This window comes from Psychrobacter sp. CX97, from assembly GCF_057396285.1.
Window position 1 is genome coordinate 115,344 of record NZ_JBXYJE010000008.1, and the last position, 57,671, is coordinate 173,014.

A 57,671-nucleotide genomic window follows, 5' to 3' on the forward strand; every position below is an offset into this window, starting at 1 on the left:
TACGACACCAATTAATTCGTTAACAAGTATTATTCTAATCATTGGCGGTATTTACAGTGTCTTCCGCTTTAATGCGGACGTATTCGCCGGGAGCATCACCCAATACTTTCCATAAATTACCTTGATAATCTATGCCAGGTTTTCTACTCTCAACTTTATCTTTAGAATATTTGTTAATCCATTCTCCCCAATGTAACCACCAACTTCTATCTTGTTTGTCTGCATGGTCAAACCACTCATCTGGATCTTCGACATTATTATCATAAGTATAAAAGCCATATTTGCCAGTAGGAGGATTGATAATACCTGCAACATGACCTGACTCACCTAACACAAAGGTTACATCGCCACCAAATGCTTGAGTAGCTGCATAGCTCCCTTTCCATTTGACAATGTGGTCTTGTAAAGTAGCAACAATATAAATAGGCGTTTTTACTTTAGATAAATCTACTTTAATATTGTCAAATTCAAGTTCACTCTTTCGAATCATTTTATTACCAATGTATAGTTCTCGTAAAATAAAACTATGAAGGGCAGCGGTAACGTTAGTGGCGTCAGAATTCCAATATAAGAGGTCAAATGGAGTAGGGCGTTCTCCTTTTAAGTAGTTTTGTATGTAATAGTTCCAATACAGGCTGTTTTCACGTAACAAGCTAAAGGCGACACCCATTAATCTACCATCAAATACCCCTTTATCTTTACCTTCTTGTTCAATAGCTGCAACAATACGCTCATCTATAAACACCCCTAAATCGCCTGGGTCGCTATAGTCAAACAACGTTGTCCAAAAAGTCGCACTGGCAATACGATCTGATTGATTATTTTCACTTAACCAAGCTAAAGTCAATGAAAGTAAGATGCCACCAATACAATAACCAATAACATTTGCATCGGGCTCACCAGTAATTTCAGTTACTTTGTTTAATGCAGTCAGCAAGCCCTCATGCATGTAGGTCTCCATGCCGACATTTTTATATGATTTATTAGGGTTAACCCATGAAATAATAAAGACAGTATGACCCTCATTTAATGCCCATTTGATATAAGAATTCTTTTCTTTCAAATCCATAATATAAAATTTATTGATCCATGGTGGAACAATAACTAAAGGACGTTTTCTTACTTTATCGGTAGTTGGCGTGTATTGAATCAACTCAAACATACGATTACGAAAAACCACTTTGCCATCAGTAGTTGCGATATTTTCGCCAAGTGAAAAAGCGCTTTTATCTGTCATACGGATATTCAACATCTCCGCACTTTTTTCAAAGTCTTCTGCCAGTTGTTTTAATCCATTTATTAAATTTTTACCACCCGTTTCTTTAGTCAGGCGTAGAACTTCAGGGTTGCTCCATAAAAAGTTACTGGGTGCAATTGCATTGAGCCATTGACGGGTAAAAAATGACAAACGTTGACGGGTTTTATCATCGATACCATCTACTTTATCTATGGTATCAAGCATTGAATCAACGGTTAAAAGGTAGCTTTGTTTCAAGTAGTCAAAAACTGGAATGTTTGTCCAGTCTTCATCTTTAAACCGTTTATCCCCTTTTGCTGGTGTTATGACAGGCGGAGTTTGAGTGCCTAAAATCTTTTGAACCATATTCTGAGACAATTGCAGTTGTTTCTGCCAGAGTTCTGTTTGTTGCTCTAAAATGGATATAGGGCTATTTTCGAGTGCAACGGTTGTGAACTGATGCCATCCATCCATGATGTCAAATACTAATGACTGACTTGTGGTACTTCTTTGAGTCATACGTTTAATGGACTCATTTAAGAAGCGCTGTGCTAACTCGTTAATTTCATTTAGCGTGCTCTCTACAATATCACTTTCTGCACTATTTAAAGTTTGTTCTGACTTTTGATCTGAAGGTTCTTCTTGATTACCTGATGCTTCATTAGATTCAGACTTATTCGCTCTATTAGGCATCATGAAGTTGCTAAAGTAATCGATAGAATCCTGCCAAATTTTCATATTTGTTTCGATAGGGTCTATTTTTTTATTGGACTCGCTAAAAAATGACTGACTCAGTTCGCCAAGGTGATTTAATTGGTTGAGGTAGTATTGACTAAAGCCGTTGATATTAAACGGATCAGTAGTATTGGTATACGGTTTCTGTTTCTCTGAGTGGTTAAATGATTGGTTAGATTGATTTTGTTGGTCGTTCGATTGATTGCTAGATTGTTTATTGGTCATTTTCTCACCCATGAATTATACAGTTTACCTAACACTATAAATGTCATAAAAAAACGATGGGAAAACTTTCGCTAACCCACCGTTTTAGATAACTTAAACGCCTGCTATATATTTAAAGCTAAGTACGCTTACTCGCTTAAATTTAAGTTATGCTTTTTTTGCAGCAGTTCTAGCGGTTGTGCCAGTCGTTGTTGATTTATTGGCAGTACCACTTGTTGCTGTAGTCGTTGCTTTTTTTGCTGTATCTGATGCAGCTTTAGTGGCTGTTTTAACGGCACTTGTTGCTTGCTCAGTAACTTGTTCTGCCATTTTATTCATATTTTGAGCGAACTCTTGAGCTGTTTTAGTTGCTTGATCAGCAGTTTTTTGCATGTTCTGTTGCATTTGCTCATTGGTCTGACCATAAGCTTCACTCATTAGCTGCATAACTTCATCTTGCATGCTATTGCCAAGCTCTGTCAAACGTTGAGCATCAGATAAAATTTGCTGGCTAACTGAATTTAGCATTTCAGCTTGTTTGCTACCAAAGTCTTTAGCAGCTTCAGGAGAATCCATTTCTGCTAGCTTACGCATATTCTCTAAACCCATTTCCGAATAGGACTTAATGGTGTTTAATGAGAACTCAGTCATCATTTCAGCATTTTTCAAAAAAGTTTTATTTAACTTAGCCCAAGGTTCAAACATTTTTTGAGTATTTTCGTTTAATTGATTGATATAGTCTTGCTGATTAGAAAATGACATCTTATTTCTCCATTTGTTAATTTAAACGTACACTAGACGAACACAAGAATTGTTATAAGACCATTAAAATTTAAGACATATATTGACCACCATTGACTGATATGGTTTCTCCAGTGACAAATATGGCATCTTCACTGATTAAATACATACATGCGGCAGCAATTTCTTTAGCACTAGCCAGCCGATTCATTGGAATAGTTTCTTTAATTTTATCCATGATATGTTCAGGTACACTTTCTACCATGGGCGTCACTGTGTAGCCAGGAGCAACAACATTTGCAGTAATGGATGAGGTAGCCCCTTCATATGCAAGAGCTTTAGTGAATCCGATAATTCCTGCCTTGGCGGCTGAATAGTTTGTTTGACCATACTGACCTCTGAGGCCATTTATCGAACTGATATTAACGATCCGCCCTGTTTTTTGTTTTAACATTTTTAAGAAAACAGGATGTATAACCGTATATAAAGACGTCAAATTAGTATCAATGACTTGCTTCCACTGCTCAAAAGTCATCTTTTTGAAGCTACTATCACGGGTAATACCGGCTCCATTTATGAGAGCATATACACTCTCGTACTTATCAATCGTTTGTTGAATGGCTGAAATAGCCTTTTCGTGCTCACTTAAATCGACAGGCAAAAATTCGAAATTTTTTGGATCAAAACCATTGTCATCACACCATTTTTTTATACGCTCTGGATCATCCTTGCTTAAAGTAGCGATAATAAAATAATTTCTGGCGATTAGTTTTTCGCAAATAGCAGTGCCAATACCACCTAACGCACCTGTGACCATGGCAACCTTCTTATCTACAGCATTAGAGTTTATTTGTGACCCTGTATCTGACATAGAGACCTCTATTTAAGAACATACATATGAATAGAAGGGTAACTAAGTGTAAATGATTTATAGAAGGTGTATATTTGCCAATTATCATCAGTCAGTGACGTTGAAAATGTCAGGGTTAATTTAGGCAACGTTTAAACTTTAATGAACAATATGACTCTTTTTAAAATCACTTTCTTTAAATAAGTTAGCTATAGGCTATGGATTAAAACCTTACTTTAAACTTGATTACCCTATAAAATAAAAAATCGCTTTACACGTATATTATATCATTTGAATATGACAGTACGAACAAAAGTTTACAAACGCATAGCGACTTTTGTATAAATTTTGTTAACTAATGAGGTATGTCAAAAATTAAGGTTTTTAACAGGTCTAGTCTCTTTATCTAAAAAGAATTTAAAATTCAATAGTTTATCTCTAAGCCATTCGTTTTAAACAGACTAAGGTCAGATCTGATAATTAGTTCATGAACCAACCATGACTGGCGACAATAGATTGACCAGTAAAAACATTTGTCGGGAATGCCGCTAAAAATAGGGCAAGCTGAGCAATATCATCTACCGTAGTAAACTCTTTATCGACTGTGTTTTTTAGCATAATGTCATTTACCACTTGCTCCTCTGTAATATTCTTTTCAGCGGCTTGTTCTGGAATTTGCTTTTCTACTAAGGGTGTTTTTACAAATCCTGGACAGATCACATGTGATCGAACATTATGATCAGCCCCTTCTTTAGCGACGACACGGCATAGGCCAAGTAAACCGTGTTTGGCAGTTACATAGGGCGCTTTAAACAGAGAAGCTTCATGGGAATGAACTGATCCCATATAAATAACAGTACCTCCTTTATTATTCTTGTACATATGCTGTAGACAAGCTTTGGTCGTTAAGAAAGCACCATCTAAATGAATAGCCAGCATTTTTTTCCAGCTATCAAATGGCATTTCATCAATTCGGTTAATAATCTGAATACCAGCATTAGATACTAGGATATCTACACCGCCAAACTCATCAACTAATTTTTGAACGCCCTCATTTACTGCTTTTTCACTGGTTACATCCATTTCAATTGCCAGAGCCTTTCCGCCGAAACTCTCAATAGCGTCCACCGCTTTTTGTGCGGCATCTAAGTTTATATCTGCAATACCGACAGTGGCGCCCGCTTTAGCATAAGTCGTGGCAATGTTATTACCAATCCCGCTAGCTGCGCCTGTCACTAAAGCAACTTTACCCGTTAGGTCTTGTTTTATCGCTTCATTATTACTATGTTCAGTCATTGGTTGATCCTTGTAATTATTTATAAAAGGGGTTTATCACATCTATTAGGATAGAGTCAGGTATACCATGTATGAGTGGATAATTGGATTAATATATAAAGTGGCAAATAGGGTTTACTTTTTAAATAGTAGCACTACTAGATGACGGTTTTATGGTAGAAAAATGCTAATTAAAGATTATATAAGAGGTAGGATACTAAATGATGAGTGATAATGATAAGCATGAATGATAAGCAATAACTACCACTATATCTGACTAGGCTGGTTTGCAATAAAAACCGTACTATGGGAATAACCCTCATTCCTTAATCCATTAAAATAATCCATACGTTTAGCTAAATCTTTATTATATATACCGATGAATCTAAAGGTAATAATCCTTTAATATTAGCTTTAATATTAGAAGGTTAAGGGTTGATGTCAAGGTAATGTCGATATGGATCATATAAGACTTAATTTATGACAACCAAGTTTTACGGCATAAGTCTATCCCATAGCAACCATCTATCTAGTTGGGTATTATTTATCCAAACTACCCAAATGACTACCCGTTTTATTCGTCATTATTACCCTTGGGTGTAGTTCACTATCCCGTAAATCTTGTTATATTCGAATGGTCTTTAATTTATATATCAGTATTTATTGAGTTAAATATTGACAGCTTAGATATTTATATATCTTTGCTATTAAGGGATGCAACTGGTTGGGAATACGGATTTAATCAACCAAATATAACGACAATCATCAAGGGAATGAAACGATAATGCTCGTAAATATTGATAACGGGGGTACGCTCACAGATATCTGTGTAGTTGGCGAAGATAAGGTGTTTTATAGCAAAACACCAATTGCTGTACGCTGCAAAGTGAGCTCAAAATTATATTATTAGAATGACAAAGATAACAACCAGTCTTATATCTTAAAAATGGTATCTCATAATGGTGACTTAAACTTATTTTTATCACTGTGATTTAATAAAGAGCACTCTGAATTGATAGATACAGCTTGCTCGGAAGATTCACCACCTAAAATAATAGTAACGTTTCTTTTTATAGCATTATCGAAAGATTGATTAGTGGGTACTTGAGATTTCTTTTTAGACATTAGTGCGCATTATAAGCTTTAAAGTATAGAACTATACTACGTAAAGTATCTGGCCTATTCAAAACACTCTACTTTAAATTATTTTTCTCTAAATTGACTAAAAAATTAGCAAAGCCCTCTGTTGCTCGAGCTTGCAATCGACTGCTAGTAATAACGCGGACTTGATTGCTCCAAATAATATTATAGCCGTAAGCCTCAAACCTTTTAACCAAATCCACATCCTCATGACAAGGTAGGGGTGCAAAGCCGCCAACTGCCAGATAGGCCTCACTGCAGAAGCTCAGATTCGCCCCGTGGATATGGCGATGACCCATAGAGTCTTGGTAATGAGCAATGTAGTCTTTCTTCGTTTGAACAGATAAATGCGCCCAGTTATCTATACTGACTACGCCGCAAATCATATCAGCATTATGGCGAGTAATATGGTTAATTTGTTGCATTAACCAGTCTGAAAGCACTACGGAGTCGGCATCTGTGCAGGCCAGCCATGAGGCACCTTTTAAGATAGCATGGCGAATGCCTAAGTCTCGTACTTGCCCCAGATTGCGATATTCACAGCAGATATAATCAACACCGGCGCTCTTGACTAAGGCCATGGTGTCATCGGTACAGCTATCAAGTACTATAAGCGGGTAGGCCTCAATAGTCGTGGGTAATTGCTCAATGGCGGTCTGCACCGATGCTAAGCAATCGCTGATGGTCTGCTCCTCATTGTGCGCAGGGATGACAATACCAATTTTTATATTGGGTTTTATAGAGACTGGCTTAGCGCTTTCAAACTTATCCATAAGTGGCTCATAATTTAATAACAGTCATACTTTTCGTATAAGTCTAAATAGTTATAACAAGTCATACTAAGTTCTCTTGCATAGCAACTGAACGCTTAGTGTTGAGCCAAACGTCTAATAAAAAATCGCGTTCGATTATTTGAGTCTGATGGGTAAAATTCACGGGGTTGGTTTTAGTGCGGGGCTGGTCTAAAGAATGAGCCTCTGCTTCATTTTGCTTGACTTGCTTATCGACGTTCGACTTATCGTTATTCGAATTGAACGCCTGCTGTAAGCGTTTATGGACTGTGTTGCCATTCATCTCAAAACCCTTAATATTATATCGCCAATGACAACACAGCAAGGTGCCACCCTTGGCTAGATGTTGCTCGATCCAAGCGATAACCCTATCAATTTGTTTTGGCGGTAAATAGTATAAAATTTCACTAATCACAATTAAATTAAAGGGTGGGGTACTGGCGAGTGAAGAGTCTGAAATAGGCTTTAAAAGAAACGCTTCTAAGCTGAATAAAATGTTAGGAATAACCCCCTGTACTACCTTAACATGGGGCAACTTTGTTAAGCGTTGTTTGGCGAGTTGCACTGCATGTTTATTACCATCTAAACTTAACAAAGCCTGACAACGTTGGGCAAGTAATTCACTAAACACGCCATTACCACAACCTAACTCAATGGCATTGGCGTATTGAGTTTGAGGCAATACGGCTAAGCAAATATCACGTTTGCGTTTTTCATACCACCGTGTCTGATACTGCCAAGGGTCAGCATTGTCGTTATATAATGCATCAAAATACGTTTCTGAATAAGTCGTAGATTGCTGGTTAGTTTGACTAACAGATTGATTATCTGTTTGTTCGTAATCAGTACAGTCCTCCCAGTTACTTTTAGAACCCTCTGTATTATCGGTAATATTTAGTGTATGTGGAGAGGTAGGCGACTCAAGAGAATCATTAGACTTATTACACTTAGGTGTTTGATTCATATAAATAGACTTCCCAAGGCTGGCTAATTCTAGCGATAGTAGTTGCAGATAAGATAGGCGGATTACCCGTACTCTCATCAACGGTAATTTGGCTTTCAAAGCAATTAATTGCTTGGGTTTTACGTTGTAATTGTTCCGCAGTTAAATCAACTCTGACGGCATTGTGCCAAGGGATACGATTATCGTCAGGCTTTGCCCAATGCCACGCCCAAATCAAAACTTGATAGCAAGCTAAATGCTGCTGTTTAGCGTAGGCAGCGACTACCTGTCCTGTTGCCTCATGATCAGGATGACCGTCGTGAATAAAGGGGGTCACTAAAATATCATCAGGCTTAATAAATTCTGCTATTTTTTTATTAAACTCAGCTTGTTGTTCAAAGACCTTACCATCTGTTAAATTTAAGGCAACCGTTATCACTTGATGTTTCACACCTAATACTTCTAAAGCTTCAAGACTCTCTTGCGGGCGGATAATATCAAGTCTTTCTGGTGGATAAATTTTTGAATCAGGGTGACTTTGCGTACCATTGGTCACATGAATAAGTACAATAGGGTTGCCATTTTTCGCCAACTGTTGGAGTAACCCCCCACAGCCCAAGATCTCATCATCAGGATGGGGTGCAAACACGCAAACACGCTGCTGTTCTGGAAAGTTTATTGCACTATCTAATCGAGGTAAGTCATGCAATCCTTGCCAATGTTCCCAAGCGTCCTGACTGGTACCATCGCCTTCTATAATTCTATTGCCCACTATCGGATGGTTATGGTTTAGTTCAGGCGTTTGAACAGGATCAATAAGTGTTGAATCTTGGCCATTACTATTTGTACTCTCGTTTTCCACATCCACATCCACATCTGCGTTAGAGATTATAGTTGCCATATATTTTCCTGATTATCCTTTAATTGGCTGGCTAGATCACAAGAAAGTTCGCCAATTTTTTGTAAATCAAATGCTCCATGACTTTGACGAATAAACACGGGTAAATCTGCTGATAGTCTAGCGAAATGGGCATTGTGACAAAAGGGTGCTGCGCCTAATGCCTGCCCGACAGTGTCTAAAACTTGTCGAGCCAGTTGTTCAACGTTTGCCCTTAATTGGCGAATGGCAAGTTCATGGCTTAGATTGGGTTGGCTATCTATTAAGGTAGCAACATGATGAAAAAACGGTTGAGTCACTGCCAATGCCGTACTTATTTCGCCTAAATACATGGCTTTATAATCATTTGGTTTTTGCTCATAAGCTTTCATAAGATACTCTGCTAAGCGAGTAGTAGCACCGTACCAGCAAGCCGCCACTCCTGCGGCTCCATGCCAAAATCCCACACGGTCAAGATAAGCATTTGCCGCACCAACCTTAGTTGCTGTAACTTGAGTGAACTTTATAGTGGCAGTATAAGTGGCTTGCATACCTACCGCCTGCCATTTGGTATTGTCAATCTCAATACCATCTTGTTGCATATCCACGATAACCAGTTGTGAATGCCCTTGCTCATCACGATATGTCATTAGCCCATAATCAACAATATTTGCTCCCGAACACCACGCTTTTTTACCATTGACTATGCCCTGTTGATAGTCCAAAGGATAACCCTCCGCTGCCCAAACCGCCCATAGTCCTTGATCCGGTGTATCACAGCCAATTTCGTGCAAGATACTGAGGGCATCCAAGTGTGATTCAAACCACTTGGCGATGGTTAAATCGATGCCCGCAACGTAAGCCAGAATTTGCCAACGAATGAACGTTGCTAAATTTTTATTATTACCTGCGTTACCACTGGCAGGGTGAGGGATTTTATCGGCATAAGAAATTAGGGTGTCTAAAATATGATGACGCATCTTATCCGTCATTGGATAAGAGCCCAAGTCTTGCACATTCTCAGGTATCACATCTTTTAGTGAATCTTTGATATCTTGTAATAAAATTTGTTTACTATATAACGGCAACATACGGTTTCCTAATTATTCTTGTCCAACTGTTTCTGCCAGATTATTCTTGTCGTTGAGCCTTTATTATTCAGAAAATTAGACTTACACTTCTAGAGATTTGTTTGACACCTCTTCTGTCATATAAATTATCTGTCATACAAATTATCTAGCATATAAATCATCTAAAAAATCTTGATGCCAATGGTGTAAGTCATTCTGTTGTAACCCGTTCAATAAAGTATGATAGCGGCTTTTTCGCTCTGCTAATGGCATGTTTAATGCCGTATACAAACCCTCTATAATGCTTTTAGGTTGATAGGGATCTATAATGACAGCAGCTTGCATTTGTTCGCTTGCCCCTGCATAACGTGACAGTACCAACACCCCAGGATTATTAGGATTTTGTGCGGCAATATATTCTTTAGCGACTAAATTCATACCATCTTTAAGTGAATTTACCCAACCGATATCGCTATGCCAAAATGCTTTCATTAAAGTCTCATGATTTAACACACATTCGCTATACGTAATAGCCTGCCAATTATCAGTGTTAGCTTTAAAATCCTTAACCTTAGGATTTTCAATTTCTAAGATATCCGTTTCTAAGATATCCGTTTTAATATCACTAGGTAAAAAATGCTGATTTACGTCATTAACGGTAAGTCTGACACTCTCACGAAGACGTTGATAAACGGGCAGGTCTAAGCGACTAGGGCAAGCAATTTGTAGGAATTCTAGCTGATTTTGAAACATGGGATAGTGCTGTAAAAATTTGCGATACGCCGCAAATCTCTCTAGCAGTCCTTTTGAATAATCGATCCGGTCAACCGCAATTATTTGTTGTGTGACAGGATTTAAGGTTTTTTTACTCTGTTCACCTAGTGAAGGCTGCATGGACAAATTAGCAACTTGCTGCTGGATTTTTTCGACATTAACACCAATTGGATAGGCATCAACTGACAGGTAGTGTGGGGCACCTAGGTCTAGATTCAGCATTAATGTTACAGCGGTTGCCCCGTTAGAGTTAGCGAGTCTTTTTGTGTGTTTAGTATTTGGTAAGTCTTTTAATGTGTTATCTGCGATTAAGATATTATTTGCAAAGTTGTCCTTATGTAGACTGCTGTCTAATAAACAACTTTTGAGATAATGCTGGATAACAGTTAGACAGTTGGCCTTATCTTTCTGAGTTTGAGTACCAAGGATATCATAATGGGCAAGATGTCTTATCAATTCTGGGCTTTTATCAAGCAGATGCCAAAATGCAAGCGGGGCAAATGGAATGTGCAAAAAAAATCCGATACGATTGTTCATACCGAGTTGTCGACAGTAATAGGCCACACTTAAAAAGTGATAGTCATGTATCCATATCACATCATCAGGTCTGATAACTTTTTTAAGTTGTCTTGCAAAAAGACGATTAACCGTTTGATATCCCGTATAGTCCTCAGGCGCTTGGCTGATTAAATCAGTTTGCTCATGTAACATTGGCCACAGAACACTGTTGGCAAACCCGCAATAATATTGCTGATATTGACTGGAGGTTAAAGCAGTCGTCATATAATTGATTTTTGAACCAGACACTTTGAAGTCTACGTTTGCAAAAGAGGTGTCTTCACGACTGGTAAATTCATTAATATTTTCCCATGCATTGTTAGTAACACTGGCATTGAAATGACTACCATGGTCATTATTAGTGCAAGTTGGGATATTTATAAAGGTGTCTACAATATTATGATCTAAAATATTATGATCTAAAATATCGCCATTCCACCCCATCCAAATGCCGGAATTAGCGATTAATACATCCTGTAAAGCCACCGCAAGTCCCCCCGCCATCGGGTTATTATCGGGCATTTTTACGCGATTAGATAATACAATTAGTCGACTCATATAACCTTTTTCGCTGTTTTTTTGTCTAAGGCGGTAGGGGGTGTAGTGAGGGGTATTGTGTCCGTTAAATCGGACAATGGTGGGTAGTGCTCTTGGCAGAAAGATAAAAACGACTTAAGTAAGGCAACCACTTCATTAATGTCATGTACATAATAATCAGCATGTGTTGGCTCACTGCCTACTTTAATTCCCATTCCTTTTAATGGTTGAGGGTTTTTAAACGGGCTATTTTTATCCAAGCCCGCTTTATCATCCATGCAAGTTTTATCTAAAGCTTGTTCCTTATTTAAAGCTCGTTCGCCTTGAACGACAATGAATCCCGCTTCATCGGTAATATCGTCACCAATAAAGATTGGACAAAGCGTATCACTTTGACTCAATTCCTGTTGAATATAGTTAAGTAATGTCAAAATGGCAGTGCCTTTGTTGACGCCTTTAGGCACAACTTCCCAAACATATTTACCTTGTTTTAATGTCCAGTCTGCATAATTTTCAACCGTCTCAGACATTATGCTGTAAGCCATTTCGGCTAACGTAGGATTTTGACGGTAATGTAGGGCACAGGAGTATGGTTTGTTTTCAACAGTTAAGTCTGTGTAGGGTTGACTCAATTGGGTAATGGTTTGTTTAATGGTAGTTAGCTCTGAGGTATCTATTGAAATAGGGTTTGCATCGCCAGCACCAAATGATATTTCTAATCCATGAGTAGCAGCAATCGGTAACTCTAATGGAGAGACCATATGTTTTGCTTCAGCAAGACTGCGTCCAGTTACCATAGCGATTTGAACACCATAATCGTGTATGATTTGCAATAAGGCTAAAGTTGACGGTGGAATGACACTATCTTTTGGGTTAATCGTAAAATCGGCAAGTGTGCCGTCAATATCCAAAAACAAACAATACTTATGCTGATTGGATAAGTAATTGGCGAAACTCTGTGGTTGGATATACCTAGCAGCTATATTTAAGCTGGGCGTTGTCCTTGAGGTCACACTTTTTCCTTTTTTTCTAATTTCACGACACTTATAAATCAGCAGTCATCTATCTATATATGAATTAAGACAAAGGCCTAGTTCAAGTTTTGACCTCTTATAACAGCTGTCATATTTAGTCATTGTTTATACATAAAATATGAAAAAATAAGTGAATCAAATTATAATAATCATGTCATGGACTTTTGTTAATTGGGATAGCGTTAATGTTTACTTAGGTATAAATATGTTTTTGTAATAACTTTTATCCTACAATTCTTAGATAATAAATGTGTGGAATTTAAACCATTTTCCAATAAGTCTTAACTCCTTACTATAATCACACCTCAGCAACTAATACTAAATTCAAATCGAATAACCACAAAAAACCCCGATCAAGTTATGATCGGGGCTGGGTATTAATATTCATTAATAAATAAGGAGTTGCTATATGAACGTATTCAACGGATCGGTAACCATTTAAGAGCACCCTTCTACCAATGCTATAGCTTCCGGCATACCAATGTTAATAGAACCCACTTTACCCTTGAGCTTGGCTGTATTGTTCGTTCACCATTCATTAGCTTTAATGGAGTATTTGCCTATTTACTTTAATAGAATTACCAGTTCAGCATAACGGGCTGTTTGTCCGTAAGGTACCTTAAACAAAGACTCCCAAATCACAACCGAAAACGAGACAAGTAATTTTATGCCAGCATCTATATCCACAATTTCATCTCATCCGCCATATTCTCATTAATCTAATCTTGTCTATTAACGTTTAATGCTTAAAAACTCAATTATTTCAAATGGTTATAGATTATTATGATAGAAAGCTTTCTACTATTAAAACTATTTTCAACCTATAAATTACTTTACATGAATTAAATTCATCTCAAATTAAAGTTATATCATTTTATTCATGTTTGCGTTCATGGTTTAATAAGCACCTAAAATAAATTTGGTTTTAAATCATTTAATTAAGGGTGCAAATCACCATGAGTAACACGTTTAGCTATTCAATCAAGACCATTCACTTTGATGAGAATTATCAGCCTGCCACTAGCACGCGTCTGACCACCAACTTTGCCAATTTAGCGCGTGGCGAGCAGCGTCAAGACAACTTGCGTAAGACCCTGACGATGATAAACAACCGTTTTAACGCGCTGGCACATTGGGATAATCCCGCAGCAGACCGTTATACCGTTGAAGTCGATATCGTCTCAGTCGATATGGATGTCGAGGGTAATGGTATTAATTTTCCTATTATTGAAATGCTAAAAACAACTGTTATTGACCATAAATACAATACCCGTATTGACGGTATGATTGGCAATAGCTTCTCGTCCTATGTGCGCGATTATGACTTTAGTGTAGTACTACTTGATCATTTTGATAAAAATCCAAGCACACCGCCGCCACAAAGTTTTGGTGAGTTACATGGTAAGCTGTTTCAGGATTTAGTGAATTCAGAGACTTACAAAGCCCACTTTAATAAACAACCGGTGATATGTCTTAGCGTATCGACCAGCAAGACCTATCACCGGACGACAAACCAGCATCCAGTATTGGGCGTTGAGTACCGACAAGATGAATATTCATTAACGGATGACTACTTCCACAAAATGGGCCTAACGGTTCGCTACTTTATGCCTGAGGGTAGTGTGGCACCTTTGGCGTTTTACTTTGCCGGTGACTTACTTAGTGACTACACTGATATTGAGCTCATTAGTGCGATTGCGACGATGGAGACTTTCCAAAAGATCTATCGCCCAGAGATTTATAATGCCAACTCGAGTGCTGCTCAAGTGTTTCAACCCAGCTTGACCTATCAAGATTATTCTCACACTCAAATTGACTATGATCGTGAAGAGCGTAGCCAGCTTGCCGTGAAGCAGGGTAAGTTGACAGAGGAGACGTTTATTAAGCCTTATAAAGACATTCTTGATAAGTGGGCAACAAGCTTTGATATCCCTAAGCCATTTGATAAAGAGAATCAGGAAAAAACAGTTGCAGATCAATCTGTTGAACCACAAATTGCCTAGTTAGCTCATTCAATATTTACTAATTCAATTACATCATAGCTAATCCTGCTTTTTGTTCCTATCTTGACTGCGGACGGGAGCGAGCGCTAAGACTAGAGTGGTTCCAACATTCGAGCGACCCCCTCTAGTCGAGCGTTCGCAATCCCGTCCACTATCAAGGATATCCACGGCAATCAGGGCTAAACCGCTCTAACCTGCAACGTTAAGAAATAAATTGACAGTGACGCTATTTAAAAAGTAACGCTAAATAAAGAGAATAAACCAACATGACTAACCTATTATTACCTACCTCAACTGCAGGCAGTTTACCGAAGCCTTCATGGCTTGCAGAACCCGAAAAGCTTTGGTCACCTTGGAAGATAGAAGGTGATGAGCTGATTGAAGCCAAGCAAGATGCGCTCCGTATTTCACTTCAAGAACAAGTTAAAGCGGGCATTGATATTGTCAGCGATGGTGAGCAGACTCGTCAGCATTTTGTGACCACCTTTATTGAACATCTTGATGGTGTTGACTTTGAGAATCGTGAAACGGTCAAAATTCGTAACCGTTATGAGGCAAGTGTTCCGACTGTAGTTGGTGCGGTGAGTCGCACTAAACCTGTATTCGTTGAGGATGCCAAGTTTTTACGTCAGCAAACTGACCAGCCGATTAAATGGGCGCTTCCGGGTCCAATGACCATGATAGACACTTTATATGATGATCATTATAAAAGCCGTGAAAAACTGGCTTGGGAATTTGCCAAAATTCTTAATCAAGAAGCCAAAGACTTAGAGGCGGCTGGCGTTGATATTATCCAATTTGATGAGCCTGCCTTCAATGTATTCTTCGATGATGTCAACGAGTGGGGTATTGCTACTTTAGAGCGTGCGATTGAAGGGCTAAAGTGTGAGACAGCAGTGCATATTTGCTACGGTTATGGTATCAAGGCCAATAATGACTGGAAAAAAACACTAGGTTCAGAGTGGCGTCAATACGAGCAAGCGTTTCCTAAGCTGCAACAGTCGAGCATCGATATCGTGTCGCTTGAATGTCATAACTCAAAAGTGCCGATGGATTTGATCGAATTGATACGTGGTAAGAAGGTAATGGTCGGCGCTATCGATGTGTCAACCAATACTATCGAGACCCCTGAAGAGGTTGCGAGTACGCTACGTAAAGCTCTACAGTTTGTTGACGCCGATAAGTTATATCCGTCAACCAACTGTGGTATGACCCCTTTGTCACGCCAAGTGGCTCGTGGCAAGCTAGAAGCATTAAGTGTTGGTGCCAAAATCGTTCGTGATGAATTAACTGCCAAGTAGCTTTTAGACAAAAATTAGGATATATGCGATGATTGAAGCAACCCATTTTAGAGACGCCATGTCATTGTTACCGACTGCGGTCAATGTCGTCACCACAGCAGGGGCTTCAGGCGTGCATGGATTTACCGCCTCAGCCGTGTGTAGCGTTACAGACACGCCGCCAACCTTGTTGGTTTGCATGAATACCACGTCTCGATCGCATGCTCATTTTATTGATAATAAGGTTCTGAGCGTTAATGTGCTTAGCGCCCAGCATGAGCCTATATCCAATGTGTTTGCCTCTAAACTAGATTCAGATGAGCGCTTTAAGCAGGGTTCATGGACGACATTAGTGACGGGTGCGCCCATTTTAGAGGATGCATTGGTCAGTTTTGATTGTAAAATAGAGCAGGTTCAGGAAGTGGGCACCCACAGTGTGTTTATGTGTCGTGTTGTCGCCATCAATCAAAGCAATCAGGAAGAAAGCTTGGTTTATTTTGATCGTCGCTATCATACGGTTGGGCACAAAGACGGACACAATGTAGGCAATAAAGCCAGCAATAAAGTAGGGCAACAGACGGATCAAGAAGTAACGGCTTGAATCAGTGAGTAAATTAACACTCAGTCGATAGCCTAGAGTTTGTTTGAAAAATCAAACAGACTCTACTTAGTTAACCAATTATCTAACCCGACATTTAACTGAACTCTCAACTATCTTTTAACTCATTCAATTTAAGAAGACGATATCCTGTGGAAATACTCATTTTTTTACTAATCGGTGCGCTTGCAGGCTTTGCAGCAGGGCTATTTGGTGTAGGTGGTGGCACAATAATCGTACCTTTGCTATTTATCGTATTTACTCAAATGGGATTTAGTACTGATGCTATTATGCATCTGGCGTTAGGCACCTCACTGGCGACAATTATTGTTACCTCAATCAGCTCATTGATGGCGCACAATAAAAAAGGCGCTGTTATGTGGCCAGTCTTCAAAAACCTAGCACCGGGCCTTGCGATAGGCAGCTTTGCAGGAGCTGGGATTGCCGGTTTGCTATCTGGTATTCATCTGCAAGTCATCGTGGGGCTGTTTTTGTTATGGGTGGCTTATAGAATGTTTACCAGTGGTAAAAGGCAAGCGACCGCGAATGCTAAAGCCAAGATGAATAACACCAATATTGTACTGCCTTCAACCCCTATGCAAGTTGTCGCCGGGGCAGGTATCGGAATTGCTTCTGCTATTTTTGGTATTGGCGGTGGCAGCTTAACCGTGCCTTATTTGACGCGTTATAATGTGGTCATGCAAAAAGCCGTTGGCACATCCGCCGCTTGTGGTTTGCCAATTGCCATTGCTGGCGCATTAGGGTTTATGTTTTTTGGGATGCAGCATCATTTAGATGTGCCAAATGCGATTGGCTTTGTCCATATTTATGCGTTTTTAGGCATTGCCAGCATGAGTTTTTTTACTGCTAAGTTAGGCGCAAAAGTGGCACATGCCTTATCGCCACAATTGTTAAAGCAATGTTTTGCGGTGTTATTAACGGCAGTGGCACTTTTCTTTTTGTATAAAGGATTGGTTTGAGGGTTGGGCTTTGTTAAATGTCACAATGATGATATAGACTTTGCCATTCCGCTTTAAGATTCCAAACACAGCCGTCTTACCACCGGCACCTCGACCTCTTTTGCCTTTACGTACACCAGTAGAGTAGATTTCGTTTAATTTGACTTTACCTTCAAAGACGTCATTTGCTTCAAGTGCTAAGTTAATACTCGATAACGAGTCTTACTTTATGATAGAAAAGTGCGGCTGTATTTGGCTGCATCCCTAAAAGATCAACTGTGGTCTAGCATAGTGCTTATCTACTACAGCCTCAATAATTTGACAAGAATACGTAGTGAAATTTTTTGCAAATGCGGTTGTTACCGCCTTCAGTTTGACTCTGTGAAGTGCATGTGGTGGTGACTCCGATAGTAGTGGCAGACAACACATCTCACAGGAGCCTTTAGCTTTTAGATCATTAAAATCCTGTCCGATTATCAATAATACTATCTATATTGGCACACAACCTTTGGGGCCAAATATAGTCAAAGAAGTCTAAAATGGTTACAAGGCAACCGAGTGCAAGTACTACTGGAGTAGGCTTAACGAGGTTAACGCCGTAACCGTTTAGTAGTTCGCTGACTATAGTATTTCTATCAAAAAAAATGTAAAGTTAGTACGCCCAAGTTAATTGATAGTCGTGAATTCGCTTTAGAGTGTATTGGTGGAGGGCAAATTAAAATCGAAGCTGCAGAAGACGTTAATATAGATAGTATTAAGAAGGACATTGAAACCTTTGAAGTATTCAATTATGACTGTCTTTAATCTCTAATTCTTAATCATGAAGTCATTTTATTATAAGTAATAAAATGACTTTGTTGTTTTAAATAAATAACTAATCCACTTCCTGTTTAGCCTAATTAGTAAGTCTTAGTTAGTCAATCTTAAAACTTAAAAGCTAAATTAAATGGGCTGCATAGACTCAATAACACCGCCACCTAAGCAGATTTCATCACTATAAAATACAACAGATTGACCTGGGGTAACCGCACGTTGTGGCTCATCGAAAATAACATTTACCTTATGCTTATCATCAGTATCTACAACTACAGTACATCCTTGATCGGGCTGACGATATCGAGTTTTAGCCGTACACATAAGCCCATGTTGAGTAAAGATTTCTGCTGGAGCAACTCGTTCAACCCAGTCTAATTTATAGGCAGTTAAACGTTTACTCATCATCATAGGATGATTGTGGCCTTGACCAACGATAAGCTGGTTTTTATCTAAGTTTTTAGCCAATACGAACCAAGGTTCTTCTGGGCGATCCTTTACGCCGCCAATACCAATACCACCACGTTGACCTAAAGTATAATACATTAGCCCATCGTGTTTACCAATGACTATCCCATCATCAGTGACGATATCGCCGGGTTTGGCTGGCAGGTATTGTTGTAAAAAATCTTTAAAACGACGTTCGCCAATAAAGCAAATACCAGTCGAATCTTTTTTCTTAGCAGTAGCAAGGTCATGTGCTTCTGCAATCTTGCGAACTTTAGGTTTTTCTAACTCTCCGACAGGAAATAAAGTCTTAGCAATCTTATCGCCACCCACTGCATGTAAAAAGTAGCTTTGGTCTTTATTGTTGTCTAAACCTCGTAACAGCTGGGCTACCTCAGTGCCATCCTCACGGCAATAGTTAACGCTACGACGGGTATAATGCCCTGTCGCAATGTAATCTGCGCCAAGGCCAAATTTTGGGTCAGATGCATAATCTAAAAAGGCTTTAAATTTAATTTCTTTATTACAAAGAATGTCAGGATTTGGAGTACGTCCTGCTTGATATTCCGCTAAAAAGTGTTCAAAAACTCGATCCCAATATTCCATAGCAAAGTTTGCAGTGTGTAAAGGAATACCGATCTTGTCACATACTGCTTGGGCGTCGGCTAGATCTTCCATGGCGGTACAATATTCTGTACCGTCATCTTCTTCCCAATTTTTCATAAATAAGCCTTCAACAATAAATCCTGCTTGTTGAAGCAGTACAGCAGAGACTGAAGAGTCGACTCCACCAGACATACCGACAATAACTCGAGTCTTATTGGCATTGGCTATATCATGTAAGCTCAAAGCAGGGTAGTGTATTGGCGAAGACTTTGATGAGATGCTAGGTGCGGTCATAAAGGACTTAAACTGTGATAAAATTTGCAAGAATTATAACATTTATGAGTTGATAATGATAAGAATTGGACAGGGTATTGATGTTCACGCTTTTTATGATAATGGCGGCGCAGAACAGTTTGTTACTTTAGCCGGTGTCAAAATACCGCATACATTAAGCTTACTGGCTCATTCAGATGGTGATGTGGTACTCCATGCACTGGCAGACGCCTTGCTTGGTGCCCTAGCACTTGGCGATATTGGTCAACATTTTCCTGACACAGACGAGGCCAATTCAGGTTTGGATTCTCGTGTCTTATTGCGCCATGTTTATAATCTGGTAATTGAACATGATTATAGACTATTGAATGCTGATATAACGGTAATGTGCGAAAGACCAAAGCTTGCTAAGCATAATCTAGCAATGCGAACCAATATTGCTAATGATTTAAACACATCTGTAGAGGTTATCAGTGTGAAAGCAACCACTACTGAAAAACTTGGCTTTACTGGTCGTTCAGAAGGTATCATGGTAAGCTGTGTAGTTCTATTACAGAAAAATTAACTATTAATAATTTGCATACAGAAACGTTAAAGGTTTGAAATACACTTTTAATCGTGCTTTTTAGATAGAGGCTTACTTGTCTAAATTCATACGTTTGTAAATGGATACTTATTCATATTAAAACTTGATTATCAAAGGGTATTGAATTTTTAATGAGTATCCCCATAAATGATTCAAGCAGTTTTATAACAAAATTATTTGAATGAATTAATCGCCAATGCCTAAATAGCTATAACCTATTACACTCAACATTATTACACCAAAAAATAGAAACTAAGGGTTTATTATGACAGACCAAACCGCTCCAAATGATGCGACAGACAATATCGAAACGGTGATTCGTAACCAAATTAAAGAAAATCCTGTGATTCTGTATATGAAAGGATCACCTCAATTTCCACAGTGTGGCTTTTCTGCGAAAGCCATAGAAGTGTTGACTCAAATTGGTCGACCTTTTGCATTTGTTAATATTTTAGAAAATCCTGAGATTCGTGCGACGTTACCAAAAGTGGCTAACTGGCCAACCTTTCCCCAATTATGGATTAACGGCGAACTAATGGGTGGCTCTGATATTATTTTAGAAATGTACCAATCAGGCGAGCTGAAACCTTTGGTTGAAGAGCATAGTCCATCTGAGTAAATTAATTCATTATTTTGAATGAAAGGATTGTCAGTCAAGAGCCTCAGAATAGATTTCTGAGGCTCTTTATTATTTAATTATACTTTAGTTATTTACTTATTTACTTAAAACTTACACAGCCTCTTAAAAAAGGATAAAAACATGAATTTAGACAATGGAAAGCAATTAAAAAAAATGAAAGAGCAGTCTTCAAAAATTATTGCAATAGCAGATAAAGAATCGGACTCTGCTTTAAAGTGTATCCATTTGCTAAGTGTGGCAGGTGGGGCCACTGCCGAAACTTATGTGGCGATTGAGCAGCGTATTATGGATGATAAGGATGTGGCAGGTGCTTATCATTTGGCATTAATGGCTCAGTCGACAGCTGACTTACCTATAGATGCGCGTGCGCTCATTGAATTGGTAGTTTCGGAGGGCAATAATGCGCAGCTCCTTTCTCTATTAAAAAACTTACCTATACCACCTGTTGAGGCTATCAAGGAGCGTATATTAGCCACCAAGGATAGCGAAAGTATAGATAAGATGGAGGCGTATTTGCTTGACAATCCAGATGGCTATGGTAGCGATGTGGTACTTGGCAGCGGTCAAAAAGATCGTATTGTCCCGTTGAGCGAGCCGGAGTAAAGTTATATCAGCATTGTGCAAGTAGGAAAAAAAGACTATAGATTATGGTCGTCGAACTTATAAATCGCTACGGTGTTAACCTTGGTTGCCGTACTATTCATTAATTTATCTGCACTCGGTAACTTTATAGCGATTTTAAATTTATTTGACTGTATAAACAGCAATAAAATAATCAGCAATAAAAAAATATAGCAATACAAACTGACCCTTTATTTTCTGTTAGTCAGATGTTTTATTTAGCTGTATCGGAAGATGAATACAAACTAAAACACCGGAGGTTGAGGCAGAGTCGCAGTTAGCAGTTATTGCTGACTTTCTATTATCTTCAACGTCTGGTGCTTGAATATTGTGGATAACTATTTTACCGTCGTGACGTTCAACGACTTGTTTAACTAGGGTTAGGCCTAGCCCAGTCCCTTTTTTAGCATGGCTGCTTTTAATTGAGTTGTCTTCATTTAATCGATTTAAAATTGCTTTGTTATGCTGATGTGACAAACTAAAATAACGGTCAAAGACTTTACTTAAGGCATAGTCAGGAATTAAGTCGCCATCGTTAAATATGTTGATTTCTATAGCTGATGTGTCATTGTGCCTATTATGATCAGTTAAATGAATCACGACGTGCGAATGGGCAAAATACACGGCATTGTCTATAATATTTTGTAGGGCCTGCGTTAACCAAAACTCATCTGCAAGTACCTCTATATTGCTATCAGTTAAGTCACAGTTATAATCAATATGAACCTGTTGCTGTAGACACTGAATCTCGTAATTAGTAATGAGACGACGTATCAGCTCATCAGGGTTAATTGCCTGTATCGCTAACTTAAAAGTGGGCTGTTCAATTTTAGCAAGAAGCAACAGTCTATCAATCAGTGACTGAAGCTTGATACTTTGTTCAGTAATGGTTTGGCTTAACATTAGCCTGTCTTCATCCTCTAGATCTGACGCCTCTAACAACTCGCCACTAGCTCTTATAGCAGTGAGTGGGCTTTTTAGCTCATGCGTCAGCGTATGTACATAATCATTCACATACGCTTTGTTTTCTAGACGATACTTCATATCCTCAATAGTATCGGTTAATTCATTCAATTCACTGGCTAAATAAAAGTAGGGTTTCTTGGCATCTTGTGCGAGTGATTGGGTATAACGAGTGACCAGCATCATACTTTGTTTAAGCCACCAGGCAACAAGGCCGGCCATTACTAACGTTATGATACTAATAAATAAAGAGGTGCTTAGCATGCGTTGACGGGTAGCATCCAGATAGGGCAGTACGGTAGCAGTGGGTTTACCGACACTGACCACACCGATTATTTCTTGATTGGCGCTATTAGGGGCATAAATTGGCTGTGCAACATACATCACTGAAGTCGATTGATCGTCCTTATTACTTCGAGTAGTACGAGCGCCGTACTTTCCCTGAAGGGTTAGATAGACATCATTCCATTTTGAATAGTCTTTGCCTTCAGCATTTTTTGCACCGACTAATGAGTCATAAACCACATGGCCTTTGGCATCTGTGACATAGACGCGAAAACTACTGTGTGTTTTGTGATGATACCAAGTATCCAAAATATCTAGCTCATGTGGACTAGCATATCTGTTTTGTTTATCTGGCAGATTAGGTAAGGCAAACGCAGTATCCAGCATCGCCTTATATTGGCTACTTTTTATTTCTCCAGACTGCATCGGAGCTTGCAGACTTGCTGACAGGAGCATGGCGGTATCCACCAAAGTATCTTCAATGACTTGCTGGGTAACTGGGCGAACATAGTTGAAGAGTTGATTGAAAATGACGATACCAGAAATGATAATAATGATGCCTACAGCAAGCCAGATTCTAAAAAATAAACTGAGGTTTAACAGGTTTTTTCTTTTATTAACTGTGGTCAAGGCGTCATCATGTTTACCCATTGGGTGAAGTTTAGCGTACCAGTTTTGCTCTGCTGATTTTTTTTCAGCGCTGTTTTGCTCAGCTCTTTTTTTCTTAGAGCTGGGTAACTTGATAGAATGGTCGGTGTTAGGGTATTGTTTATTCATGCTGAACATAGGCCGTAACCAATCCCGCGATGTGTATGGATAATGTCAACGCTATCGTTATCCCCATTATCTTGACTAACCAAAGCAAGCTGCTTACGTATGGATTTAATATGGCTATCTATTGTGCGAGCGAGACGATGATCTGGATGCTCACTTATTGCGCTTAGCAACTGTTCACGGCTAAAGACACGATCTGGGTTAGCTAATAAGGCTAACAGCAATTTTCGTTCGGTATTGCTTAGCTCAAGTTTTATATCATTCCAATAAAGAGTATAAGTTAATGGCTCATAGCGCCAATTCCCAGATGCCAACTGGAATATTTGTGGTTCTATTGAGCTATCCACTGAGTCCGTGAGTTTATCAACCGTGTTTACGGTTAATTGTTCACGTCGCCAGATTGCTTTAAGGCGTGCCACGAGCTCTCTTGGACTGAAGGGTTTTGGGCAGTAATCATCCCCACCCATCTCCAGTCCTAAAATACGATCGACTTCATCACTGCGGGCGGTTAAAAATACGATGGGTAGATGTTTAAGGTTACCAATAGCTGCTGAATGACGAATGGATTGGCAAAGACTTAAGCCATCACCGTCGGGTAGTCCAACATCTAAAATAATACCAGATAAGCTTTCTTCATTTCTTAACATATCAATAAGAGTGGGCATTACATCGCTGGCGTTATCTAACCACGTAACCTTCCAGCCTTCGCGTTTAAAGGTAACCTTTAGAGAGGTGGCAATAGCAGGGTCGTCTTCAACCAATAAAATATGTGGTCTAACTTGTGAAGCATTTTGAGATAAGACGTGTGTTTTATCGGTAGTAGAGTAAGTCATAGGGGTTTTCGACCAAATTTAATATATCATTGTCATTTCATCTATTTAACTTTATCTATCCTAGCATAATCAAAATAGGTAAATGTGCGATTCACATGAACACAATATGAAAAATTGATGAAGAATGTTAACTGCCATTCAATTTAAGTGCTTTTAGCAATGTTCTGGTTAAATCCCCGTTAGATTAAATTTTAGATATACTAAAGTCCGTTATACTAAAGTCCGTTATACTTAATTACAGTCATATAATGACTTTAATATTTTTGACTATCATAACCAAACCGCTTACCACCATTAATAGAATTAACGCCACTCTGAATTGGTGCACAGTCATGCCTGCGAGAAAACGTTTACCTATGATGTTACCTAGTACTGCACCAAGCCCTAAGGCCAAGCCATACACCCATAGTTGAGAGGTTAAGACTCCAAAAAACGCATAACTACCAATTTGGGCAATACCTACAAAAAATGAATTGGCGGTTTTAGTGGCAATAAGGTCTTCTTTCTGTAGCCCAGTGTTCATATAAAAAGGATTTAACACAGGCCCGAGCCCTCCTACGATGGTACTAATAAACGCAGTTATAAATCCTAAAGGAATAAAGCCAGATTTGGGCATATTGAACGTTTTATCTACTTTACCAAAGCGGTATTGGAATAGGGTAGAGACTAAGAATATACCCACCAATAATTGTATCCACCCTGCATTCATGCGGCTAAATAATAGCCCAGCAAGCCATGCGCCAATAATGGCACTGGGTGCATAATATTTGGTAAGTGACCAGTCAATGTCTTTCCAAAATAGAATTAAACGGGAGGGACGACTAATGAATGTACCAAGATTAATCACTGGCGGAGCAGATGGCGCCCCAATTATTGAAGAGGTAATAGGGATTAGCAATAAAGCACCACCGCCACCTGAAATGGTAGATACAATAAAGGCCACGACACCAGCAAAGAACAATCCTACTAGATGCCATAGTGGGATGGACTGAACCAATTCTATCAGTGTTGACATAAGTATTGACATGATAGCCCTCCTTTCTTAATTAGCTTTATATATAGAACATACCCTAAATAAGACATAAAACAATAAATCCAAGCAATGAACTCATTGCTTGGATTTAAATCAATGTGAAAATGTTTGTTAAGGGGTATGCCTAAGCTTTATAACCCTTTACAGTTAGCATAGTAGGTTACTGTGGCGGGCCAGTCTGAGAATATACCCATAACGCCAACATCCTGTGCCAATACGTCGATATAATTAAACATATCGCCATCATTATTAATGGCATCTTCAAGACCACTGTAATACCAACCACCACCATTTGCCAACGGCCCAGAGCGTTCTATAGACCAAGTAATAATTTCTAATCCTGCAGCTTTGGCTTGTTTCGCATATTCAGATGCCTTGAGATTGCCGTTACCATCAGTGCTTACTAACAACCATGTGGCAGGAGCAATGATATTTATGCCTAGGCCTTTTAATTCTTGGAATGAATGTTTCCAAGTGTTAGGATCGTTTTTGTCAAAGGTTTGGCCTTCCGCGGTCTCGTTGCTATCATCAATGAGATATACTGCATTTTTACCAAAATCTGGTGTGTTATTAATCCAGTATGTTACATCATCAATATTAAACGATTGAGCATAGACTTTATCACCACTGACTCCCGCCTTTTTGTAAGTGTCTATTAATTGCTGGCGATAATTATCTTGAGTGTAAGTGCCATAAGGCATCGTTTCTACTGGTGTTTTTAGCTCGGGTGTATGCTTTAGAGCTAAGCTTTCAGCGAGAGCAATATGCTCTTCTAAACTCATTAATTGTCCATTTTGGTTATATAACTCTGTACGCCATGGGGCTGTGGCATTCATATAACCATCAAGAGTAGTGGCTTGTTTATTAGCCGCATCCATTTTGCCTTTTAGAGATTTAAATTCGGCTAATGTGATATCTGAGGTACGACATTCAATGTCATTAGCATTCAACAGGTTTCCTGCAGCATCAAGTTGAGGAGGTGTTGAACAGCTATTGGCTAAATCTGTGGCTAATATATTGGTTGTGGTATGTAAATCATTTTGAGCATGTCGGCAAACCAGTTGCTGATCCTTAGTAAAGGCGACATCACATTCTAATATACCGGATCCCATATGAGCAGCGGCCTTATAGCCGTCATAAGTATGTTCAGGGTATTGAAGAGGGGCTCCGCGATGAGATATGGAAAAGTCAGACTTTTTAGGTGTTTGACCTTCACAAGCTGAAAGTTCATTTTTAAGTGGACTCTCATCCATGTCATCAATTAAATATAAAGGACGCGTACCATAGGTAAACGCAACTTTACTGGCGGGGTCAATATCTGGTTTTTCAGGCGTATCGGGTTTTTTGTCCTCATCCTTGTTGTCTTTTGGATCACTAACAACGATGGGGTCATCGTCGTCATCACACCCAACTAACGTTAATGGCGCTAAACTGACGCATAGTGCACATGCCAGTAACGATCTGCTATGCTTTGTTTTATTTGTTTGTATGATAGAGTTAAACTGAGAAAATAACATTTGAGGTTCCTAAAGTTTGCCTATGTTAAAAGTTTGGCTATGTTAAAATTATGATTATTTTATGGTTTGATAATAAACATTTGTAGACTTTAAGCTACCTGATTTTATTGACGGTTTCATGACATATTTAAATAATTTTTTCAGAATTCTTACCTGTTTGATAATAATAATATGAAGGAGTAATAATGAGTAACTATCTAAAATGCGAGACCGTAGAGCACAATCCTGCCAATAAAGAGATTGATCGATCTGTAATTTGGATGCATGGATTAGGTGCTAGTGGGCATGACTTTGTGCCCGTGGTGCCAGAGCTTGGTTTAAGTAGTGATTTGGCAGTACGTTTTGTGTTTCCTCATGCTCCGCAAGTTCCAGTGACCATCAATGGGGGGATGATAATGCCTGCATGGTATGACATTTTAGAGGTAAGCTTAGATCGTAAGGTAGATGTGGCGCAAATTCAGCAATCCACCAAGTCGATTAATGACTTAATTGAAAGAGAAGTTGAACGCGGTGTAAAAAAGGAAAATATTGTCATTGCTGGATTTTCACAAGGAGGTGCTATTGCCTACCAAGTGGCCTTAACACATCCAAAAAAGCTGGGTGGTTTACTAGCACTTTCTACTTATTTAGCCATTGATGATAGCGCCCATTTTACGGATGACAATCGCAACATATTGATTAAAATTGATCATGGTACTCAAGATCCTGTAGTACCAGTTGTGTTGGCACAACGTGCGGCTGAATCGCTTAAAGAGAAGGGCTATGCCGTTGATTTTACAACGTACCCTATGGCGCATCAAGTTTGTTTACCACAAATCAAAGCAATTGGTCAGTGGTTTAATAAGGTATTGGCGTAGGTTTGATTAAGGTAACAACTGGCTAATTATTAATGCTAATACAAGTATAACTATGATTATTATAGAAACTCTTTTTACCCAGTAAGGTATTAAGGGTTTTTTATAGCCGATACTTTGTAGATGACTGTCGAGCCCTGCATTCAAAGTATGCATTTTATCTGATGAATCTTCATTTGGAGAAGGCTCTATAGGGGTGTTGGATTTGACAACCCCTTGTTTTGAAGCTATAGCTAAAACTTTTTGTTGTTGCCTTTGTTTAAGCTGGCTATCATATTCATCAATAGCAGATTTAGCCTCAGTCATACTAATATTACGCTCTTCAGCAAGAGTGTTAATCGCCATGACCATATTGTTTTTTTCAATCATCTGGATAATGTGTTTCGGCAGCTTCTCCGACATGGTAATCCTCAATAATTTACAGGTAAAGTTAAAGTTATTCTAAAGCTCTAGTAGTTTCTTGGCTAAGTTTACTGAGTTATCTGCGCTTGCTGTAACAACTTTTAGCAACCGCTACTATCACCGTTCGTTTTCAACATCATCCTTTATAATTTATGACTTCTTAGATTATAACGACTTCAATTGGACTATTTGTACTATAAATAAAATTGTACTATAAATAAAAAGCACTTTAACAGAGGGTTAAAGTGCTTTGAATACTAAATAATTTAAGCTAACTGGCTAGGCTAATCCTATTGTGCAGAACTTGCTGGCTATTAACTAACTGCTCATCGGATCACTATTATTTATCGTTCCAACGTTGAATAGCTTCTTTAATTACTCGTTTAGCTTCTTCAGTATCTTCCCAAGATTCAACAACAGTAGTGCCTGCTTTTTTCAAATCTTTGTAGTGACTGAAATGGAACTCTAATTGTTCGATTAAGCGTTTTGGAAGGTCTGCTAAACTATTGTAAGCATTACCATTATTACGGTCATCAGCAGGTACTACGACAATTTTATCGTCAACTTCACCATCATCTACAAACTTCATAACGCCAATAACTTTTGCTTTTAAGAACACACCCGTGGTTAAGGGCTGCTCTGTGATAATTAACGCATCTAATTCATCACCATCTTCATCAAGTGTTTGCGGGATAAAACCGTAATTACAAGGCTTGGCAAAAATAGCAGGTTCAACACGATCTAATTCAAAGACTGCTAGTTTACGATTCCATTCAATTTTATGATTACTGCCTGTTGGAATTTCGACAACAACATTAATTTCACCACCGTCAACATCACCTGCATCTAAAATTACATTAAAATCTGCCATTTATTTCTCCCATATGATAGTGTTTATAAACAAATATATTTCTCCCGCCGATTATAACAACTTTTGGCTTATTGCCAAGTAATTACTGGGTTATGACGCTATTCCAAAATAGCATTTATAAATTAAAGATAATAAAACACCCTTTAATGAAGCTTATATGGGGAATAAAATAAAAACCCACTAATTGTAGTGGGTTTTTATATATGGATAAATATATTAGTCTTCTGGCATTATTAGATTTTATCTTCTACTTTATCTGCAGTATCTGTAACTTTGTCGCCAGCTTTAGAGACATCTTGACCAAAACCTTTAAAAGTATTGCAACCTGATAATGCGATTAATGCGGCTAAAGAAGCTAGGGCTAACTTTTTCATAACATATCCTTAAAGTTTAAAACACACCTATAAAGTGGTTTGTGATTAGAAATCTAATAATTAAAAATGAAAATAAAAATAACGAATGTTCAAGCATTACCACTATAAGATACAGCTATACTCAACTTGCTATTTAATCAATATCGTCAGTACCGATAACCTATATTTGTTTTTAAGTACTTGTATCAATTACTCGCATCAATAGCGAAAATTGACTGGTAATGCTTGAACAAATCATAGATGACAACGGCTTCAGGTAAAAACAGTTAATTGTAAGGAATTTAATCAAATTGTCACTTATTTGTAAAAAAATGTTTTCAAAAGGGCTTATATATTCATGACCATACACATAATACTCGTTCAACCACGTATACCTAATAACACAGGGAGCGCCATTAGATTATGTGCTAACACAGGTGCAAAGTTACATTTAGTAGAACCCTTAGGGTTTGATCTTGAGGATAAAAAACTACGAAGAGCAGGTTTGGATTATCACGAATATGCAAATATGCAGGTTCATAAAGATTGGCAACAAGCAAAGCTTGCGTTACAGAAGGCCAACTGTTCACGTATGGTGGCGTTAACGACAAAACTTAGCAAGCCCTTTTATGAGTATGACTTTACCCAACATAATTTTGCAGAGGGTGGCATAGCGTCTGAAAATATTGCATTGGTGTTTGGATCAGAAACAGCAGGGCTTCCTGAAGAGATTAGAGCAGATATTGGTGCCCAAAACTGGTTGCGCTTGCCCATGCTTCCTGAATCTAGAAGTTTGAATCTGGCAAATACTGTGTCTATTTGTTTATATGAAGTGTGGCGTCAGCAAGGATTCAAAGGAGATATGGGACGCAGTACGGGTTATGAACAGCTAACACCGTATGATCCAAAGTAAACACCTACCACAAAAAATAAATGAGCAATGCTAAAGTGGCTAAGCCAACTCTTGATAGTGGTTATATTCGCTTTACTCGCTACTTAAACTGTCATTACAAGCAGTTCGGAGGTTTGGGTAATCCTGCTATACGATTGACATGGCGAGCAACCAGCCCCGTTTTAAATAGCTGCTGCAATTTATGATTGCTAATGTCATGCTCAGGCATGGTTTTCATCAAATATTTAATCAGCGGTCGAGTGGATGGGGGGTGTTTAAACTCTCGATGAAACTGGCGGACTTGACGCAGTATTTCATAATGGGTATTTGTTAAGGTTACCTCTAGCGTGTCTGCTAATTGCTGTGCGACCTCAGGCGTCCATAAACTATGATCAATCAAATGACCTTCTTCATCTAGTTCAAGTTCAATATTTACCTGATTTTTTTCATTCATATATTTTCATTCGTATGCTGTTATTAATGGTTTTTTGATGTGCTTAAGGGCAATGGCTAACAGAGGGTAATATTGTTTATTTGTTTTAGATAGGGACGGTGCGTTATTGTTTTTTTGGCATTTTATACTGCAAGTTTCAAAAATATGTCAATGCCAGATTAATGGCTATTATAACGATACGCCTAAGGTAATTACTCTATCAACTTTCTGAGTTAATCGCACCCACTTATCATCAGTTAATGCGATAGCTTTACTGAAGTCTATGGCTAACTTTGCGCTGTCGTTGAGCGCCTCAATATCCTCAGATAATACATAGATATTGGCAATACCATTAATTGTCCCTTCAAATTCATCGTCTGTATTTAAATCAGAAATGTAAGCATCAAACCAATCTAAATAAGCAACCGTTTCGCCCATCAACAAAACACTATCGCCTGCTTGCCATAGGTTGATCATCTCTTTTATGATGGATTTAAAATTCCCCATATTGGCATGTAATTGAAACAGTGTGACCATAGTTAAGCTCTTTATAGTGTTATATTCGATATGGATTAGAAATTTTTACGGTAGCAAAGTATTCATGTATTATTTTTACCGTTAGACCCAGTGATTTAATTAAGCGAATTAACTTCAATAGGTTAGCTTACCGCATTAAAAGGTAAAAACTTGAGTGAATTCAGTAGAGTCTAAATCTTCTGGAATGAAGTCAAGTTGGGCTGCCAAGTCAGGCGGTACCATCCCTGAAACCCAACTACTAAATACATCATCAGGAAGCCAAGCAGGTGGCATATCATACATATCAAGCGACTTAATCATGCCATTTAAACGGCTATCAGATTGCATCAATTGACCAAAAACAGAGCTTCCTAACATCAGCTGCACTGATTGGCCGAAAGTTGCTAATGTTAACGCTAATGCACAGCCTTCATAAGTGGCTGTTTCAGTTGGCGTCGTTAATCGGATAAGTATTGACACGGTAGGTGTTCCTTTAAAGGTTGAGTTTAATATTAACAATTTATTAATTACTGTATATAAGGACACGACATAGTAAATATGGCATAGCCTAAAACTGTATCACTTTATCTGCTTCATTAAGCATACCCGCTAACTCTCCTAGACCAACCAATTTAAATCCTCGGGCCAAGTTTGCACCCTCTAGTTGGTGCCGAGTTGCATTGGCTAAATCGGTAATACCTCTAGTGATGGCCGTACTTACGCAGACCGGTAAATCCAGATTGTAATCTACACTTAATTGTTGCCATTTTTGGGTTAAATTTTCTCTGTCCGCAACTTGCCAGCGTAGAGCATTTGCAGTGTGTGCCGACCCTCCATAAAAGAAAATGTGAACTGGATTTCTAGAATGATTATGATCACTATCTGCTGCATGACTAGTTGGAGAATCACAAGATTTAGAATGATAAATGCTTAGTAATGATTTGGCATAGCGATAAGCATGTTCAGCAAGAGGATGTGCTGGGTCAACAGTAATCAATATTAAAGTCGTAGCGGTTGTCATATATTTAAAGCCTCAAGTCAGGCATTTGAATGAAGTTTTGTCTCAGTAATGCTTTAGGTTATTTACTGTTTAAAATTTCTATCGTGAGTATGTTAACAGCATTTATTGCCGCATAGTGAATTGAAATTTTACCCAATAAATTATGGGTTAACTAGTAGTCAGTAAAACGGATCAGTAAGACCTCATTTAGAAAAAGATCACTAACTATACTAACTCTAATAAATGCAGGCATCAAACAAGCAAAAATAAAGGGGTTGTCATCAAACTGTGATTAAAGTGCCACACAATTGTCAAATCTTACTGATAGATTGTGAGCATGAAAAAAGTATTTATAAAGTAAAGTGTGCTGTGAGGAAAGTATGTTAAACGATCTAAATAAGCTAAATCTATCTACTGAACGCCTTGTGTCTGGTAATGCTTCAATGCTTCAAGTGGGACAAGATAGAGAAAATATGATTGTGGATAAATCACTTGGCTTATTGAGAGTAAACGACCTGCTTTTAGATAGCAATGAAAAACGACACATACTGCCTCAGGCGAAGCGAGTTCAAAGCTCAACGTCAGGTATACATATTCTGTTGGTTACAGAAACGTGGCAGCCAGATGTCAATGGTGTCGCCATGAGCTTGCATCAGTTAATGAGTCAGCTCGTTATGATGGGCCATAAGGTAAGCCTGTTAAGACCTCAGCCAAAACATGTTGAAAGCAATGACTTTAAAGATAATTCTTTTGATAAACATCATCGCGATGACCCTCAGGTTAACCAACTTCACATAGTCACTAAAGATATACAAGTTAAAGGCATGCCAATTCCTAAATACCCTGATTTACAAATGGGGATGCCTGTTTATAACCGTATAAAACGCGAGCTTAAGCAGCTAAAGCCTGACATTGTACATATTGCCACGGAGGGTCCGCTTGGGTTAGCTGCTTTATTAGCTGCTAAAAAGCAAAAAATAGCGGCTACTACTGGATATCACACTCAGTTTCATGATTTCAGCCGCCATTTTGGCATTGGAATTATTGCCCGTCCTTTGATGACCTATTTTAAATGGTTTCATAATGCATCAAAAGCAACTTGTGTACCCAGTCAGAAAACACAAAATGACTTAGATAAACTTGGTTTTAAGCGTCTCGTTCAAGTAGGTCGTGGCGTTGATTTAGAACGTTTTAATCCTGAGCATAGAAGTGAGTCTTTGCGTCAAGAGTGGGGTGCGCATAAGCAACATACTGTCCTGATTATGGTAAGCCGGCTGTCTCCTGAAAAAGGCGTTGATTTAGTTATTCAATCATTCAAAGCGTTGCAAAGTGCTCAGCTACATCGTGCTATGAAGTTAGTTATTGTTGGCGATGGACCAGACCGTCAACGCCTTGAGTCTTTAGCTAGTGACAGCAGCGAGGATATTATCTTTACAGGTGCTAAAAAAGGACATGAGCTTGCTGAGCATTATGCCAGTGGCGATGCGTTTATTTTTGCCAGTCAAGTTGAAACATTTGGAAATGTCGTTATTGAGGCAATGGCCAGCGGTTTGCCAGTGTATGCTTATGATGATGCTGCAGCGGGTATGTTAGTCAATCCAAATAATGGAGGCTTGGTTCCAGTCGGTAATAAAAAGGAGTTTATAAATATGGTAGCTGCACTCCCTAAAATGCAAGTGTTGAAAGAACAAAGTAGCCATGCCGTTCAGCAAGTTGCTGGTTTTTCTTGGCAGCGCCCTGCCAAACAGATGCTGGATATGTTTATTAGTGCGATACAGGCTAAGGTCTAATGTACAAAAAAAGTGGGTTCTTTAAATACACATTTTTTATATCTTAATAAAATAAGGGGATAAGTTTTGAAACATACCAGTTCTAATAGTAGAAACAGGTCTGAATCATTAAAAACTTCGAGTATGCCTTCAACTATTGCACCCAGTCCAATTTATACTATGATGAGTCGTCATCCTACATTAGCACTCTGTACGGAACAGTTTCTGAGCTGGGACACCAACCTTTGTATTCATATTAATAAATACTCAACTAATTACGCGGTCGCCGTTTTTTTTAAGACTATAAGCCGATTAGGTGATGGTTGGTTTTGGTATGTCATGCTAGCCTCTGCATTTATGATTGGTGGTACACAATCTATATTGCCGCTACTAACAACAATAATAATGAGTCTAATGGGTTTAACTATCTATAAATTATTGAAAGTTAAAACCGTGAGACCTCGCCCTTATCAAGTGCATCAAGTTATTGTTTTGGGCGAGCGTCCACTAGATGTCTTTAGCTTTCCATCAGGTCATACCTTGCAAGCAGTGTTATTTACCGCCACTTTAGGTAGCTATTTCCCACAACTATTGCCGATCATGTTACCTTTTGCGGCTTTAGTAGCCCTTTCCAGAATGGTGCTCGGTTTGCATTATCCCACCGATGTTTTAATTGGAGCAGGTATTGGGTATGGACTGTCTCTGTGGGCGTCAAGAGTTCATATTTATTTGGAGGAAACACTACCTTTATTTATCTGAAGATCTGTGTACTGTAAAAGTCAGCATATCAGCAAGGTCATGGGTATAAGATTAGCAGTTTAAGGTGTATGCTTTTAAGAGTTTGTTACCTTATTGAACATATCGTACTATTCTAAAATATTGTTACCTCATAGTGATGCATGGGTATTGTCTGAATAGTTATATACTGAATCTTGACTAAGGTTTTGTAAATTTTATCTTATCTTATATCTCGAAAATATCAATTCTGTGGTAGGCTTATAGCACATTAGCACTTTAAAGGAGTCGTGCTTAGCCATGTCATCAGCCAATAATACCGATAATAATCAGTCGTCTAGCAAGTCTAATTCACATAAAGAACCTATCACTTTAGAACAAATTGAACGGCTCAAAATGGCCAGTCAATTTGCTTTTCATATATGGGAAAACAAGCCTTTAGTCTGTAAAAACTTTTTAACCAGTTACCCACTTGATGAGTGCCTAACCCGCCAGCAAATTAGCGATTTAATAGATGATTTTACCTTGGATGAAGGACTTGATGGCGGGTTAGAGAGAGCGGATGAAGCTGGAGTAATGGTAGGTCTTCGCCGTTTGCGTGAACTTTTAATGATGCGATGGATTTGGCAAGATGCACTCGGTGTGATTACGCTTGAGCAGCTCACTGAAGAGTTATCAGATTTCGCTGATTCGTGTTTAATTTTTGCCAAAGAATATACATGGAAGTCTCTTGTTAAGCGTTATGGTCGACCCACCTTTATTGATAAGGATGGTAAGTTACAATACGATGATATGGCAATTTATGCTATGGGTAAGTTAGGGGCTCAAGAGTTAAATTTATCAAGCGATATTGATCTGATATTTGTACACCGTGCTCGCGGTCATACCGATGGTGATAGATCAAAAGGAACTAAGTGTATTGATAACAAGCGATTTATGGTTCGCTTAGGTCAAGGCATTATCAAGCTTTTAGATGAAAATACAGCTGAAGGCTTCGTATTTCGCGTTGATATGCGTTTGAGACCTTGGGGAGATGGCAGTGACTTGGCGATACATTTATCTGCTTTAGAAAAATATTTTGAAAAGCATGGTCGAGCATGGGAGCGTTTCGCATGGCTTAAAGCCCGCGTTGTAAACTGGGTAGACGACACATTTAAAAAACAGTTGGATGAGACAGTTAAGCCTTTTGTTTTTCGTTATTACGTTGATTATAGTGCCTTCGCTGCATTGCGCGAAATGAAATCATTGATTCAAAACCAAGTGGCGCAGAGAGAGGATTTAGATAATGTAAAACTTGGTGCTGGTGGTATCAGAGATATTGAGTTTGTGGTTCAAGCCTATCAGCTTATCTACGGTGGTCGAGATAGCCAGCTTGAAGTAAAAGGGTGTCTTGATGCCATGAAAGTTTTAAATGACTTTGATTATCTGGATGATGAAACTTACAAAAACTTAGAGCAAGCTTATCGGTTTTTTCGAAGAGTTGAACATGGCATTCAAGCCATTAATGATCGCCAAACTCAGCAGCTGCCAAGTGATCCCAAATGGCAGAATAATTTAGCTCTAACGCTTGGATTCAATGGGTGGCAAGACTTTTTACAATGCCTAAATCAGCACCGTAAAAATGTAAATATTCCTTTTGACCGTATGGTTACTGAACGCCAAACGCCTAAAGATTCAGAAAGCGACTTTAAGCAAGATTCAACAAAAAATATTGAGGATATTTTAAGCGAAGAAAATCTCAAGCGATTGCAGCAATTTTGGGATAGCAAAATGGTGGCTAATCTTTCTGAAGAGGCGAGAGAGCGCTTAGACAATGCCTATCCTGTATTGACTCACGCTCTCATTGAGCATGAAATAAAGCAGGAAGGTGCAAATGACGCTCTTCCCAGATTGATAGACTTACTCGAAGCTATTTGCCGTCGTTCCATTTATTTGGTTATGCTTGCCGAAAACCCTGATGCAACAGTCGATCTCATACCTATGTTATCAGCAAGCCCTTGGATATCAGGCGAGTTGGCAAGATACCCTGTATTGCTAGATTCATTCTTGCAGCAACGTTATCGCCATCTACCGGATAAAGAGGAGCTTACTGATATTTTACGCCAGCGTTTACTCAGAGTAGAAACAGATGACGAAGAGTTGCTACTAAGCTCACTACGTCTCTTCAAAAATAATCAGGTGCTTGCTGTAGCTGCTAGTGATGTACTGGCAGAGCGTCCAATTATGAAAGTCTCAGATTCTCTGACTTACATTGCTGAGGTAGTATTAGAAGCGGCATTAGAACGGGCTTTTGCTCAGCTTGTTAAGCGCCATGGTTATCCTATAAATCAGCAAGGTAATTCGGTTACAGAAGCACATAGTGGTTTTGCCATTATTGGTTATGGTAAGCTTGGCGGAATCGAGATGTCTTACACCTCAGATTTGGATTTAGTGTTCATACATCAGATAAATGAGCAAGCGATGACAACAGGTGCAAAACCTGTCAGCGGTATGAAGTTTGCTGCAAGACTTGCTCAAAAGCTTATGACCTATCTGAATACCCAAACACGTGATGGACGTGCGTATGAAATTGATATGCGTTTGAGACCCTCTGGTAATGCTGGCATGATGGTTGTATCTATTAAATCATTTCAACATTATCAGCTAGCTAAGGCTTGGGTTTGGGAGCATCAAGCTTTAGTGCGAGCAAGGGCGATATGTGGTGATAGAGATGTAATGCAATCCTTTAATCATATACGTGAAGAAGTGCTAACGCGTAAACGTGACATCAATGAATTAAAATTTGAAGTTCAAAAAATGCGTAAAAAAATGCAAGATCACTTGGGAAGCGATGCACAAGAACAAGGAAAGTTCCATTTAAAACAGGATGCGGGTGGTATTGTTGATATTGAGTTTATGGCCCAGTATGCCGTACTCGCTCATGCCAATGAGTATCCAAGCTTAATTAAATGGAGTGATAATATTAGAATTTTTGAAAGTTTAGCTGAAACGGGTGTTTGGGATGAAGAGACCTGTATAGGGTTAACCCAAGCATATTTGGACATTAGGGCAGCAATGCACAAGCTTGCCTTAGCTAATCAAAGTATTTTAGTCAACGAGCTTCCTTGGGAGGATATACGCGATTATGTCATTACCAAATGGAATGAAGTTATTTGCTGATCCTATGCGAAAAGATGTCTGATTATCTAGGTGGCTTTTTTTTAGTATACATATCTCTCCAATGCGTGAGCTCAATCGAGTGCTTATCATAAAGCGTCTTTAAAGCACCGCTTTTCATCCATTGATATTCACGTTCACGAGCCTCTTTAATACCATCATTCCAGTTGTCATAAGGGGTGGCAGGATGGCACATAATTACTGAGATTGGGTAGTGGCTATTTTTCTCATCAAATCCACCAATTCCGATAGGGCACTGACCTAACCAGCGGTCCCATAGCTTTGTTAGCTTATCTGAGTGTGCTTCAAAATCATACACCCCACCAAAATGACTGTTTGTTATAACGCCTGTTTGCTCACACAATGCTTTCCATTGTTGCCCGCCTAACGAATAAATTACCCATGCTTTTAAGTCGTAATTTATAGGGGTTGTTACTCTCGCTGCCATGGTGTGGCTCAGACTTTTGCCATAACGAGATAGTAATTCATTCATTAGACATTGTCTTATGATTGGAAACTGATGAACATGTTGATGCCCATCAATAAATCTTGGGGCATGATTGAAGGTGTCTTCAAAAATATCAAGCTGTTGCTTAATTTCATTAGCAACATCATTTGCTTTAATACCTTGTAAGTAACTTGCTTTAAGCAGTTTTGGTAACGATTTGGGTAAGGTGGTTTTAAATACGCCAGTAAAATCTAGGTGTAGACCTACGTCAATATTCGAGGTATATAGGGCTTTGATTGAGGTATTGTCAATATGGCCACCCACCATATAACTACTAGCAGTAATTAGCCTCTTCTGGGCTAAATTAATGACCGCATCGTTCACAGGCTCAGACAAACCTAAATCATCAACATTAACGATAACCTTTCTGCTTAACGTATTAGATGATTCTATTAAAGCGGAGTCTGTATAGGTAGTGGTATTAATATTTGCGTTCATAGAGTCATTAGGCTATCACATCATGAATAAGTTATAGTATAGCGCTTATGATAAATTATAATGAACTCGGTTGATATAGTTTAAGTCACTTAAAATGGTTACCAGTCAACCGAGCGGTAATTTTTGCTATTGATTGTCTCTATTTATTGTTATTAATAGCTCGTTAAATCTGGTACAGCAAGTGAAAATAGTATAGTAACTATTTAGAATTAACGTGATTATCTCAGAATTAACGTTATTATCTTAGAATTTTAAAGTTTAAGATTTGAAGGCCCATAGTTTACCAAGTAGAAAACTTAAAACGGTAATAATAGCGGTAACCACAAACCATATTAACAAATAATAGCGCTCACCATATAGCCCTAGACCTAACATAAATAACCCTTGGTTTAAGGCAAAGCCTAAAATGGAGCTGCCAAACCATCTGGCCAAACGTTTTATATTGTCTACTTTATTTGTTCGCTGTATATTATGGCGGAAGGTGACCCATGAATGACCAAAAAAGCTGGCAATAAATGCACATAAAAAGGCAACAACATTTGCCCAAGCGGGATATATATTAAATAGGCTGACCGCTAAATACAATATGACACCGTGAACTAGGGCGGCAAGACTGCCCATAATCATAAACTTAAGGATTTCGGAGGTTGACTGACGCATCAAATATTTAGCTCTACTAAAGAAAGGGTGCTAACTTTAATACTGTAAGTTAGTCGGGGCGGGTATCAGCGTCTTGATTACTCAATACCTCATCTATTAAATAAATAGGGCGTTGTTTCACTTCTTCATATAAGCGTCCAACATACTCGCCTATTACACCAATACATACCAACTGTATACCAGTAGAGAACATGATACCCGCTGCCACTGTTGCCCAGCCTGCCACGTCATTGCCAAAAAATAAGGTTTCTAAAACAATATATATGCCGTATAAAAAGGCAAGAAACGAGACAAAAAACCCCATTCGTGATATGAGACGTAAGGGCTTTTGCGAGAAGGAAGTGATGCCCACTAAAGCAAGTTCAAACAAACTGGTATAATTAAATTTACTGTCGCCATGATCACGATTATCAGCAGTGAAAGGTAGATAGACCGTGTGAAAGCCCACCCATGCATAAAGTCCTTTCATAAAGCGTTGGCGCTCTGGTAGTGAGAGCAATGCTTGTAACACTTTTTGATTCATTATTCTAAAGTCGCCTGCATTTGGGCGAATCTCATAGCGCTGTGTGTCTTGAATAAAGTGATAGAAGCTGCTTTTTAACGTTTTTGCTAAAGGGCTTTCATAAGGGCGATTGGCCTGAATACCCGCTATCATATCAATATTGGTTTGGTCAGACTGTTCAGCCTGTACCATCATCTTTATCATTTGTTCTAATACGCTTAATGGATGCTGACCATCAGAGTCAATCATGGCGATGTATTTACCGCTTGCGTGAGCCAGCCCAGCACTAAGTGCAGATTCTTTGCCAAAGTTGCGAGATAGGCGAATGAGCTGTATCTTTATTTGAACAGGACAGGATTGTACGGCGGTTTCAAATACCTGTCTAATATTATCTTTACTGCCATCATCTACAATAATAACTTGCTGATGGCCATTTAAAGCGTTTGCAAAATCAATTACTTTAGGTAAAAAAATCGTCAATGCCGCTGCATCATTGTATGCCGGCATGACGATAGAGAGAAAAGTCTGATTTTCAGGCATTTTTTCAGGCATTCAAACACTCATTTGGATGGGTTAAACATCAATAGAAATACGAAATAAAAGCTTTAGTTATATATTATCTAACGCAGTGATTGGGAATATAAGCTGACCATTTAACCTTTAATGGCTCTGAATCTGGCTGTTTAGGCCAGTTAATTTGCCAGATACCATGATAATGCATCATAGATTCCTTTGGTAGTTTATCGACCAATGGTAAGGTCAAATCATTTTCAGCTTGTGACATAATCAGTGTACCGTGTTTTGATAGACGATCTAAAGTCATCCAAGGCGAATGGCTAGTAGGACCGGATATCATAAGTGAAGGCCAAGTGGATGTGGTTTTAAATTGAGAAGCGTTAGCGTTCATGGCTACCAATGCGCTTAGCCAGCGATCCCCTGAAAGGCTATCCCATGTGCAAGTGCTAATCTCATTCCATGTTTGCTGTGCTTGCAGACTTAAGGCCTGTTCTGGCCAATCCATTCGTGACGGTTTATTACGTACATTATGCCCAAACTGTAAATAAGTTATCATTAAAATTGTCACAAGTGTCAGCCAAACTCTCAGATATTTGGTTATTTTGTCTTTAAGTAAAATAAGACTGTCAGGCTTTATTAAACTGGCAAATAATAAGCCTGATAGTGACCACATGGGCATGCCCCACATATCTCTTAGACCAATACCAAATATAAGACTTAGCACAATAAGAAATAGTAATGGCATCAACCATAAATAGACAATCAGCTTGCTATCGGTTATGGTGTTTTGTTTATTAAATGTCGAGCTGTTTTTATGTTTAGTGAGTTTAGGACTTGTTAATCTAGGCTGAGTTAATCTAATAGTAGGTAATTTTTGAAAATCTAGATACTTACGAGATAAAAATAATATGATTAACAAAGGTATATGAGCAATTAGTTGGGCAAGAGAAAATTTGAACCAGCTAACGTGCGCAGCAAGTGAATTGCCTTGTGTACTATCACTAGAGCGACCACTAGCATAGGTAAAAGGCAACCAGTCGTTTTGTATTAACCACATCAGGTGTGGCGTAAAAATCGCCAACATGATTATGGCTGATAACCAAGGCTTTGGTTGTTTTAGTAATCGCCATTGGTTTGGAAGTAGTAAATATATCGCCATTGGAATTAATAGAAAAACGACACTATATTTGGTCAGCATACCCAAGCCACCCACTATACCCAGTAAAATCCAATCTCGATAACGATTGGTTGTTATACATTGGTAAAATATAAGGTTGAGCCCTGCCCAAATAGGGAATTGTGCAATGTTATGATTGAATTCCAAAGTCGGGTAATTGTAATAAATTATAGCAAGGGCAAGTAGCGCACCCAAAACAGCTTGCGTATGGAAGAATAGCTTGGTACCCAGCTTATATATGAGAAATAAAGAGAGTAATACGTGAATTTGGCTGAGAAAATAAGGGCCAATATGTCCAAAAAGCTTGTAGAAGCTATACAATAACCATGAAGAAAGAGGGGGGTGTTTGTAGTAACCCCACTGCCATTCATGCCCCCAGTTGATACCTTCACTAACATCTAATGGCACGCTACTGCCTATAAAAGCAGGCACGATAGACCATATCAGAAAAAAAATGGCTAGAAAAAAGGTTGATTTATGCCAACTTTCACTTTGGTTATAATTAAGTGTTTGGCTGTCTGTTTTTAGAGTATTTGACATTATTTATATCTTATTTATTTATGACTTTGGTCATTATTTAATGAGATTATGATTCATTTAAATTAATTCTAATCATTTAGATTGAGCAAATTATTTCCGTTTATAAATGTGATAAAATTTGCTTATTGTAATCTGATTTTATGACTAAACCAATGTTGCTGTGCTAATCATTAATGATTAAATAAATATTAATGACTGAGAATGACTCAAACAGTCTATAGAGTAATAAAGTCTACTCATACACCATTCAAACTGCCGAGTACTGAACATGAAAAATGAAACAATAAAAATTTTCGTTGGCTGTGATCCTAATAATTGTGATCTAGAACAAATGATGGTGTTAGATTACAGTATAAAAAAACATACGAAAATGCCATTTGAAATTATATGGATGCAATTATCTCGCGACCCGAATAGCTTTTGGTACTCTAATCCAGAAATAGGCGAAGGCTGGAATACGACAAAGTGGGCAACGCCGTTTTCAGGATTTCGCTGGGCTATTCCAGAGTACTGTGACTTTAAAGGCCGTGCCATATACATGGATGCGGATATGGTGGTACTGTCTGATTTAAATGAATTATGGAATCATCCCATTACTGGCTCTAGTGTGGTTGCCGCTAAAGTTAATGATGAGATAACTCGGTTATGTACTTGTTTGTGGGATTGTGAAAAAGCCAAACACACACTCACTCCAGTTTCAGAGTTAATGAGTGACCCTACTGGACATCAAAAGCTAATGGATTATTTCAAAAAAAACCAACAACTAATAACGCCTTATGTAGATAGTTTTAATTGTGTTGATGGGGAGGATTTGCCAATTGAAAATATTAGGATTCTCCATTATTCAGATATGGGTACTCAGTTTAGTCATAAATATGCTATACCACGAATAGAAAGTGAGGGGGCTAAGCATTGGTTCGATGGTAAAGTCATGCCACACCCTAGAAAAGAATTGAGCGATTTGTTTGATAAATATTTCCAAGAAGCGTTGGACGCTGGCTATAGGGTTGATGACTATAGAGTAGAACCATTCGGAGCGTTTCCCAAAAAGACACATCAAAAATATAAGGGTAATAAAGTGACTCGTTCTAATAATAAAAAATCTATTTTTGCACGTTTATTTAAAAGCTAATATCAAAGTTATTTGGATAATTTGATGATTTGTCCAACTTTACATAATGTTTAGTATTGGAAGTTGAAATATGGGGAAAAGTGAAAGTAAGAAAGTTTTGTTGGTTATTAACTCCCTACAGGGTGGAGGAGCTGAGAGATCAGTACTTACCCTAGGAGAAGGCTTTATTGAGTTAGGATATGATGTACATATTTTGCGATTCAGCACCAAGGTTGCTTATCAAATAAATGAGAGTATCAACTTACACCTAATTGATTATAAGCCTTTTAAGATCCTGCCAAATAATAAATTTAGATATATAGCGTTAGCTAAAGCTGTTGATAGATATGTTAAAAAACATATTGGTACTCCAGCTTTAACCTTGTCTAATCTAGATCGAGCAGATAGGGTAATGCGTTATAGCCAGTTACCTAATATAATCCATATCATTAGAAATACGTTATCAAAAAAAATAGAAATGCTTAGTAAGACTGATAAAAACTGGAATGTTAAGCAGCTTAAAATTTTTTATTCACGACACCCCATTGTTTGTATCAGCCATGGTGTTGAAAATGATTTTAGAAAAGCATTAGGACTATTAAATACAACTACAATACTTAACCCAATTGATGCTTTAAAAATTAATGAACTATCAAGTCTTTATAAACCAGATTTTAGTAATTACATTGTGCATGTGGGTAGCTTTAAAGCCCAAAAAGCGCATGATGTTCTTATTAAAGCTTATGCCAATTCGTCGATGCAGTTGCCTCTGTTATTAATTGGGGAAGGGCACTTATTTGAAGAGACTAAAGAGCTGGTTAATGAACTTAATATATCGAATAATGTTTATTTTTTAGGGTTCAAAGAAAACCCATATCCTTATATTAAATATGCAAGTTTTTTGGTTTTATCATCTCATTTTGAAGGCTTTGGCAGAGTCATAGCAGAAGCAATGGCTTTAGATACACCTGTAATTAGTACCAATTGCCCTTCAGGACCTAGTGAATTACTGCCATCAGAGAATCTAGTTCCTGTTAATGATATCGAAGCGTTAACTAAAATAATGGATTTAGCAATGAAGCAGGCATCTTCATTTAAATGTCCATTTGATGAGTCTCTGTTGCCTGCAAATATTGCCAAACAATATATAGAGTTGATGGAAGTGTAAAACTCTCTAGAAGTATCAACAGACTCTAATTGTATATCATCGAGATGACAATAAATAAATGCCATAGGCCATAATAATTAGCACTGTAGCACCAATTATTCTATTTCGCCGTCTGATTTTTTGACGTCTTAACTTAGTGAGAGATCGACTTGCTTGATATTGCTCAATGTAAACTTCTCCGTCATAATCCTTATCAAATATTTTAATGTAGCCTAAAGGTAAGTTTTCTATTGAAATATTATTTTTAAGTTTATACATGGCGTGATCTAGACTGTCTTGATCTACTTGTGTGTTTTTGCCATCCATTTGCTCATTAATCCATTGCTGGACTAAAGATTTAGCAGCCTGTGTATTTTTGAAAAATAAGGTGCCAGCTAGATAGTCATGCGACATACCACTCATACCTTTTGTCATATAAATTCCAACATCAGCGCTAATATGATTGAAGTAATCAATAGGTTGTTTGACGATCGCATCTGCATCTAAATATAAGATATCTTTATCAGGAAACCTATTTAAGCACTCAAGAATAAAATGTGGTTTAATTCTTGTGTTAGCTTCCCAATAGCCTGCGTCTTCCACTCGACTAAAATAATAACCAATACCATGCTTTTCTAATGAGTCTTTTAAACGCATGGCATGCTCTTCATAGCTTTGCGTATAAAAACTGCAAACAAGAAACCCATTGTCTGTGATAGAGTTTTCGATAGCGTCTATTTGAATGAATGATGTCATAAAATACTCAATGAGTGAATAATTATATTAAAGTTGTTTAAAGTTTCTTATCAGATGTACTTAATTAACGCCACCACTGGGACTTATCGTCTCGATGAAGCGTCTTAACTAATGCGAAAGCAGTGTCTAAGTTTTGAACTCTATCAAATGTATAGAGTAAAATATCGCAAGCTAAACCATCAATAGCTCTATAACGCTCATATCGCAGTCGCATATTTTTCAGGGTATCATCAGCACCTATACGAAAATAAGTGAGCCCATCATATAAGTCTAAGTGTTTAGCATATAAACTTGCGATGTTCTCATCATTTAAATTATTACTACTTTGAAAACCTTTTAAGTATTGCTCTGTTTCATAAACTTTAAGGGTATTTACCAAGGTAACAGCATTAAGGAGGATGGTGGACCTTATAGGATTGCTGGAATGATCTACAAAAGTATCACATGCTGATATTATCCAGCGTAAGGATAAATGATTTAGGAGAAATTCGGTTTCAGATTCCCACAGCTGTTCAAACGCCTTGAAGGTTTCTTGAGTTTTGTAACCTCTACGTATAAGAATAACCAAAGTGGCGTGGTAGAAGCAGAGCTCCGATTGGCCAATGAACTCTTTTTTTACCTTATTGAGATGATCATTTAGGTTTTTAATTCTTGTTTTATCAATTATATTATGCAGATCTATATCGCGACTACTCAGAATATTCTCTTTCATAGCGCCAGAAGACTTATTGGAGTAACTAGAAATAACACCTTTGGCACCCAATGTTTTTTCACTTTTAAATATTAATAGCGCTTTTCGCTTCCAACCACTTAATTCAGCCATAATAAGCTCACTCCGAGATAGATAGATTTGAACCTATTGTAGGTATCCTTTAAGAGTTTAATAACTAAAAAATATATCTTTAAATAAGTCCTTAGAAACAGGAGAGTGGTTGATAACTCTAACACCTCGTTTGAAATACTCTCTAGCGAGTAAGTCAAAAGAAGGCACAATTCGATTTTCAATAGCTTTATCCAGCTTGCATGGAGCGGTGCTATCCTTACTTTCATAGAATCTAGGCTGACTGCTGTTCAGAAGGTCAATGCCATACAGATGAATCTGATTGGCTCCTAGTGTATATGCTAATTGTGCGGCCACGTAGGCAACCGTGCCTGCTTCAACAAATCCATGAGTAATATCCAATGAAACGCCAACTGGCTTAGGTAGGTTATTTGCATCTATCACAAAGTTTGGATTTGATACCAAGTTAGTTAGGCTTGCTTTTTTAGGTTTAAAAATAGATAACCTAAAACTTTTTTTACTATTAGAACCCATCTTATGCAGTTTATCGGCTGGGTATATAAGAGTTAAACATTGATGGTATTTGATAAAAAATTCAGGTAGCTTTTTAACTATTAAATCAAGTACATTGGCTGTAATAAATAAAGGTTGGCCTTTGTAACATTCAGCCAGCAATAAATTTTGGTGCTCAATAAATCTAGCATCAGTAATAATATAAGCAATAACGTCTTTAAAGGCGTGTTGGGCTGTTAAACTGATACTTCCATTTACAAAAAGTGCTGGGTTATTTAATAAGTCATCGTTAAAAGATAATTGATCAATAGAGGGCCCTGAAGCATAGATATTAACTGGTGTATCAACACACGTCATATTATCTTTTTTAAAGTAAGGGATTGAATAAATTTTTCCGGTTATATCGACTTGGTATACATCATTATTATCCATATTTATTCAGACCACCAAGCATTGCGTTCTTTTTCATGATGCTTACGAAATCGGGTGTAGACACTGCCGCGTTCATTAACGCGATCAAAAACATTCAATAGGATACTATAAGCAAAGGGATCTGCTTTTCCAATTTCATCCATTCGCCAACGCATATTTCTTAAAGTGTCGTCAACACCAATTCTAAAACTAGGTAATTCATCAAATAAATCAAAACAATTTGCTTTTGTTTTCTTGAATCTGTCCTCATCATATTTATCAGATTCGTGCTCATTTGTTTTTAATAAATATTGTTCGGTCTCATATAACTTAACCGTGTTAATTAATACAATAGCGTTTAATAAGATACTTTTTAATAGGATATCTGGGTCGTGATCAATAAATGTATCAATTGCAGAAATTAGCCAACGCATATTTAGGTGTTCTAATAAAAAGTCTTGTTCACTAAGCCATAGTTGTTTAAATAATTTATAGTTTTGCCCAATGTTAGATTCACGGCGTATAAGTACAATCAATTTAGCATGATAGAACAATAACTCTGGCTGCTCGTTGAAATTAGCCCTTAGATGAGAGATATGCTCATTCAAATCTTTTTTCATATAAGACTGGAATGATTCTAACTTTACTCCAGATAAGATATTGGCTTTTAAAGAGTCATAATTGACATTTTGTAATTCTGACTCAATATTTTTTGCACCCAAACGTTTTATATAACGGTTAAGAGTAAATAGGTTTTCAATTTTACTTTTCTTACGCTTAACCATATAAATATCTCAATTATTAAGGAGAAAATTCATTAAATATCAATGCCAATATTTTTCAAGCCACGGACTCGGCTTAACATGACGATACCATTTGCCACCACCACCTTTAATGGCATCAGGTGGATTAATTTCGCCATGAAAAATAACAATTTTAGCGCCTTCAGAAAGGGTAGGCGCTTTAATAAAGCTTAAAAGAGGCGATGCCATACATTGATATTTAAAGCTCACGCACCAACTTTTATCCCAATATTCTAAATGATGATGTTCACGTAGATAGTTTGATAGGTAGGCTTGCTCATGACGGACTTCTGAACTTATTTTAGCGAAATTCTGCTCAAAGTTGCTTAGTAAATTTGGATAGGTGTTTTGTCCAACTTTAAAACGATAGACTGAGCTATTACCAGTCATGCGCCATGGCTTTTTCCAGTCACGTATGATAACCACACTGTCCTCATGTTCAGCTTCATAGTCAAAGAAGGCATCGATATTATCAACGATAACAATATCAATATCTAAAAATAGTGCCGTGCCTTTTAAGTCGTATAATTCGGGCTTAAATGTTGTAAGTTTTTTCCAGCCCCGTTCGGGCAATCCATCTGGTAGATTTAGTTCTGGGATAGGGTAACATTTGATACTGCTGTCTATACCCGTTTCATCATCGGTAAGGCAAACCATTTCAAAGTCTAAAGTAAGGTTTCGTTTGACCATATTATAAAGTCGATTAACGTATTCAGGGCCGTATTTGTTACCCCATTTCATACAAATAATATAGCGGTTTTCAGAGCTTTCGTGGGTCATCTGATTCATAGGCGTATAACTCTGTATGTTGTTTTAAATGATCACTTATTAGCATTAATTTTATATTCTTTTATTGGTCTTAGTACGTGAGTCTAAATATTGTTGTAGTTCAGCTTCACTCAATTTATACGGGTTTTGAATAACTGGCAGGTTTTTAAATCTTCTGTAACCCCACATATAGTGACTAGGACAGGTGTTTATCATCGTCTCCATCGCCTTATTAAGTGCCGTCGTTGCGACAACCATATCTTTATCATATAAAGCTGGATCATCAAGTGCAACGCAGTGAATGTCAAAACCTGATTGCTTACAGTTAGTCTTAGCATCATTATTGCGTAAGCAGACTAATCCGACTAAAGCACATTTTGTTTTGCTGGCAAGTTTAGGCGCTAACGTACTAGATAAGGTATCTATACCAAAAAAAGGCGCAATAACGCCTCCAGAAGGGTGTGGAACATGATCTGGTAAAATGATACTAAATCCGCCTGCTCTGAGGGTCTTGAAAATAGCTTTGACACCGGATGCATCAGTAGGAACAAGTGTTGAATTTAATTTTTCTCGACCCTGCAAGATAAAGGCATTGCCTAACTTATGTTTGATTGGCTTATACATAATGGTTGGACTGCCATGCTGATTAAGCCATGCATTCATCATCTCCCATGTGCCTAAATGCGGAACAATAGCCAACATACCCTTTGGACTATTTAATGCTTGTAAGAATACCTCTTTATTATGAACATTTTTGATTTTTGCAATACTCCATTGCGGCGGCATTGCCCAGCATTTTAAACACTCTACGCTAGTCAGGCATTGATTGCGAATGATGTCTGCGCTAAGTATTTTGCGAGTTTGCTGATTTAATTCTGGATATGCTAAACGTAAATTAATATCAATAGTACGTCTTATTGATAAATTGGGTAGGCAGTTGATTATCCATGCCACAAAAAGTGCCAACCCCTTAAGAAAGGGCAGTGGCACATATTTAAATAGATTAAACGGATTCATAATAAGTGACTCACAAGCAAAGTTTTTTTATCCATAAACCAAAACCTTGTTGCAAGTTGTGGTTGCAGTCAAAGTTAAGATATTATGACTTGTCTTGCGCTTCAACTTGCGCTTTTTCACGCAAGCGAATGCCAAGTTCACGCAGCTGACGGCTATCCACTTCTGCAGGTGCTTGAGTTAGTGGGCAGTCTGCAGTCTTAGTTTTAGGGAAAGCAATGACATCGCGGATTGATCCAGCACCTACCATCAACATAATGAGGCGGTCAAGACCAAAGGCGAGTCCGCCGTGCGGAGGTGCACCAAACTTAAGCGCATCTAGTAAGAAGCTGAATTTCTCATTCGCTTCTTCATCAGAGATACCAAGGGCATCAAACACCGCTTTTTGCATGTCTACGGTATTAATACGTAAGCTACCGCCGCCAATTTCAGTGCCATTAAGCACCATGTCATACGCAATGGATAAGGCAGTTTCTGGGCTATCTTTGAGCTCTTGAACGGAGCCTTTTGGTTTGGTAAATGGATGGTGCATAGATGTCCATTGACCGTCATCTGTTTCTTCAAACATGGGGAAGTCTACTACCCATAAAGGTGCCCATTGGCAAGTTGACATTTCCATATCATGGCCAACTTTAACTCGTAAAGCACCCATCGCATCATTTACTACTTTTGCTTTATCAGCGCCAAAGAAGATGATATCACCATTTTGTGCTTCAACACGGTCCACTAAGCTGACCAGTACATCATCCGTCATGTTTTTGATGATTGGCGATTGCAGTCCAGAGTCTTTGTCAACACCGTTATTGATATTAGTAACGTCATTTACTTTGATATAAGCTAAGCCGCGCGCGCCGTATATGCTAACAAACTTAGTATAGGCATCAATTTGTTTGCGAGTCAGAGAACCTCCATTTGGTACGCGTAATGCGGCAATGCGACCTTTGGGATCATTAGCAGGGCCAGAAAAAACTTTAAACTCAACGGACTGCATTAAATCAGCTACATCAACAAGTTTAAGCGGAATACGTAAGTCAGGCTTGTCTGAACCGTAATCCCGCATGGCTTCGGCATAGGTCATACGGGGGAATTTACCTAAATCGACATCAAGCATGGTTTTGAAAAGGTTTTGGATTAAACCTTCATTAATATCCATAATTTCTTCTTCAGATAAGAATGATGTTTCAATATCTACTTGGGTAAACTCTGGTTGACGATCAGCACGTAAATCTTCATCACGGAAACATTTGGCAATTTGATAATAGCGGTCAAAACCTGACACCATTAATAATTGTTTAAATAGCTGTGGAGATTGGGGCAAGGCAAAAAAGTTACCGGGACGTGTGCGAGACGGTACAAGGTAATCACGAGCCCCTTCAGGGGTCGCACGAGTCAAAATAGGCGTTTCCACATCTAAAAATCCCTGTTCGTCCAAATAACGACGAATGGTAGAAGTGGCTTTAGCGCGGAAAACCATGCGCTCTTGCATCTCTGGACGACGCATATCTAAATATCGATATTTGAGACGTAAGTCTTCTGACACTGTCGTTGTTTCATCATTTAATGGAAAAGGTGGTGTCTCTGATTTAGCCAATACCTCGATTTCTTTACCAAGCAGCTCAATATTGCCACTGGTCATATTTGGGTTTTCAGTACCTTCGTAACGCTTACGCACACGCCCCGTTATTTTTAGAACATATTCTGGACGTGCAGCATCGGCAGTAGCAAAGGCTTCAGGAGTATCAGGGTCTACAACTACTTGCAAGATGCCTTCACGGTCTCGCATATCTAGAAAAATAACACCGCCATGGTCACGGCGACGGTGGACCCACCCAACTACGGTAATCGTTTGTTCTAATAGTTTTTCGGTTACTGCTCCGCAATACTCAGTACGCATCATAAATTGTCCACTGTATTAACAAGGGTTGTAGAAATAAGGATTGAAAAATTGTACTTAAATATAATTTGTTTAATGAAACGCACATTATGCCTGTTATTGAACTTTGTCACAACTGTTAGCTTGCTATGAATTACTATTTACAAGGTAGAAAAACAGGGCTTATAAGGCGTAAAAAGCAATACTTAAGTTCGATTGAATGATAATGAAAATTTATAAAAATATAACTTAATCGTGAAAATTAGCGTCTGGTTTATTAATATTCATCCCCCTCTACCTCTGTAAAAGATGCGGGTTAAATATTCAGAAAATTTTCTGTTAATTTTATTAAATTACATTTAAAGTAAAGATTATTTAAAGTAAAGATTATTTAAAGTAAAGATTATTTAAAGTAAAGATTATTTAAAGTAAAGATTATTTAAAGTAAAGATTATTAAATAATTTTTAAGCAACTCTTTAACTTAACATCATATTCGAATTAACAACATCTTTGAATGAATAGAATGGATGTCAAAGATAAGTGTAGGTAATATATTAATTAATATATTCATTAGGGACGGTATTTATAAGCCCGTTCTTACAAACAGGATTAACAAGCCAGCTTAGGGGACGCGCCATGAGTTTACATTTAGGTCATTCAGCAACCAAGTTCAATCAGCCACGCCGGCAATCGAAACAGTCCCCAGAAAAACCTATATTTTCAAAGTTTGCTTTAAGCACAGTAGTTTTCCTAACGATGACGTTAAGTGCGTGTACCACATTGTCTGGTCATACTAACGATAAAAACACTGACTCTAAAAACACTAACTCTAAAATTATCGACCCTCATATTAACATTAATACAAATACTGAGATAAACACCGCAGTTGAACAAAAAAGCAAAACCCCAATTTATAGTGCGGATATGACAGCACCTGAACAAGGCAGTGGTCTCACTAAACAGCAGCTTGTGCAGGCTGATGATTTCATGGTTGCCTCTGCTAATCCGCTAGCAACACAGGCAGGTTACAATATCTTAAAGCAAGGCGGTAGCGCAATTGATGCCATGGTTGCTATTCAGACCACATTGGGATTGGTGGAGCCGCAATCTTCAGGTTTAGGGGGAGGAGCATATGTTGTTTACTGGGATAATATTAATAAAAGGCTAACTAGCTTTGATGCCCGTGAAACGGCGCCTCAGTCAGCAACGCCTCAGCTATTTATAAAGGAGTCTGGTAAGCCTTTAGAATTTATGCAAGCCGTCATTGGGGGGCGCTCAGTGGGCGTGCCTGGAGTACCCAAGATGATGGATGTACTGCACCAACGCTATGGCAAACTGGCTTGGTCCGATCTCTTCAAAGAGCCTATTAATTTAGCTGAGAATGGGTTCAAAGTATCTCCACGCATGGCGGACTCAATTGCCACCCATGCTGAGAGCTTATCCCGTTACCCTGAAACAAAAGCGTATTTTTTACCTCATGGCAAGCCTTTGCAAGCAGGCACTAAGCTTAAAAACCCAGAGTATGCAAAAACTGTTAAAGCACTGGCGAAGCAGGGTAGTTTACCCTTTTATCAAGGATCATTGGCCAACAATATTATTAAACGGGTAAGAATGGCTCACGATAACCCTGGCGACTTACAGCCTATTGATTTCAAGTCTTATAACATTATAGAGCGAGAGCCTGTCTGTAGTAAATATCGTCAATTTGATGTTTGTGGTATGGGTGGATCGAGCTCAGGGGGTATAGCAGTAGGGCAAATTGTTGGGATTTTAAATCAGTTTTCAACGAAATATTTATTAGATAATCCCGCCACAACACTACGAGTCATTGGAGATGCTTCGCGACTGGCATTTGCCGATAGGGACAAATACGTGGGAGATCCTGATTATGTAACGGTGCCGACAGCAGAGCTATTATCTCAAGATTATCTAAAAAAACGAGCGGATTTAATCAAGTCTACTCACGTTAGCTTAGATGATGTGTTACCGGGTGTGATAGAGCTTAAAGATAATACTGTCAATGAGCAAATTAGCCGTTACGTTACTGCAGAGGCAATAGAGCTACCTTCAACCAGTCATATTGTTGTTGTTGATAGAGAGGGTAATGTCCTCTCTATGACTTCTTCAATCGAAAACGCGTTCGGGTCGACTTTAATGACCAACGGTTATTTATTAAATAACGAGTTAACCGATTTTTCATTTAATCCAGAAAAAGATGGCGAAATAGTAGCAAATCGAGTAGAAGGAGGTAAACGGCCTCGTTCCTCAATGGCTCCTACAATAGTCATGCAACAAGGAAAACCGTATTTGGCGGTTGGTTCACCTGGTGGTAGTCGTATTATTGGATATGTTGCTAAAACACTGATGACGCATATAGATGGAGGGTTAAACATTCAACAAGCTATTGCTACCCCTCATATGTTAAATCGTTTTGGTACCTATGAAATTGAAGAGAATACCGCTGCTGTCAATGTTGTCCCTATATTGGAGAAAGTAGGCTATAAAACCCAAATACGTGATTTAAACTCAGGTATTCAAGGTATTGTGATAACAGAGAAGGGACTGCAAGGGGCTGCTGATCCTCGACGTGAAGGCAAGGTCATGGGAGATTAGAACTCAATGCCTTAAGGGACCGTTAACTTGGCAAGCTATTACTTGGTCAGCTACTATACTATATGAACGTTTACTTACTTGAACCAGCAAGTTGGGCGAGTTAAATATGTCCGTGAGTTAGCCTGTTAACCTGTCGTTGAATACTTTACGCTTTCAATATCTCACAGCTAGCTAGCATCTCGTAATGAGCACTTAAGACTTTAGCTCATGCAAGAGATACCTGCTATGGCATACTTAACTTAGGCACTTTACTTTACTATTTTAACAAGAGTATTTAACAAGACTGTTTAACAAGTTAAGAGGCCTATTTAATAAGTTAAGAGGCCTATTTAATAAGACTACCAACCAATTAACAAGAGTACCAACCAAAAATATCTGACAACACTATACTAATAACCTTTTCACTATCTAATTACTTTCTCCTAGCCTTGAAAAATTAGGTGAAGGCACCGATATTAATTATCACTGTAGAATTTTGATAGTTAATCTTTAATTTGCACATTAGGTTGATATATCGAGTTAATTTATAACCCATTTAAATTATAAGTTGTCATGTCTGCTTAGCCCTTGCTCCCAAGCCTATGAAGCTAAGTCAGTTATTATTCCAACAAAAGGATTATTATGCTCTTTCATCCCGTAAAAAACCCAGTAGAATTAAAAGTTATCCATTTAAATAAAGTTCAAGATAATCGTCGTAAAGACCTTTTAGAGGCTGTAGAGGATAAAAATGCCGTAAAGCAGTTAAGGAAAATATTGGCTAAGAAAGCAAAACAAAAGCTTAAAGAAAAAGTAAAAAATAAAAGCAAAAATAAAGACAAAAAAATATACGTACTTGATTTTGATGGTGATATTAAAGCCAGTGCGGTTAAGCATTTGCGTGAAGAAATCAGTACACTAATCAGCACCGCTAACAAAGGCGATGAAGTGGTTGTTCGTCTAGAATCAGGCGGGGGGTTAGTACATGGCTATGGTTTGGCCGCAGCACAGCTTGTTCGGTTAAAAGATACGGGCTTAATGGTAACTGTATGTGTGGATAAAATTGCTGCCAGTGGAGGCTATATGATGGCTTGTGTGGCAGATAAAATCGTTGCTGCCCCTTTTGCTGTTATTGGCTCAATTGGTGTCGTATCGCAACTACCAAATTTTCACAAATGGCTTAAAAATCATGATATAGACTATGAGATGTTTACTGCTGGGGACTATAAGCGTACAGTAACGGTATTTGGTGAGAATAGTGATGAAGACCGTGCCAAATATAAGGAAGAGCTTGAGCAAACTCATAAGCTGTTTAAGCACTTTGTGACAACCTATCGTCCTACACTAGATTTAGAGAAAGTGGCCAATGGAGATCATTGGTATGGTGAAGATGCATTGCATTTAAACTTAGTAGACGAGCTGCAAACCTCCGATGCTTATTTATTAAGTTTAATGGAAGATTACGATGCTTATTCCATCCTATCGCGTCAAAAGCCAACTTTAGTTGAAAAACTAGGATTAAAAAGCGTATCACACAACGCAGTATCTACCGTAACAGCTGCAATAACCACGTCTGTTTTAACGGTACTAGGTGAGAAGCTGCCAGATTTAATTACTAAAATAGAGCAAGATAAACGCTTAACCTTTTAGACTTTGATTAAGGGTCTGTTGGACTCACCATATATTTTACAAAGCGGCCTTATGATGGGGTCGCTTTTTTATCGCCTATGTGTTTTTATAGGCAATATCAAAGCCTGCTCATTGAGTAACGCTCACTTTTTTGAGCAAGCCGTCAGTCTATTTAAACGTTTATTCTCTATCAGCATTAAAATTTATAGCATTCTAAATAGGTCTTATATGTTACACCTTCTAAAAAACCCTTATTCTGTAAACAATTTATTTAAAATTGGGATCATGTCGCTTGCAACAGCTACATTGGCAACAGGGTGTGTGTTAAAGCCTGACCTAACGGTATCAAATCTGAAAAAGTGGCAGCTGTTTTAAACAAGCTTTGCCTAATAGCGAACTGGTTGTGTTTGAAAACTTGGGTCACGTTCCTCATGAGGAAGATCCGAAAGCTACTGTAGAAGCAGTGATTCATTTTCTAAATAAACATCCACTGGATGAATAGCTTGCTTTGCCATTTTTCTAAATTAAAATAACTAATACATCAGTTGCTGCAAAGCAATACAGGCCGGAAACGGAGTATAAAATAGTAGCCAATCCCGCTTTCGCTTCTATCTCCTTGACTAATCAGGGCGGAAGGCTAAGCCCTTAAGTGTCTCTTGCTTCGCGAGCCCCTTAAGACCAAGCCTCCGCAACCTGATTAATCAAGCAGTATATCCGCTACAATCGGGGCTAAACCGCTCTTCCTTATATAGTTCAGTAATAAAATTTAGTTCGCAACTATAAAGGTGGCAATGAAAAACGGTAATGAAAACAAGTAATACCTTTTCTGTAAAATAACCTATCTTTGTCAGGCTCACTGAACCTACTTTTTGTAGCGTTTGTATTCGCCTTCCTCGATAGGTTAATTTCTAGATTTGGTATTAGTTGAAAAATCCATCCCCAACCCTTCCTTTGGAAAAGGAAGGGAGCTAACCTTTAGAGTTAAAAAAGGATGAAGTCCAGATTTCGTAATGACGGTAAGCATTGCAAGTGAGGGGTACATATAACCTTAAATTTGATGGACTGAATCCCCCGAATTTAGGTTATCTCAAGACTTTTGGATACACCCAAGTACAAACCTTGATTTTAAGCACTTTAGCCCTCATAAATCGCTAATGATACTCAATTTATTCAACGATCTGATTCAATTTCATCCAATCTCATTGAATTATAAGAAATAGCCTAAGCAAATGCCTACTAGCCAGCCAAACTCAAAGAAGACGCCTAACTTGAATATGCCGAATACCTCAGAAAATGATAGCCCTAATTCCAGTGAAAGCGCTTCTATTGAAAGCCAAACAAGCGATAGCTCATTAAGCCAACGTGATCTAGATGATGGTCATTCTGTGGAGAATGAAAAGCCTCAAGGTAGGCGTTCAGGGCATTCGGGGTTGGAGCCATCGAAAGCAAAGCCTGATACGCATACTCCAAAGGCGCATCTCTCAGAGCCAAATAACGAGCCGTCAGGGGCGAAAAGTCTAAATGAAAATTCCTCAGTACTTGAAAATTCCCTAGTGCTTAATAATTTGCCTGTACTGGCTAAAGACCGACATTTTATCAGCCGTTTAGAGAGAGAAGTTTGTCGAACCAATAAAAACACCCCTGAAAAGGTATTGGCGGAGAAGAAGGCTAAACTAGAGAGAACTAAAAAGCGTTCGCAACAAGCTGTCAAAGAACGCATGGACAGTATTCCCGACAATATGCCAGCACGACTGAATCATGAGCTTCCTGTCAGTAAGCGTGCTGAGGATATCGTGCAAGCCATCATAGACAACCAAGTCATTATCGTAGCAGGCGAGACTGGCTCGGGTAAAACCACTCAGCTACCCAAGCTTGCGATGATGGCAGGGCGGGGTATAACTGGTCAGATTGGACATACCCAGCCAAGACGTTTGGCTGCCCGTAGTGTTGCCAACC

The 57,671-nt window shown here is 38.3% G+C and carries 51 protein-coding genes and 1 pseudogene (1 of these 52 only partly in view); 17 read left to right on the forward strand and 35 right to left on the reverse strand.

The features are described from left to right. Positions 1-34: 34 nt before the first annotated feature. The 10 genes from phaC to otsB all read right to left on the reverse strand — a co-directional run bounded on the left by phaC (position 35) and on the right by otsB (position 12,745). Positions 35-2,197, reverse strand: a complete 2,163-nt coding sequence (phaC, locus tag AC2SLL_RS08120; RefSeq protein ID WP_486531186.1) for a class I poly(R)-hydroxyalkanoic acid synthase — start codon at positions 2,195-2,197, stop codon at positions 35-37. Between the two features lie 147 nt (positions 2,198-2,344). Further along, positions 2,345-2,938 (reverse strand): phasin family protein, encoded by a 594-nt coding sequence (locus AC2SLL_RS08125; protein ID WP_486531187.1) that lies wholly within the window; start codon positions 2,936-2,938, stop codon positions 2,345-2,347. 70 nt (positions 2,939-3,008) lie between these two features. Continuing rightward, complete coding sequence (phbB, locus tag AC2SLL_RS08130) at positions 3,009-3,788, reverse strand: acetoacetyl-CoA reductase (RefSeq protein WP_486531188.1); 780 nt, start codon at positions 3,786-3,788, stop codon at positions 3,009-3,011. A 459-nt stretch (positions 3,789-4,247) separates the two neighbouring features. Next, positions 4,248-5,063 carry a 3-hydroxybutyrate dehydrogenase gene (locus tag AC2SLL_RS08135; RefSeq protein WP_486531189.1) on the reverse strand — a complete coding sequence of 272 codons (816 nt, stop codon included), beginning with the start codon at positions 5,061-5,063 and terminating at the stop codon, positions 4,248-4,250. A 1,172-nt stretch (positions 5,064-6,235) separates the two neighbouring features. Next, complete coding sequence (locus AC2SLL_RS08140; protein ID WP_486531247.1) at positions 6,236-6,910, reverse strand: glycosyltransferase family 2 protein; 675 nt, start codon at positions 6,908-6,910, stop codon at positions 6,236-6,238. Positions 6,911-7,016: 106 nt separating this feature from the next. Then, complete coding sequence (locus tag AC2SLL_RS08145; protein WP_486531190.1) at positions 7,017-7,937, reverse strand: SAM-dependent methyltransferase; 921 nt, start codon at positions 7,935-7,937, stop codon at positions 7,017-7,019. Continuing rightward, the gene (locus tag AC2SLL_RS08150) at positions 7,921-8,817 is read right to left on the reverse strand and encodes a PIG-L deacetylase family protein (RefSeq protein ID WP_486531191.1); all 897 of its coding nucleotides are present in this window, start codon (positions 8,815-8,817) and stop codon (positions 7,921-7,923) included. The genes AC2SLL_RS08145 and AC2SLL_RS08150 overlap by 17 nt, the downstream gene beginning before the upstream one ends. Continuing rightward, complete coding sequence (locus tag AC2SLL_RS08155; RefSeq protein WP_486531248.1) at positions 8,805-9,785, reverse strand: acyl-CoA dehydrogenase family protein; 981 nt, start codon at positions 9,783-9,785, stop codon at positions 8,805-8,807. Before AC2SLL_RS08155 ends, AC2SLL_RS08150 begins: the two co-directional genes overlap by 13 nt. A gap of 240 nt (positions 9,786-10,025) precedes the next feature. Next, positions 10,026-11,753, reverse strand: a complete 1,728-nt coding sequence (locus AC2SLL_RS08160; RefSeq protein WP_486531192.1) for an alpha,alpha-trehalose-phosphate synthase (UDP-forming) — start codon at positions 11,751-11,753, stop codon at positions 10,026-10,028. Then, positions 11,750-12,745 (reverse strand): trehalose-phosphatase, encoded by a 996-nt coding sequence (gene otsB, locus AC2SLL_RS08165; protein WP_486531193.1) that lies wholly within the window; start codon positions 12,743-12,745, stop codon positions 11,750-11,752. Before otsB ends, AC2SLL_RS08160 begins: the two co-directional genes overlap by 4 nt. Positions 12,746-13,722: 977 nt before the next feature. Between otsB and AC2SLL_RS08170 the strand changes: the two genes are divergently transcribed. From AC2SLL_RS08170 to AC2SLL_RS08185, 4 genes are all read left to right on the forward strand, one after another. Continuing rightward, on the forward strand, positions 13,723-14,769 hold the full coding sequence (locus AC2SLL_RS08170; RefSeq protein WP_486531194.1) for a DUF1852 domain-containing protein: 1,047 nt from the start codon (positions 13,723-13,725) through the stop codon (positions 14,767-14,769). 266 nt (positions 14,770-15,035) lie between these two features. Continuing rightward, a complete protein-coding gene (locus AC2SLL_RS08175) occupies positions 15,036-16,070 on the forward strand; it encodes a methionine synthase (RefSeq protein WP_486531195.1) in 1,035 nt (344 codons plus the stop codon). A gap of 28 nt (positions 16,071-16,098) precedes the next feature. Beyond that, complete coding sequence (locus AC2SLL_RS08180) at positions 16,099-16,650, forward strand: flavin reductase (RefSeq protein WP_486531196.1); 552 nt, start codon at positions 16,099-16,101, stop codon at positions 16,648-16,650. A 149-nt stretch (positions 16,651-16,799) separates the two neighbouring features. Next, a complete protein-coding gene (locus AC2SLL_RS08185) occupies positions 16,800-17,627 on the forward strand; it encodes a sulfite exporter TauE/SafE family protein (RefSeq protein WP_486531197.1) in 828 nt (275 codons plus the stop codon). A gap of 6 nt (positions 17,628-17,633) precedes the next feature. Here AC2SLL_RS08185 and AC2SLL_RS08190 read toward each other — a convergent pair. Continuing rightward, a pseudogene (locus AC2SLL_RS08190) lies at positions 17,634-17,889 on the reverse strand (IS1595 family transposase); the annotation flags it as partial. A gap of 659 nt (positions 17,890-18,548) precedes the next feature. Further along, the gene (gene mnmA / locus AC2SLL_RS08195; RefSeq protein ID WP_486531198.1) at positions 18,549-19,766 is read right to left on the reverse strand and encodes a tRNA 2-thiouridine(34) synthase MnmA; all 1,218 of its coding nucleotides are present in this window, start codon (positions 19,764-19,766) and stop codon (positions 18,549-18,551) included. A gap of 55 nt (positions 19,767-19,821) precedes the next feature. Between mnmA and ispF the strand changes: the two genes are divergently transcribed. The 3 genes from ispF (at position 19,822) to AC2SLL_RS08210 (ending at position 21,574) form a co-directional block, all read left to right on the forward strand. Further along, positions 19,822-20,310, forward strand: a complete 489-nt coding sequence (gene ispF, locus AC2SLL_RS08200; protein WP_486531199.1) for a 2-C-methyl-D-erythritol 2,4-cyclodiphosphate synthase — start codon at positions 19,822-19,824, stop codon at positions 20,308-20,310. Between the two features lie 286 nt (positions 20,311-20,596). Continuing rightward, positions 20,597-20,950 (forward strand): Grx4 family monothiol glutaredoxin, encoded by a 354-nt coding sequence (gene grxD / locus AC2SLL_RS08205; RefSeq protein ID WP_486531200.1) that lies wholly within the window; start codon positions 20,597-20,599, stop codon positions 20,948-20,950. Positions 20,951-21,091: 141 nt separating this feature from the next. Next, a complete protein-coding gene (locus tag AC2SLL_RS08210; RefSeq protein WP_486531201.1) occupies positions 21,092-21,574 on the forward strand; it encodes a hypothetical protein in 483 nt (160 codons plus the stop codon). Positions 21,575-21,793: 219 nt separating this feature from the next. On the opposite strand, the gene creC is transcribed toward AC2SLL_RS08210, so the two are convergent. From creC to AC2SLL_RS08230, 4 genes are all read right to left on the reverse strand, one after another. Beyond that, positions 21,794-23,617, reverse strand: coding sequence for a two-component system sensor histidine kinase CreC (gene creC, locus AC2SLL_RS08215; RefSeq protein WP_486531202.1), 1,824 nt, complete (start codon positions 23,615-23,617; stop codon positions 21,794-21,796). Further along, positions 23,614-24,447, reverse strand: a complete 834-nt coding sequence (locus tag AC2SLL_RS08220; RefSeq protein ID WP_486531203.1) for a response regulator — start codon at positions 24,445-24,447, stop codon at positions 23,614-23,616. The genes creC and AC2SLL_RS08220 overlap by 4 nt, the downstream gene beginning before the upstream one ends. A 241-nt stretch (positions 24,448-24,688) precedes the next feature. Continuing rightward, the gene (locus AC2SLL_RS08225; protein ID WP_486531204.1) at positions 24,689-25,474 is read right to left on the reverse strand and encodes a sulfite exporter TauE/SafE family protein; all 786 of its coding nucleotides are present in this window, start codon (positions 25,472-25,474) and stop codon (positions 24,689-24,691) included. 137 nt (positions 25,475-25,611) lie between these two features. Continuing rightward, positions 25,612-26,997 carry a glycerophosphodiester phosphodiesterase family protein gene (locus AC2SLL_RS08230; protein WP_486531205.1) on the reverse strand — a complete coding sequence of 462 codons (1,386 nt, stop codon included), beginning with the start codon at positions 26,995-26,997 and terminating at the stop codon, positions 25,612-25,614. A gap of 185 nt (positions 26,998-27,182) precedes the next feature. Here AC2SLL_RS08230 and AC2SLL_RS08235 point away from each other — a divergent pair, with 185 nt between their 5' ends. After that, complete coding sequence (locus AC2SLL_RS08235; protein ID WP_486531206.1) at positions 27,183-27,854, forward strand: alpha/beta hydrolase; 672 nt, start codon at positions 27,183-27,185, stop codon at positions 27,852-27,854. A gap of 6 nt (positions 27,855-27,860) precedes the next feature. Here the strand turns inward: AC2SLL_RS08235 and AC2SLL_RS08240 are convergent, their stop codons facing one another. From AC2SLL_RS08240 to AC2SLL_RS08250, 3 genes are all read right to left on the reverse strand, one after another. Continuing rightward, positions 27,861-28,220 (reverse strand): hypothetical protein, encoded by a 360-nt coding sequence (locus tag AC2SLL_RS08240; protein ID WP_486531207.1) that lies wholly within the window; start codon positions 28,218-28,220, stop codon positions 27,861-27,863. Positions 28,221-28,593: 373 nt separating this feature from the next. Next, complete coding sequence (locus AC2SLL_RS08245; RefSeq protein WP_486531208.1) at positions 28,594-29,124, reverse strand: inorganic diphosphatase; 531 nt, start codon at positions 29,122-29,124, stop codon at positions 28,594-28,596. A 233-nt stretch (positions 29,125-29,357) separates the two neighbouring features. Next, positions 29,358-29,498, reverse strand: coding sequence for an entericidin A/B family lipoprotein (locus AC2SLL_RS08250; RefSeq protein ID WP_486531209.1), 141 nt, complete (start codon positions 29,496-29,498; stop codon positions 29,358-29,360). 337 nt (positions 29,499-29,835) lie between these two features. Between AC2SLL_RS08250 and AC2SLL_RS08255 the strand changes: the two genes are divergently transcribed. Continuing rightward, the gene (locus AC2SLL_RS08255) at positions 29,836-30,390 is read left to right on the forward strand and encodes a tRNA (cytidine(34)-2'-O)-methyltransferase (RefSeq protein ID WP_486531210.1); all 555 of its coding nucleotides are present in this window, start codon (positions 29,836-29,838) and stop codon (positions 30,388-30,390) included. Positions 30,391-30,484: 94 nt separating this feature from the next. Here the strand turns inward: AC2SLL_RS08255 and AC2SLL_RS08260 are convergent, their stop codons facing one another. From AC2SLL_RS08260 to tusD, 4 genes are all read right to left on the reverse strand, one after another. Further along, positions 30,485-30,799: a TusE/DsrC/DsvC family sulfur relay protein gene (locus tag AC2SLL_RS08260; protein WP_486531249.1), complete on the reverse strand. Its 315-nt coding sequence runs from the start codon at positions 30,797-30,799 to the stop codon at positions 30,485-30,487. A gap of 192 nt (positions 30,800-30,991) precedes the next feature. After that, positions 30,992-31,339: a hypothetical protein gene (locus AC2SLL_RS08265; protein ID WP_486531211.1), complete on the reverse strand. Its 348-nt coding sequence runs from the start codon at positions 31,337-31,339 to the stop codon at positions 30,992-30,994. Positions 31,340-31,474: 135 nt separating this feature from the next. Further along, positions 31,475-31,798 (reverse strand): hypothetical protein, encoded by a 324-nt coding sequence (locus AC2SLL_RS08270; RefSeq protein ID WP_486531212.1) that lies wholly within the window; start codon positions 31,796-31,798, stop codon positions 31,475-31,477. Positions 31,799-31,886: 88 nt separating this feature from the next. Beyond that, positions 31,887-32,339 carry a sulfurtransferase complex subunit TusD gene (gene tusD, locus AC2SLL_RS08275; RefSeq protein ID WP_486531213.1) on the reverse strand — a complete coding sequence of 151 codons (453 nt, stop codon included), beginning with the start codon at positions 32,337-32,339 and terminating at the stop codon, positions 31,887-31,889. Between the two features lie 359 nt (positions 32,340-32,698). Between tusD and AC2SLL_RS08280 the strand changes: the two genes are divergently transcribed. The 3 genes from AC2SLL_RS08280 (at position 32,699) to glnE (ending at position 37,981) form a co-directional block, all read left to right on the forward strand. Further along, on the forward strand, positions 32,699-34,108 hold the full coding sequence (locus tag AC2SLL_RS08280; RefSeq protein ID WP_486531214.1) for a glycosyltransferase family 4 protein: 1,410 nt from the start codon (positions 32,699-32,701) through the stop codon (positions 34,106-34,108). A 162-nt stretch (positions 34,109-34,270) separates the two neighbouring features. Beyond that, entirely contained in the window at positions 34,271-34,846 is a 576-nt protein-coding gene (locus AC2SLL_RS08285; RefSeq protein ID WP_486531250.1) for a phosphatase PAP2 family protein, read from the forward strand. 276 nt (positions 34,847-35,122) lie between these two features. After that, complete coding sequence (gene glnE / locus AC2SLL_RS08290) at positions 35,123-37,981, forward strand: bifunctional [glutamate--ammonia ligase]-adenylyl-L-tyrosine phosphorylase/[glutamate--ammonia-ligase] adenylyltransferase (protein ID WP_486531215.1); 2,859 nt, start codon at positions 35,123-35,125, stop codon at positions 37,979-37,981. Positions 37,982-38,003: 22 nt separating this feature from the next. Here the strand turns inward: glnE and AC2SLL_RS08295 are convergent, their stop codons facing one another. The 4 genes from AC2SLL_RS08295 to AC2SLL_RS08310 all read right to left on the reverse strand — a co-directional run bounded on the left by AC2SLL_RS08295 (position 38,004) and on the right by AC2SLL_RS08310 (position 42,319). After that, positions 38,004-38,924 (reverse strand): ChbG/HpnK family deacetylase, encoded by a 921-nt coding sequence (locus tag AC2SLL_RS08295; RefSeq protein WP_486531216.1) that lies wholly within the window; start codon positions 38,922-38,924, stop codon positions 38,004-38,006. Between the two features lie 258 nt (positions 38,925-39,182). Continuing rightward, complete coding sequence (locus tag AC2SLL_RS08300; RefSeq protein ID WP_486531217.1) at positions 39,183-39,584, reverse strand: GtrA family protein; 402 nt, start codon at positions 39,582-39,584, stop codon at positions 39,183-39,185. Between the two features lie 49 nt (positions 39,585-39,633). Continuing rightward, positions 39,634-40,638, reverse strand: coding sequence for a glycosyltransferase family 2 protein (locus AC2SLL_RS08305; RefSeq protein WP_486531218.1), 1,005 nt, complete (start codon positions 40,636-40,638; stop codon positions 39,634-39,636). Positions 40,639-40,702: 64 nt separating this feature from the next. After that, positions 40,703-42,319, reverse strand: a complete 1,617-nt coding sequence (locus tag AC2SLL_RS08310; protein ID WP_486531219.1) for a glycosyltransferase family 39 protein — start codon at positions 42,317-42,319, stop codon at positions 40,703-40,705. Positions 42,320-42,587: 268 nt separating this feature from the next. Between AC2SLL_RS08310 and AC2SLL_RS08315 the strand changes: the two genes are divergently transcribed. Next, positions 42,588-43,451: a glycosyltransferase gene (locus AC2SLL_RS08315; RefSeq protein WP_486531221.1), complete on the forward strand. Its 864-nt coding sequence runs from the start codon at positions 42,588-42,590 to the stop codon at positions 43,449-43,451. A gap of 70 nt (positions 43,452-43,521) precedes the next feature. Further along, positions 43,522-44,598, forward strand: coding sequence for a glycosyltransferase (locus tag AC2SLL_RS08320; RefSeq protein ID WP_486531222.1), 1,077 nt, complete (start codon positions 43,522-43,524; stop codon positions 44,596-44,598). A gap of 36 nt (positions 44,599-44,634) precedes the next feature. Here the strand turns inward: AC2SLL_RS08320 and AC2SLL_RS08325 are convergent, their stop codons facing one another. The 7 genes from AC2SLL_RS08325 to aspS all read right to left on the reverse strand — a co-directional run bounded on the left by AC2SLL_RS08325 (position 44,635) and on the right by aspS (position 51,520). Next, on the reverse strand, positions 44,635-45,333 hold the full coding sequence (locus AC2SLL_RS08325) for a putative nucleotide-diphospho-sugar transferase (protein ID WP_486531223.1): 699 nt from the start codon (positions 45,331-45,333) through the stop codon (positions 44,635-44,637). Between the two features lie 64 nt (positions 45,334-45,397). Beyond that, positions 45,398-46,156, reverse strand: coding sequence for a hypothetical protein (locus tag AC2SLL_RS08330; protein WP_486531224.1), 759 nt, complete (start codon positions 46,154-46,156; stop codon positions 45,398-45,400). Positions 46,157-46,213: 57 nt separating this feature from the next. Then, complete coding sequence (locus AC2SLL_RS08335) at positions 46,214-47,059, reverse strand: hypothetical protein (protein WP_486531225.1); 846 nt, start codon at positions 47,057-47,059, stop codon at positions 46,214-46,216. 2 nt (positions 47,060-47,061) lie between these two features. Further along, positions 47,062-47,823: a hypothetical protein gene (locus tag AC2SLL_RS08340; protein WP_486531226.1), complete on the reverse strand. Its 762-nt coding sequence runs from the start codon at positions 47,821-47,823 to the stop codon at positions 47,062-47,064. A 39-nt stretch (positions 47,824-47,862) separates the two neighbouring features. Further along, positions 47,863-48,630 carry a glycosyltransferase gene (locus AC2SLL_RS08345; protein WP_486531227.1) on the reverse strand — a complete coding sequence of 256 codons (768 nt, stop codon included), beginning with the start codon at positions 48,628-48,630 and terminating at the stop codon, positions 47,863-47,865. A gap of 51 nt (positions 48,631-48,681) precedes the next feature. Beyond that, positions 48,682-49,626, reverse strand: coding sequence for a lysophospholipid acyltransferase family protein (locus tag AC2SLL_RS08350; RefSeq protein WP_486531228.1), 945 nt, complete (start codon positions 49,624-49,626; stop codon positions 48,682-48,684). A gap of 82 nt (positions 49,627-49,708) precedes the next feature. Beyond that, entirely contained in the window at positions 49,709-51,520 is a 1,812-nt protein-coding gene (gene aspS / locus AC2SLL_RS08355) for an aspartate--tRNA ligase (RefSeq protein WP_486531229.1), read from the reverse strand. A 613-nt stretch (positions 51,521-52,133) separates the two neighbouring features. On the opposite strand from aspS, the gene ggt reads away from it, so the two are divergent. Together ggt and sohB are read left to right on the forward strand one after the other, a co-directional pair. Next, the gene (ggt, locus tag AC2SLL_RS08360; protein ID WP_486531230.1) at positions 52,134-54,110 is read left to right on the forward strand and encodes a gamma-glutamyltransferase; all 1,977 of its coding nucleotides are present in this window, start codon (positions 52,134-52,136) and stop codon (positions 54,108-54,110) included. A gap of 621 nt (positions 54,111-54,731) precedes the next feature. Next, positions 54,732-55,736: a protease SohB gene (sohB, locus tag AC2SLL_RS08365; protein WP_486531231.1), complete on the forward strand. Its 1,005-nt coding sequence runs from the start codon at positions 54,732-54,734 to the stop codon at positions 55,734-55,736. Positions 55,737-56,016: 280 nt separating this feature from the next. Here the strand turns inward: sohB and AC2SLL_RS08370 are convergent, their stop codons facing one another. Beyond that, positions 56,017-56,148 carry a hypothetical protein gene (locus tag AC2SLL_RS08370; RefSeq protein WP_486531232.1) on the reverse strand — a complete coding sequence of 44 codons (132 nt, stop codon included), beginning with the start codon at positions 56,146-56,148 and terminating at the stop codon, positions 56,017-56,019. 796 nt (positions 56,149-56,944) lie between these two features. On the opposite strand from AC2SLL_RS08370, the gene hrpA reads away from it, so the two are divergent. Beyond that, on the forward strand, positions 56,945-57,671 hold the start of the coding sequence (gene hrpA / locus AC2SLL_RS08375) for an ATP-dependent RNA helicase HrpA (protein WP_486531233.1). Its footprint extends 3,893 nt past the window's final position; the window shows 727 of its 4,620 coding nt (coding positions 1-727); it begins with the start codon at positions 56,945-56,947; its stop codon lies off the right edge, out of view.

Excerpts from the sequence above, each read along its gene's own strand:
- aspS (WP_486531229.1), bottom strand. The coding sequence starts at position 51,520 with ATGATGCGTACTGAGTATTGCGGAGCAGTAACCGAAAAACTATTAGAA.
- mnmA (WP_486531198.1), bottom strand. The coding sequence starts at position 19,766 with ATGACCGCACCTAGCATCTCATCAAAGTCTTCGCCAATACACTACCCT.
- tusD (WP_486531213.1), bottom strand. The coding sequence starts at position 32,339 with ATGACAACCGCTACGACTTTAATATTGATTACTGTTGACCCAGCACAT.
- AC2SLL_RS08135 (WP_486531189.1), bottom strand. The coding sequence starts at position 5,063 with ATGACTGAACATAGTAATAATGAAGCGATAAAACAAGACCTAACGGGT.
- AC2SLL_RS08285 (WP_486531250.1), top strand. The coding sequence starts at position 34,271 with ATGAGTCGTCATCCTACATTAGCACTCTGTACGGAACAGTTTCTGAGC.
- AC2SLL_RS08175 (WP_486531195.1), top strand. The coding sequence starts at position 15,036 with ATGACTAACCTATTATTACCTACCTCAACTGCAGGCAGTTTACCGAAG.
- AC2SLL_RS08255 (WP_486531210.1), top strand. The coding sequence starts at position 29,836 with ATGACCATACACATAATACTCGTTCAACCACGTATACCTAATAACACA.
- AC2SLL_RS08280 (WP_486531214.1), top strand. The coding sequence starts at position 32,699 with ATGTTAAACGATCTAAATAAGCTAAATCTATCTACTGAACGCCTTGTG.
- AC2SLL_RS08235 (WP_486531206.1), top strand. The coding sequence starts at position 27,183 with ATGAGTAACTATCTAAAATGCGAGACCGTAGAGCACAATCCTGCCAAT.
- AC2SLL_RS08180 (WP_486531196.1), top strand. The coding sequence starts at position 16,099 with ATGATTGAAGCAACCCATTTTAGAGACGCCATGTCATTGTTACCGACT.
- AC2SLL_RS08300 (WP_486531217.1), bottom strand. The coding sequence starts at position 39,584 with ATGCGTCAGTCAACCTCCGAAATCCTTAAGTTTATGATTATGGGCAGT.
- AC2SLL_RS08160 (WP_486531192.1), bottom strand. The coding sequence starts at position 11,753 with ATGAGTCGACTAATTGTATTATCTAATCGCGTAAAAATGCCCGATAAT.
- sohB (WP_486531231.1), top strand. The coding sequence starts at position 54,732 with ATGCTCTTTCATCCCGTAAAAAACCCAGTAGAATTAAAAGTTATCCAT.
- AC2SLL_RS08340 (WP_486531226.1), bottom strand. The coding sequence starts at position 47,823 with ATGGTTAAGCGTAAGAAAAGTAAAATTGAAAACCTATTTACTCTTAAC.
- AC2SLL_RS08295 (WP_486531216.1), bottom strand. The coding sequence starts at position 38,924 with ATGAACGCAAATATTAATACCACTACCTATACAGACTCCGCTTTAATA.
- AC2SLL_RS08370 (WP_486531232.1), bottom strand. The coding sequence starts at position 56,148 with ATGAGGAACGTGACCCAAGTTTTCAAACACAACCAGTTCGCTATTAGG.
- AC2SLL_RS08315 (WP_486531221.1), top strand. The coding sequence starts at position 42,588 with ATGAAAAATGAAACAATAAAAATTTTCGTTGGCTGTGATCCTAATAAT.
- AC2SLL_RS08345 (WP_486531227.1), bottom strand. The coding sequence starts at position 48,630 with ATGAATCAGATGACCCACGAAAGCTCTGAAAACCGCTATATTATTTGT.
- ispF (WP_486531199.1), top strand. The coding sequence starts at position 19,822 with ATGATAAGAATTGGACAGGGTATTGATGTTCACGCTTTTTATGATAAT.
- AC2SLL_RS08265 (WP_486531211.1), bottom strand. The coding sequence starts at position 31,339 with ATGGTCACACTGTTTCAATTACATGCCAATATGGGGAATTTTAAATCC.
- AC2SLL_RS08330 (WP_486531224.1), bottom strand. The coding sequence starts at position 46,156 with ATGGCTGAATTAAGTGGTTGGAAGCGAAAAGCGCTATTAATATTTAAA.
- ggt (WP_486531230.1), top strand. The coding sequence starts at position 52,134 with ATGAGTTTACATTTAGGTCATTCAGCAACCAAGTTCAATCAGCCACGC.
- AC2SLL_RS08310 (WP_486531219.1), bottom strand. The coding sequence starts at position 42,319 with ATGTCAAATACTCTAAAAACAGACAGCCAAACACTTAATTATAACCAA.
- AC2SLL_RS08350 (WP_486531228.1), bottom strand. The coding sequence starts at position 49,626 with ATGAATCCGTTTAATCTATTTAAATATGTGCCACTGCCCTTTCTTAAG.
- AC2SLL_RS08155 (WP_486531248.1), bottom strand. The coding sequence starts at position 9,785 with ATGACGGATAAGATGCGTCATCATATTTTAGACACCCTAATTTCTTAT.
- AC2SLL_RS08210 (WP_486531201.1), top strand. The coding sequence starts at position 21,092 with ATGAATTTAGACAATGGAAAGCAATTAAAAAAAATGAAAGAGCAGTCT.
- AC2SLL_RS08145 (WP_486531190.1), bottom strand. The coding sequence starts at position 7,937 with ATGAATCAAACACCTAAGTGTAATAAGTCTAATGATTCTCTTGAGTCG.
- glnE (WP_486531215.1), top strand. The coding sequence starts at position 35,123 with ATGTCATCAGCCAATAATACCGATAATAATCAGTCGTCTAGCAAGTCT.
- AC2SLL_RS08170 (WP_486531194.1), top strand. The coding sequence starts at position 13,723 with ATGAGTAACACGTTTAGCTATTCAATCAAGACCATTCACTTTGATGAG.
- phbB (WP_486531188.1), bottom strand. The coding sequence starts at position 3,788 with ATGTCAGATACAGGGTCACAAATAAACTCTAATGCTGTAGATAAGAAG.
- grxD (WP_486531200.1), top strand. The coding sequence starts at position 20,597 with ATGACAGACCAAACCGCTCCAAATGATGCGACAGACAATATCGAAACG.
- AC2SLL_RS08240 (WP_486531207.1), bottom strand. The coding sequence starts at position 28,220 with ATGATTGAAAAAAACAATATGGTCATGGCGATTAACACTCTTGCTGAA.
- phaC (WP_486531186.1), bottom strand. The coding sequence starts at position 2,197 with ATGACCAATAAACAATCTAGCAATCAATCGAACGACCAACAAAATCAA.
- AC2SLL_RS08335 (WP_486531225.1), bottom strand. The coding sequence starts at position 47,059 with ATGGATAATAATGATGTATACCAAGTCGATATAACCGGAAAAATTTAT.
- AC2SLL_RS08150 (WP_486531191.1), bottom strand. The coding sequence starts at position 8,817 with ATGGCAACTATAATCTCTAACGCAGATGTGGATGTGGATGTGGAAAAC.
- AC2SLL_RS08125 (WP_486531187.1), bottom strand. The coding sequence starts at position 2,938 with ATGTCATTTTCTAATCAGCAAGACTATATCAATCAATTAAACGAAAAT.
- AC2SLL_RS08230 (WP_486531205.1), bottom strand. The coding sequence starts at position 26,997 with ATGTTATTTTCTCAGTTTAACTCTATCATACAAACAAATAAAACAAAG.
- AC2SLL_RS08245 (WP_486531208.1), bottom strand. The coding sequence starts at position 29,124 with ATGGCAGATTTTAATGTAATTTTAGATGCAGGTGATGTTGACGGTGGT.
- AC2SLL_RS08320 (WP_486531222.1), top strand. The coding sequence starts at position 43,522 with ATGGGGAAAAGTGAAAGTAAGAAAGTTTTGTTGGTTATTAACTCCCTA.
- AC2SLL_RS08225 (WP_486531204.1), bottom strand. The coding sequence starts at position 25,474 with ATGTCAATACTTATGTCAACACTGATAGAATTGGTTCAGTCCATCCCA.
- AC2SLL_RS08250 (WP_486531209.1), bottom strand. The coding sequence starts at position 29,498 with ATGAAAAAGTTAGCCCTAGCTTCTTTAGCCGCATTAATCGCATTATCA.
- AC2SLL_RS08220 (WP_486531203.1), bottom strand. The coding sequence starts at position 24,447 with ATGACTTACTCTACTACCGATAAAACACACGTCTTATCTCAAAATGCT.
- AC2SLL_RS08305 (WP_486531218.1), bottom strand. The coding sequence starts at position 40,638 with ATGCCTGAAAAAATGCCTGAAAATCAGACTTTTCTCTCTATCGTCATG.
- AC2SLL_RS08325 (WP_486531223.1), bottom strand. The coding sequence starts at position 45,333 with ATGACATCATTCATTCAAATAGACGCTATCGAAAACTCTATCACAGAC.
- creC (WP_486531202.1), bottom strand. The coding sequence starts at position 23,617 with ATGAATAAACAATACCCTAACACCGACCATTCTATCAAGTTACCCAGC.